Source organism: Candidatus Methylomirabilota bacterium (assembly GCA_035764725.1).
Classification (GTDB): domain Bacteria; phylum Methylomirabilota; class Methylomirabilia; order Rokubacteriales; family CSP1-6; genus DASRWT01.
The window spans coordinates 1-42,306 of record DASTYT010000133.1 but is presented as its reverse complement, the minus strand read 5'-3'; the positions used below and the strand labels follow the sequence as shown (position 1 = coordinate 42,306).

Annotated in this window: 44 protein-coding genes and 4 tRNA genes; 4 read left to right on the top strand and 44 right to left on the bottom strand. The window is 69.9% G+C overall.

The features are described 5' to 3' along the window. From VFX14_22575 to mfd, 28 genes are all read right to left on the bottom strand, one after another. A partial coding sequence (locus VFX14_22575; GenBank protein HEU5192476.1) for a GTP-binding protein occupies positions 1–141 on the bottom strand: 141 nt, incomplete at its 3' end. 52 nt (positions 142–193) lie between these two features. Next, positions 194–269 (bottom strand) — tRNA-Thr (locus VFX14_22570). 38 nt (positions 270–307) lie between these two features. Continuing rightward, positions 308–382: transfer RNA gene (locus tag VFX14_22565), tRNA-Gly, on the bottom strand. A gap of 36 nt (positions 383–418) precedes the next feature. Beyond that, a tRNA-Tyr gene (locus VFX14_22560) sits at positions 419–504 on the bottom strand. A 48-nt stretch (positions 505–552) separates the two neighbouring features. Further along, positions 553–628: transfer RNA gene (locus tag VFX14_22555), tRNA-Thr, on the bottom strand. Between the two features lie 39 nt (positions 629–667). After that, positions 668–1,429 carry a 23S rRNA (guanosine(2251)-2'-O)-methyltransferase RlmB gene (rlmB, locus tag VFX14_22550; GenBank protein HEU5192475.1) on the bottom strand — a complete coding sequence of 254 codons (762 nt, stop codon included), beginning with the start codon at positions 1,427–1,429 and terminating at the stop codon, positions 668–670. Next, the gene (gene cysS, locus VFX14_22545; GenBank protein HEU5192474.1) at positions 1,426–2,856 is read right to left on the bottom strand and encodes a cysteine--tRNA ligase; all 1,431 of its coding nucleotides are present in this window, start codon (positions 2,854–2,856) and stop codon (positions 1,426–1,428) included. The genes rlmB and cysS overlap by 4 nt, the downstream gene beginning before the upstream one ends. 9 nt (positions 2,857–2,865) lie before the next feature. Next, positions 2,866–3,357 carry a 2-C-methyl-D-erythritol 2,4-cyclodiphosphate synthase gene (ispF, locus tag VFX14_22540; protein ID HEU5192473.1) on the bottom strand — a complete coding sequence of 164 codons (492 nt, stop codon included), beginning with the start codon at positions 3,355–3,357 and terminating at the stop codon, positions 2,866–2,868. Then, positions 3,354–4,046 (bottom strand): 2-C-methyl-D-erythritol 4-phosphate cytidylyltransferase, encoded by a 693-nt coding sequence (ispD, locus tag VFX14_22535; GenBank protein ID HEU5192472.1) that lies wholly within the window; start codon positions 4,044–4,046, stop codon positions 3,354–3,356. Before ispD ends, ispF begins: the two co-directional genes overlap by 4 nt. A gap of 40 nt (positions 4,047–4,086) precedes the next feature. Beyond that, on the bottom strand, positions 4,087–5,088 hold the full coding sequence (locus VFX14_22530; protein HEU5192471.1) for a PIN domain-containing protein: 1,002 nt from the start codon (positions 5,086–5,088) through the stop codon (positions 4,087–4,089). Positions 5,089–5,096: 8 nt separating this feature from the next. Further along, positions 5,097–6,461, bottom strand: coding sequence for a DNA repair protein RadA (gene radA / locus VFX14_22525; GenBank protein ID HEU5192470.1), 1,365 nt, complete (start codon positions 6,459–6,461; stop codon positions 5,097–5,099). After that, on the bottom strand, positions 6,461–7,660 hold the full coding sequence (locus VFX14_22520) for an MlaD family protein (protein ID HEU5192469.1): 1,200 nt from the start codon (positions 7,658–7,660) through the stop codon (positions 6,461–6,463). The genes radA and VFX14_22520 overlap by 1 nt, the downstream gene beginning before the upstream one ends. 1 nt (position 7,661) lies before the next feature. Then, positions 7,662–8,426 carry an ATP-binding cassette domain-containing protein gene (locus VFX14_22515; protein ID HEU5192468.1) on the bottom strand — a complete coding sequence of 255 codons (765 nt, stop codon included), beginning with the start codon at positions 8,424–8,426 and terminating at the stop codon, positions 7,662–7,664. A gap of 7 nt (positions 8,427–8,433) precedes the next feature. After that, the gene (locus VFX14_22510; GenBank protein ID HEU5192467.1) at positions 8,434–9,222 is read right to left on the bottom strand and encodes an ABC transporter permease; all 789 of its coding nucleotides are present in this window, start codon (positions 9,220–9,222) and stop codon (positions 8,434–8,436) included. Further along, the gene (locus tag VFX14_22505) at positions 9,219–9,731 is read right to left on the bottom strand and encodes a hypothetical protein (GenBank protein ID HEU5192466.1); all 513 of its coding nucleotides are present in this window, start codon (positions 9,729–9,731) and stop codon (positions 9,219–9,221) included. The genes VFX14_22510 and VFX14_22505 overlap by 4 nt, the downstream gene beginning before the upstream one ends. Continuing rightward, a complete protein-coding gene (gene hisIE, locus VFX14_22500) occupies positions 9,728–10,414 on the bottom strand; it encodes a bifunctional phosphoribosyl-AMP cyclohydrolase/phosphoribosyl-ATP diphosphatase HisIE (GenBank protein HEU5192465.1) in 687 nt (228 codons plus the stop codon). Before hisIE ends, VFX14_22505 begins: the two co-directional genes overlap by 4 nt. Further along, positions 10,411–11,184 carry an imidazole glycerol phosphate synthase subunit HisF gene (hisF, locus tag VFX14_22495; GenBank protein HEU5192464.1) on the bottom strand — a complete coding sequence of 258 codons (774 nt, stop codon included), beginning with the start codon at positions 11,182–11,184 and terminating at the stop codon, positions 10,411–10,413. The genes hisIE and hisF overlap by 4 nt, the downstream gene beginning before the upstream one ends. A gap of 4 nt (positions 11,185–11,188) precedes the next feature. Then, on the bottom strand, positions 11,189–11,911 hold the full coding sequence (gene hisA, locus VFX14_22490; protein HEU5192463.1) for a 1-(5-phosphoribosyl)-5-[(5-phosphoribosylamino)methylideneamino]imidazole-4-carboxamide isomerase: 723 nt from the start codon (positions 11,909–11,911) through the stop codon (positions 11,189–11,191). A 1-nt stretch (position 11,912) separates the two neighbouring features. Then, entirely contained in the window at positions 11,913–12,530 is a 618-nt protein-coding gene (gene hisH, locus VFX14_22485) for an imidazole glycerol phosphate synthase subunit HisH (protein HEU5192462.1), read from the bottom strand. A gap of 9 nt (positions 12,531–12,539) precedes the next feature. Continuing rightward, positions 12,540–13,160, bottom strand: a complete 621-nt coding sequence (gene hisB / locus VFX14_22480) for an imidazoleglycerol-phosphate dehydratase HisB (GenBank protein HEU5192461.1) — start codon at positions 13,158–13,160, stop codon at positions 12,540–12,542. After that, positions 13,157–14,473 (bottom strand): histidinol dehydrogenase, encoded by a 1,317-nt coding sequence (hisD, locus tag VFX14_22475; protein ID HEU5192460.1) that lies wholly within the window; start codon positions 14,471–14,473, stop codon positions 13,157–13,159. Before hisD ends, hisB begins: the two co-directional genes overlap by 4 nt. Further along, a complete protein-coding gene (gene hisG, locus VFX14_22470; protein HEU5192459.1) occupies positions 14,470–15,141 on the bottom strand; it encodes an ATP phosphoribosyltransferase in 672 nt (223 codons plus the stop codon). The genes hisD and hisG overlap by 4 nt, the downstream gene beginning before the upstream one ends. Continuing rightward, positions 15,138–16,043 (bottom strand): peptide chain release factor N(5)-glutamine methyltransferase, encoded by a 906-nt coding sequence (gene prmC / locus VFX14_22465; GenBank protein HEU5192458.1) that lies wholly within the window; start codon positions 16,041–16,043, stop codon positions 15,138–15,140. Before prmC ends, hisG begins: the two co-directional genes overlap by 4 nt. Then, positions 16,040–17,110: a peptide chain release factor 1 gene (gene prfA, locus VFX14_22460; GenBank protein HEU5192457.1), complete on the bottom strand. Its 1,071-nt coding sequence runs from the start codon at positions 17,108–17,110 to the stop codon at positions 16,040–16,042. Before prfA ends, prmC begins: the two co-directional genes overlap by 4 nt. 119 nt (positions 17,111–17,229) lie before the next feature. Continuing rightward, on the bottom strand, positions 17,230–17,445 hold the full coding sequence (gene rpmE / locus VFX14_22455) for a 50S ribosomal protein L31 (GenBank protein ID HEU5192456.1): 216 nt from the start codon (positions 17,443–17,445) through the stop codon (positions 17,230–17,232). Between the two features lie 218 nt (positions 17,446–17,663). Then, entirely contained in the window at positions 17,664–18,917 is a 1,254-nt protein-coding gene (rho, locus tag VFX14_22450; protein HEU5192455.1) for a transcription termination factor Rho, read from the bottom strand. 238 nt (positions 18,918–19,155) lie between these two features. Beyond that, a complete protein-coding gene (locus VFX14_22445; GenBank protein HEU5192454.1) occupies positions 19,156–20,265 on the bottom strand; it encodes a peptidylprolyl isomerase in 1,110 nt (369 codons plus the stop codon). Next, on the bottom strand, positions 20,262–23,528 hold the full coding sequence (mfd, locus tag VFX14_22440) for a transcription-repair coupling factor (GenBank protein HEU5192453.1): 3,267 nt from the start codon (positions 23,526–23,528) through the stop codon (positions 20,262–20,264). Before mfd ends, VFX14_22445 begins: the two co-directional genes overlap by 4 nt. Positions 23,529–23,632: 104 nt before the next feature. On the opposite strand from mfd, the gene VFX14_22435 reads away from it, so the two are divergent. From VFX14_22435 to VFX14_22425, 3 genes are read left to right on the top strand one after another with little or no spacing between them, the layout of a single operon-like run. After that, the gene (locus tag VFX14_22435) at positions 23,633–24,106 is read left to right on the top strand and encodes an OsmC family protein (protein ID HEU5192452.1); all 474 of its coding nucleotides are present in this window, start codon (positions 23,633–23,635) and stop codon (positions 24,104–24,106) included. Further along, positions 24,106–25,116, top strand: a complete 1,011-nt coding sequence (locus tag VFX14_22430) for an ABC transporter substrate-binding protein (GenBank protein HEU5192451.1) — start codon at positions 24,106–24,108, stop codon at positions 25,114–25,116. The genes VFX14_22435 and VFX14_22430 overlap by 1 nt, the downstream gene beginning before the upstream one ends. A gap of 19 nt (positions 25,117–25,135) precedes the next feature. Next, a complete protein-coding gene (locus tag VFX14_22425) occupies positions 25,136–26,161 on the top strand; it encodes an adenylate/guanylate cyclase domain-containing protein (GenBank protein HEU5192450.1) in 1,026 nt (341 codons plus the stop codon). A gap of 4 nt (positions 26,162–26,165) precedes the next feature. Here the strand turns inward: VFX14_22425 and VFX14_22420 are convergent, their stop codons facing one another. After that, positions 26,166–27,371, bottom strand: coding sequence for an MFS transporter (locus VFX14_22420; GenBank protein HEU5192449.1), 1,206 nt, complete (start codon positions 27,369–27,371; stop codon positions 26,166–26,168). A gap of 69 nt (positions 27,372–27,440) precedes the next feature. Between VFX14_22420 and VFX14_22415 the strand changes: the two genes are divergently transcribed. Beyond that, positions 27,441–28,265 (top strand): helix-turn-helix transcriptional regulator, encoded by an 825-nt coding sequence (locus VFX14_22415; protein HEU5192448.1) that lies wholly within the window; start codon positions 27,441–27,443, stop codon positions 28,263–28,265. Positions 28,266–28,343: 78 nt separating this feature from the next. Here VFX14_22415 and VFX14_22410 read toward each other — a convergent pair whose 3' ends face one another. The 15 genes from VFX14_22410 to VFX14_22340 form a co-directional block, all read right to left on the bottom strand. Further along, complete coding sequence (locus tag VFX14_22410; protein HEU5192447.1) at positions 28,344–28,994, bottom strand: redox-sensing transcriptional repressor Rex; 651 nt, start codon at positions 28,992–28,994, stop codon at positions 28,344–28,346. Positions 28,995–29,082: 88 nt separating this feature from the next. After that, the gene (locus VFX14_22405) at positions 29,083–29,406 is read right to left on the bottom strand and encodes an ATP synthase F0 subunit C (protein ID HEU5192446.1); all 324 of its coding nucleotides are present in this window, start codon (positions 29,404–29,406) and stop codon (positions 29,083–29,085) included. 32 nt (positions 29,407–29,438) lie between these two features. Beyond that, a complete protein-coding gene (atpB, locus tag VFX14_22400; GenBank protein HEU5192445.1) occupies positions 29,439–30,221 on the bottom strand; it encodes a F0F1 ATP synthase subunit A in 783 nt (260 codons plus the stop codon). 12 nt (positions 30,222–30,233) lie between these two features. After that, positions 30,234–30,578 (bottom strand): hypothetical protein, encoded by a 345-nt coding sequence (locus tag VFX14_22395; protein ID HEU5192444.1) that lies wholly within the window; start codon positions 30,576–30,578, stop codon positions 30,234–30,236. Between the two features lie 3 nt (positions 30,579–30,581). Continuing rightward, on the bottom strand, positions 30,582–30,797 hold the full coding sequence (locus VFX14_22390) for an AtpZ/AtpI family protein (GenBank protein ID HEU5192443.1): 216 nt from the start codon (positions 30,795–30,797) through the stop codon (positions 30,582–30,584). Between the two features lie 118 nt (positions 30,798–30,915). Beyond that, positions 30,916–32,583 (bottom strand): iron ABC transporter permease, encoded by a 1,668-nt coding sequence (locus tag VFX14_22385; protein ID HEU5192442.1) that lies wholly within the window; start codon positions 32,581–32,583, stop codon positions 30,916–30,918. A 13-nt stretch (positions 32,584–32,596) separates the two neighbouring features. After that, complete coding sequence (locus tag VFX14_22380; protein HEU5192441.1) at positions 32,597–33,637, bottom strand: alpha/beta hydrolase; 1,041 nt, start codon at positions 33,635–33,637, stop codon at positions 32,597–32,599. Continuing rightward, positions 33,634–34,722, bottom strand: a complete 1,089-nt coding sequence (locus VFX14_22375) for an ABC transporter ATP-binding protein (protein HEU5192440.1) — start codon at positions 34,720–34,722, stop codon at positions 33,634–33,636. The genes VFX14_22380 and VFX14_22375 overlap by 4 nt, the downstream gene beginning before the upstream one ends. 1 nt (position 34,723) lies before the next feature. Beyond that, entirely contained in the window at positions 34,724–35,842 is a 1,119-nt protein-coding gene (locus tag VFX14_22370; GenBank protein ID HEU5192439.1) for an extracellular solute-binding protein, read from the bottom strand. 20 nt (positions 35,843–35,862) lie between these two features. Further along, positions 35,863–37,371, bottom strand: coding sequence for a glycerol kinase GlpK (glpK, locus tag VFX14_22365; protein ID HEU5192438.1), 1,509 nt, complete (start codon positions 37,369–37,371; stop codon positions 35,863–35,865). Continuing rightward, positions 37,368–38,204 (bottom strand): glycerophosphodiester phosphodiesterase family protein, encoded by an 837-nt coding sequence (locus VFX14_22360; protein HEU5192437.1) that lies wholly within the window; start codon positions 38,202–38,204, stop codon positions 37,368–37,370. The genes glpK and VFX14_22360 overlap by 4 nt, the downstream gene beginning before the upstream one ends. Next, positions 38,201–39,052: a sn-glycerol-3-phosphate ABC transporter permease UgpE gene (gene ugpE, locus VFX14_22355; GenBank protein ID HEU5192436.1), complete on the bottom strand. Its 852-nt coding sequence runs from the start codon at positions 39,050–39,052 to the stop codon at positions 38,201–38,203. Before ugpE ends, VFX14_22360 begins: the two co-directional genes overlap by 4 nt. Next, positions 39,049–39,933 carry a sn-glycerol-3-phosphate ABC transporter permease UgpA gene (ugpA, locus tag VFX14_22350; protein ID HEU5192435.1) on the bottom strand — a complete coding sequence of 295 codons (885 nt, stop codon included), beginning with the start codon at positions 39,931–39,933 and terminating at the stop codon, positions 39,049–39,051. The genes ugpE and ugpA overlap by 4 nt, the downstream gene beginning before the upstream one ends. Positions 39,934–39,978: 45 nt before the next feature. Continuing rightward, entirely contained in the window at positions 39,979–41,322 is a 1,344-nt protein-coding gene (ugpB, locus tag VFX14_22345) for a sn-glycerol-3-phosphate ABC transporter substrate-binding protein UgpB (GenBank protein HEU5192434.1), read from the bottom strand. 114 nt (positions 41,323–41,436) lie between these two features. Further along, positions 41,437–42,306 (bottom strand): FAD-dependent oxidoreductase (locus VFX14_22340; protein ID HEU5192433.1); only part of this gene is annotated, 870 nt, incomplete at its 5' end.

The window sequence follows — 42,306 nt, the reverse complement described above, 5'->3', positions numbered from 1 at the left end:
GTCCCGCACCGCCACCCCACTGAACTTCGTGTGCAGCACCTTCGTGATCGCCGCCGTCAACGTCGTCTTCCCATGATCAATGTGCCCAATCGTCCCCACGTTCACGTGCGGCTTCGACCGATCAAACTTCGCCTTGGCCATCCGATGATCCTCCTCGGCTACCGACCCGAATTGGCCTGCCGACGCGTATCGATGGAGCCCATGTCCGGGATTGAACCGGAGACCTCGTCCTTACCAAGGACGCGCTCTGCCGACTGAGCTACATGGGCGCTGGTCGCAACCCCCTCGCACTCCCGAGCGGCGAGGCTGGAGCGGGAAACGGGATTCGAACCCGCGACCCCCAGCTTGGAAGGCTGGCGCTCTACCGCTGAGCTATTCCCGCCTGCCGTCTCGGCGCGCCCTGCCGTCGTCTTACAAGTGGTGGGGAGAGGAGGATTTGAACCTCCGAAGGCGTTCGCCAGCAGATTTACAGTCTGCCCCCTTTGGCCACTTGGGTATCTCCCCGCTCGTCGCCCCAGGACTACAACTCCTTGAAGTTGCGGTTGAAAAGGCTGGCGCTGGCGGGAGGATTCGAACCCCCGACCCACTGCTTACAAGGCAGTTGCTCTGCCACCTGAGCTACGCCAGCAGTCGCAAAACTTCACCCTACTTACGCGGTATTGACAAGTCAAGGGGTTTTTGCTCTCACCACCCTCTGACGGACCACCTCGTAGCACAGCGCCGTCGTCGCCGCCGAGACATTGAGCGACCCGATCTTGCCCCGCATCGGGAGTGTGAGCAAGAGGTCGCATGTCCGGGTCACCAGGGGGCGCAGCCCCTCCCCCTCGCCCCCCATGACGAGACACAGGGGCAGGGTGAGATCGACCCTCCAGGGCTCCTGCCCGCCCTTGGCCGTCGCCCCCATGACCCAGATGGACTCTTTCTTCAATGTTTCGAGCACTTGGACCAGATTCGTCTCGCGTGCGACCGGCAGATGCTCTACCGCCCCCATTGCCGTCTTGGCGGCCGCGGGCGTGATCCCCACCGCTTGATGTTTGGGGAGAATGACGCCGTGAGCCCCGGCGGCATCCGCACTCCTTAAGACGGCACCGAGATTCCGGGGGTCCTGGATCCGGTCCAGCGCCAGGAAGAAGGCCGGCTCCCCGCGCTCCGCCGGCACGGCCAGAAGATCCCCCAGGCTCGCGTAGGCGGCCTCGGCCACGCGCGCCACCACGCCCTGGTGATGGGGGCTGCCCGCGATCGCGGTGAGCTGATCGCGGGTGCGGTAGGAGACCTTCACCCCCCGCGCGCGGGCCAGCGTGAGCAGCTCCTGCAGGGCGGGGCCCCGGCCCTCGGAGAGGATCGCAATCTCGTCCACGCTCCGCGACGCCGCGCGGAGCAGCTCGAGCACGGGATTGCGCCCGAAGAGGGGCGCGCCCTCCTCCTTCATCGCCTGAGCCTCCAGGTCGTGCCCTCCCGGCTGTCCTCCAGCACCACGTTCATCGTGTCCAGCTCCGCGCGCAACCGGTCGGCCTCCGCGAAGTCGCGCTTCTTGCGTGCCTCCTCGCGCAGCCACACCAGCGACTCGATGTGGGCCTTGAGCCGGCCGTCCACCGCCGGCGCCGCCTCGACCCGCGCCTCGAGCAGGCCCAGCGAGCGCGCCAGCGTCACGAGCTCGCCGACCCCCATGAGGAACGCGCCCGCCCCCGCCTTGCCCTCGCTCACCTGCGCCCGCGCCCCCTGCAGCGTCCGCGCGAGGTCGAAGAGCACGCCCAGCGCCTGCGGGCTGTTGAAGTCGTCGTCCATGGCGGCCTCGAAGCGCTGGCGCTCCCGCGCCACCTCGTCGAAGAGCCCGTGATCCGGGCCGGGCGGCGGCGTGCCGCGCGCCGCCAGCTTCTCGGCTTCCGTCACGACCGCGCGGAGCCGGCCCAGCGCCTTCGCCGCTTCCTCCACGCGCTCCTCGCCCCACTCGAGCGCGTGCCGGTAATGCGTGCCCAGAAGGTAGAGGCGCAGGGCCTCGGGATCGTGCCGCTTCACCAGCTCGCGAATGGACAGGGTGTTGCCGAGCGACTTGGACATCTTCTCGGCGCCCAGGTTCACGAAGCCGTTGTGGGCCCAGTAGCGGGCGAAGGGCTTGCCGGTCACGCCCTCCGTCTGGGCGATCTCGCACGAGTGATGGGGGAAGATCAGGTCGATCCCCCCGCCGTGAATGTCGATGGTATCGCCGAGATGCTGCATCGCCATCGCCGAGCACTCGATGTGCCAGCCCGGCCGGCCCGGGCCCCAGGGACTCTCCCAGGAGGGCTCGCCCGGCTTCGCCGCCTTCCAGAGCGCGAAGTCGCGCGGATCCCGCTTGCGCTCGTCGACTTCCACCCGCGCGCCCGCGAGGAGCTCGTCCAGGTTCTTCCCGGACAGGCGCCCGTAGTCGGGGAAGCGGCGCACCTCATAGTAGACGTCGCCGTCCACCGGATAGGCGAAGCCCTTGGCGATGAGCCGTTCGATGAGGTCGATCATCTGCGGGATGTGCTCGGTCGCCTTGGGCTCCACGTCGGGAGGAAGCAGGCCCAGCGAGGCCATGTCGGCGCGCTCCGCCTCGATGAACCGCTCGGAGATCTCGCGCGGGGTGACCCCCTCGGCGTGGGCGCGCTTGATGATCTTGTCGTCCACGTCGGTGTAGTTGCGAACGACGCGCGTGCCGTACCCGCGGAAGCGGAGGTAGCGCCGCATCATGTCGAACACGAGCGCGCTCCGGGCATGCCCGATGTGGGAGACGTCGTACACCGTGACTCCGCAGACGTAGATACGGACCTCACTCCGGTCGATGGGAACGAAGTCCTCCTTCCGCCGCGTCAGGGTGTTGTAGATCTTGATGGGCACGCTGGGCTCCTAGCTGAGAGAGTTGACCTCGACGGCGACCACCGCCATGGCCGCGATGCCTTCCTCGCGGCCGAGCAGCCCCAGGTGCTCCGGGCTCTTCGCCTTCACGCTGACACGCCCCGGCGCCACCTGGATGGTCTCGGCGAGACGGCGGGCCATCTCGTCGAGATGGGCGGCCAGGCGCGGGGCCTGGCAGATCACGGTGGCGTCCACGTTCACCGGGGTGCCGCCGTTGGCGGCGACCGTTCGCACCACCGCGCGGAGGAGCTCGAGGCTCGAGATGCCGCGGTAGCGCGGGTCGCTGTCGGGGAACATGCGGCCGAGATCGCCCAGGGCCAGCGCGCCCAGGAACGCTTCGCAGACTGCGTGGGTGAGCACGTCCGCGTCGGAGTGCCCGCCGAGACCGCGCGGGCCCGGCACCGTCACGCCGCCCAGCACGAGCGGCCGCCCCTCCACCAGCGGGTGGAGGTCGAATCCCAGCCCCGAGCGCACGGGGCTCACCGGGCGCGCTGTCCCGTCCAGCGCCGCGCCGTACGCAGATCCTCGGGCGTCGTGATCTTGAGATTCTCGGGAAGGCCGAGCACCATCGCGACCCGCCCGCCCAGCCGCTCGACCAGCACCGCGTCGTCCGTCCCGCCGTAGCCGTCGCGACGCGCCTTATCGTGGGCTTCCCAGAGGAGCTCGCGGCGAAAGGCCTGCGGCGTCTGGACGAGCCAGAGCCCGGCACGGTCGAGCGTGGATTCGACCACGGCCTCCTGCACCCGCTTCACCGTCTCGCGCACGGGAAGGCCGCACGTGGCGGCGCCGGTGCGGGCCGCCCCGGCGAGCACGCGCGCCACCAGCGTCGGCGTGATGAACGGGCGCACCGCGTCGTGCACCAGCACCCATTCCGGGGCGCCCGCCGCCTGCAGGCCGAGCCAGACCGAGTCCTGCCGCTCGGCTCCTCCCGCCACCACCGCCAAGATCTTCGGCACATGGTGAACGCGGAGGAGTCGCCGCGTCGCCTCCTGCCGCTCGGCGGGCACCGCGACGACGATCGCGCTCACGCAGGACGCGTTCCCGAGCGCCTTCACCGTGTGGACGAGCACCGGCGCCCCGCCGAGCCGGAGGTATTGTTTGGGCTGGCGGGCCAGCATCCGCCGCCCGATCCCGCCCGCGGGGACTATGGCGACTGCTTCAACGGATCGCATCCGTCTCCTCTGTTTCGCCGGTCTGCGTGGAGGGACGGCCTCAGCGGACGGGCTCTTCCATGGGGGCCAGCCGCGCGAAGATCATCCGCCCGGCGGTGGTCTGGAGCACGCTCGTCACCGTCACGTCCACCATCTGCCCGATGAGCTTCCGGCCGTGGTCCACCACCACCATGGTCCCGTCGTCGAGATACGCGACGCCCTGGCCGGCCTCCTTGCCCTCCTTCACGACCTGCAGGTGCATGAGCTCGCCGGGCAGCACCACCGGCTTCAGCGAGTTGGCCAGCTCGTTGATGTTCAGCACCGGCACGCCCGAGAGCTCGGCGATCTTGTTCAGGTTGTAGTCGTTGGTCACGACCTTGCCGTTCAGGCTCTTGGCCAGCTCGATCAGCTTGCGATCGACCTCGCGGATGGCCGGGAAGTCCTGGTCCATGATGCGCACGGTGATCTTGGACACCCGCTGCAGGCGCTGCAGCACATCGAACCCCCGCTTGCCGCGGTTCCGCTTCAGCGCGTCCGACGAGTCGGCGATCTGCTGCAGCTCGCGCAGCACGAACTGGGGTACCACGATGGTCCCCTCGAGGAAGCCCGTCTCGCACACATCCGCGACGCGCCCGTCGATGATTACCGAGGTGTCGAGCACCTTGTAGGCCTGCTTGAGGGCGACGGTCTTGGGAAAGAGCTTGGCCGACATGCCCTCCAATTCGTCGTTCTTCGCCAGGGTCACCGCGCAGCCGAGATAGCCGAGCAACAGGCCGAAGAGCCCGCGCCCGAGGGCTCCCGCCTCGGGCACCACCGCGCCGAGCGCGCTGCCCACGCCGAGCCCGAGCGCGACGCCGGCGATGCCGCCGGCCGCGCCCCAGAACAGCCGGTCCACGGGCACGCGGCGGCCCTGCCACTCCAGCACCACCGCCAGCACCCCGCAGAGGAAGCCGGCCAGGCCCAGCCAGTGCGTCGCCCACTTGATACCGAGAGCCGGCGCCAGCGCTACACCGGCGCCGGTGGCCACCGCCAGCACACACAGTCGCGCGATGATGAGACTCATGGCCGTGTCTATCCCCCGAGCAAGGCCTTGACGGCCTCCTCGACCGAACCGACTCCCTGGACCTCCAGCGCGAGTGGCTCCTTCGCCGCAAGATTGTTCTGCGGCACCACCGCCGACGTGAAGCCGAGCGCCGCCGCCTCCTTGAGCCGGGCGGGCAGCCCGCCCACCGCGCGCACCTCGCCGGTGAGGCCGACCTCGCCGATCACCACCACGTCGCCCCGCACCGGCCGGTCGAGATAGCTCGACGCCGCCGCGATCACTACGCCCAGATCCGCCGCGGGCTCGGCGACCTTGCCCCCGCCGGCGACGTTGACGAAGGCGTCCTGGGTCATGAGCGGCAACCCCACGCGCTTCTCCAGCACGGCGAGGAGCAGGCAGACCCGATTGTAATCCGCGCCGATGACGGTGCGACGGGGTGCCCCGAAGTTCGCCGGGGCCACCAGCGCCTGCAGCTCGAGCAGCAGGGGCCGGGTGCCCTCGAGGCTCGACACGATCACGGAGCCCGACGCCCCGCGCGGCCGCTCTGACAAGAAGAAGCCGGAGGGGTTGCGCACCTCCACGAGCCCGCGCTCGGCCATCTCGAACACGCCGATCTCGTTGGTGGAGCCGAAGCGGTTCTTCACCGCGCGCAGCACGCGATAGGCGTGATGCCGCTCGCCTTCGAAGTAGAGCACGGTGTCCACCAGGTGCTCGAGCACGCGCGGGCCGGCCAGCGTCCCCTCCTTGGTGACGTGACCCACCAGGAAGGTCGCCACGCCCCGTGCCTTCGCCTGCACCATCAGCCGCGCGCCGCACTCACGCACCTGACTGACGCTGCCCGGAGCCGACTCCACCTCGGGCAGGAACATGGTCTGGATCGAGTCCACCACGAGGATCCGGGGCGACAGCTGGGCGACGTGCCCCTCGATGGTGGCGAGGTCGGTCTCGGCCAGGAAGTAGAGGCCGTCGGACGCGATCCCCAGACGCTCGGCGCGGAGCTTCACCTGCGCCGCGGACTCCTCGCCGGACACGTAGAGGATCGGTCCCGAGCGCTCCGCCAGGGCCCCGCTGACCTGGATGAGCAGGGTGGATTTGCCGGCCCCCGGCTCGCCGCCCACCAGGACCAGCGAGCCCTTGACCATGCCGCCGCCCAGCACCCGGTCGAGCTCGCCGATGCCCGTCGCCACACGCTCGCCCGACTCGATGCGGATCTCGGCCAGTCGCTGCGGCCGGGCCCCGGGCGCGAGGGCCGGCCGCGCCGACCTCGGCGCCTGCGGCCGCTCCTCCACGAGTGCGACGTAGTCGCTCTGCCGCGCGCAGTCGGGGCAGGTGCCGGGCTTGGACGAAGCGAAGCCGCAGGCCTGGCAGCGGTAGACGACTCGCTCGCGCGCCATCACTTCTTCTCCTTGGCGCCGTCACCGGCTCCGGCGCCCGCGCCGATGGAGCTGCGGATCAGCGACCGCAGCAGGAAGCTCCGCTGGGCGCCTTCCAGGAAAGCGGCCAGATTCTCGTACACGGTCGGATCTTCGAGCAGCGCGCCCACCGTGCCTTCCCCGGCCTTGAGACGGTCGGTGATGACCCGGAGATTGGCCATGGCCACCCGGAAGTCCGAAGCCGCCTCGCCCATCGGCCCGTCCTCCTTCTCGGTCAGGAGCCCCCCGAGGAACCCCTGCCCGGCGACCAGCCGTTCCGAGATCTCGCGCAGGTTCTTGGCGAGGCCCTGGACGTCTTGGGCCACGGGCTTGTACTGGGGGTCGAGGAGCAGGGTCAGCAGCGGGCCGACGTCGTCGCCGGGGCCCTTGGCCTTGTCCACCGCTCTGCCGAAGGTGTCCATGGCATTGAGGAACGAGCGCACGGCTCGCCCGCTCTCGGGCGCGAGGAGGACGGCGATGGCCCCGTCACCCATTTGCGCCTTGGCGAGGGCGGCCTGCGCGTCGGCGAGCAAGGAGTTCAACCGCTTGATCGCCTCGGGCTCCTCGTAGACGAGGACGTGCAGCCATCCCTTGCCCTTCTCGACCTCCTCCACCACCCGGCGCGCGCTCTTCATGGTGGCGCCGAGGTCCTCGATGGCCCCGCTTTGGTCGAGCTTCTGGATCGAGCCCTGGAGCTGGTCGGCGAGGCGACTGATCGTGGTGACCAGGCCCGCACCCGCAGAGAACATGCGCCCCATCTCCACGGGGTCGCGCGTGCGCAGCACGTCGCCTTCCTTGAGGGCGGCAGTGGCGGGCGTGCCCTGGGTGATCTCCACGAGCTTGTCGCCGAGGAGGCCCTGCGTGACGATCTGAGCCTCAGAGTCGCCGCGGATGCGGTCCTTGAACTGTCGGGCCACCGTGACGGTCACGCGCACCTTCCCGCCGACCTCGGGCGAGAGCACGACCCTGGTCACACGGCCGATCTGTACCCCGGCCAAACGCACGGTGGCGCCCTCGATGAGGCCGCCGACCTCCGTGAAGTCGGCGTGGAGCTCGTACTTCCTCTCGAAGTAGCGGGCGCGGGCGCCCAGGAGGTAGATGACGCCGAGGAACACCGCGAGCGCGACCACCACGAAGAGCCCGATGCGCACCTGCAGCCCGAAGGTCCGCCGATCTGGCATCTCAGCGCTCGCGCAGTTCGCCCGCGAGGAAGTCGCGGACGATTCGGTTGCTCGACCGGTGGATCTCGGCCGGCGTGCCCACCTCGGCGAAGCGCCCCTGGTAGAGGATGGCCATCCGGTCGGCCACCGCATCCGCGAACTCGAGATCGTGGGTGACCACGATCGAGGTGTCGCAGACTCCCTTCTTCAGGTCGTTGATCAGCCCCGCCACGAGCTTGGCGTTGGTCGGATCGAGGCCCGCGGTGGGCTCGTCGAAGAACACGACCTCGGGCTCCACCACCAGCGTGCGCGCGACCCCCACGCGCTTGCGCATGCCGCCCGACAGGGCGCCGGGAAGCACGTCGTCGATGTCGGCGCTCAGCCCGACGAGGGAGAGGAAGCGGTGCACGCGTTCGGTGATCTCGCCCTCGCTGAGCCGCGCGTGCTCGCGCAGGGGGAAGGCTACGTTCTCGAACACCGAGACCGAGTCGAACAGCGCGGCGCTTTGGAACACGTAGCCGGCCCGCCGCCGGAGCGGCAGGAGCTGCTCCTCGCGCAGACCGTCGATGCGCGTCCCGAGCAGCCACACCTCCCCAGCGTCAGGCGCGAGCAGCCCGTCGATCGTGCGCAGCAGCACGGTCTTGCCGGAGCCGCTCCCGCCCATCACCGCGAGGGTGGTGCCTTTCTCGAGAGTGAGGCTGATGCCGCGGAGCACGGGGTGGTCGTCGAACGCCTTCCAGACCTCCCGCACATCCACCACGGCCTGCCCTGCGCTCGCCGTCGCCATCAGCGCGTCACCAGAACAGAATGATGAGGAGCTTGGTGAGGAAGAAATCGGAGATGATCACCGCCATCGCCACCTCGACCACGGTGTCGGTGGTGGCGCGCCCGAGCCCTTCCGTCCCGCCCTCGGTAGCGAGCCCGTTGTAGCAGCCGATCAGTGTGACGAGGAAGCCGAACACGATGCTCTTGAGGAGGCCGGTGAGGAAGTCGCGGATCACCACCCAGTAGGCGATGGTGTTCCAGTAGAGGTAAGGATCCACGTCCCGGTCGAACACCGAGACGATCATGCCGCCGACCAGTCCCACGAAATCGGCGAGGACGGTGACGAGAGGGAACACCACGAGGGCGGCGAGGAGGCGCGGCACCACTAGCCGCTTCACGTAGTTGACGCCCAGCGCGCGGAGGGCATCAATCTGCTCGGTCACCTTCATCGAGCCGAGCTCCGCGGTGATGCCGGAGGCCACCTTGCCCCCCACGAGGATCGCGGTGAGCACCGGTCCCAGCTCGCGCAGGATGGACAGGGCCACCACCGGTCCCACGTAGCCCTCCGCGCCGAAGCGCGCCATGTTCACCGCCGTCTGCAGCGCGAGCACCATGCCGGTGAAGAGCGCGGCGGTGAGCGCCACCGCCGTCGAGCGCACCCCGATGGTGTCGATCTCGCGCGCCACCAGCGCGAGATAGTGCGGCGGGAGCGCGAGGTTGCGCGCCGCCTGGATGGTGAGCAGGCCGAGGCCCCCGTACCAGGCGATGGACTCGCGGATGTAGCGTCCGACCGCGTCGACGGCGCTGGCGCTCGTCATCGCACTGTGCCCGCCGGCAGGGCCAGGCTGTCCACGAAGGCCTGGAAGTCCCCGCGACCCGCCTCGAAGGCATCCACGGGCGCGACGTAGAGGAAATCGTAGACGCAGCCCTCGGCCTTGACGGAGACCGCGTCCACCGCCACCTCCGCGCCGTCGAGCGTGCCCCGCAGCACGGAGCGCGCGCCCGCGCGGCCGCCCACCGTCACCGGCTCCGTGCGCACCTCTTCACGGTGCTTGAGGCCGAACGTGAGATAGCGCACCAGGTGCTCGGGCGGGCGCTCGCTCACGCGCGCGCCGCAGGTCGCGTCGGCAAGCATGCCGCCGGGCGGCTTCTCGCGCCGGAGCTCGAGGTCCGCCTGGGAGTCACGCGCCACCCGCCAGCCCCCGCCGGGCAGGCTCACCTGATAGCCCTTCCTTGAGTGAAAGACGCCGCCCTCGATGCCGCTCGACGCGCAGCCGGCGGTCAGCAATGCGAGCAGCGACACGCCCGCGCGGGCGGCCGGGCTCACGCGGCGCCGCCCTTCGCCGTGTCTTGGGTAGGCTTCGCGGTCGGCGCCGCGTGCCGCTCGGCCAGCTCCGCGAGGAGGCGGCGGAGCGGAATGCCGCGACTCGAGAGGAGTACGAGCGAGTGGAACCAAAGGTCGGCGACCTCCGCGACCACCCGGTCGTTGCCCTCGCCGCCCAGCGCGGCGGTCACGACCTCCGTGGCCTCCTCGCCGATCTTGCGGCAGATGAACGCATCCCCCTTCTCGAACAGCCGAGCCACATAGGAGCCCGCCGGGCGATCGACCTTGCGCGACTCGATGGTGCGCTCGAGCACCTCGAGGAATTCGGGGCCGGCCGCGCCGGCGCCCGGCCGTTCGGCGCCCGCGTCGCTGATCCGCGTGTAGAAGCAGGTGCGCGCGCCGGTGTGGCAGGCCACGCCCTCCTGATGCACCTGGAGCAAGAGCGTGTCCCGGTCGCAATCGGCGTAGAGCCCGTCCACGTGCTGCACGTGCCCGGAGGTCTCGCCCTTGCGCCAGAGCGCCCGGCGCGCGCGCGACCAGTAGTGACCGGCGCCAGTGCGAAGCGTGGCCTCGAGCGCGGCGCGGTCCATCCAGGCGACCATCAGCACTTCGCCCGTCGCCGTCTCCTGCACCACGGTGGGGATGAGCCCGGCCGCGTCCCACTTGAGCTCGTCGCGAACGCTCATGCTTCCACCCGTACGGGCACGCCCCGGTCACGGAGAAACGCCTTGGCCTCGCCCACGCTGTGCTGGCCGAAGTGGAACACGGTCGCGACGAGGGCCGCGTCCGCCTTGCCTTCGGTGAGCGCCGCGTGCAGGTGCTCGAGCGCGCCCGCCCCGCCCGACGCGATCACGGGGAGCGACACCGCCTCCGACACCGCGCGCGTCAGCTCGAGGTCGTAGCCGTCGCCGGTCCCGTCTCGATCCATGCTGGTCAGGAGGATCTCACCCGCGCCCCGCCGCTCGACTTCCCGCGCCCACTCGATCGCGTCGCGGCCGGCGGGGCGGCGGCCCCCGTGGGTGTACACGCCCCACCGTGTGGGACCCGGTCCCAGCTCGCGCTTGGCGTCGATCGCCACCACGATGCACTGGCTGCCGAAGGCGCGCGCCGCCTCCGTCACCAGCTCGGGACGCGCGAGGGCCGCGGTGTTCAGCGAGACCTTCTCCGCGCCGGCTCGTAGCAGGGTCCGGATGTCGTCGAGCGACCGGACGCCGCCGCCCACGGTGAGGGGCATGTAGATGCCCTCGGCGGTGCGGCGCACGACCTCGAGCATCGTCGCCCGCCCCTCGTGACTGGCCGAGATGTCGAGGAACACCAGCTCGTCGGCGCCCTGCGCGTCGTAGGCCTGCGCGGCCTCGACGGGATCGCCGGCATCGCGGAGGTTCACGAAGCGCACGCCCTTGACCACGCGCCCGTCGTGCACGTCGAGGCAGGGGATCACGCGCTTCTTCAGCATGGCCTCAGCCCACCTCGGCGAGGGCCCGCCGCAGGTCCACCGCTCCCGTGTAGAGCGCGCGGCCCACGATGGCGCCCTCGACGCCGGGAATGCCCGCGAGCTGGCGGAGATCGTCCATCGAGCCCACCCCGCCCGAGGCGAGCACGGGAATGCCGGCCGCCCGCGCGACCGCCTCCGTGCTCCACACGTTGGGGCCGCCCTGGGTGCCGTCGCGGGCGATGTCGGTGTAGAGCACGGCGGCCGCGCCGGCGGCCGCGGCGTCGCGGGCGAGCGCAGTGGCGTCCAGGTCTAGCACCCGCGTCCAGCCGTCCACCGCGACCTTGCCGTCGGAGGCGTCCACCGACACGATGATCTGGCCCTCGAAGGCCCCGCACACCTGGCCGAGGAAGGCGGGATCCAGCGCCGCGCGTGTGCCCACCACCGCCCACTGTGCGCCGGCCTCGAGCACGCGCTCCACTGCGGCCAGGTCACGCAGGCCGCCGCCCACCTGCACCGGGATGGTGAGCGCCGCGATGACGGCGCGGATCAGCTGGGTCTGCGCCGGCCGTCCCGCGAAGGCGCCGTCGAGATCCACCACATGCAGCCGCGGGGCGCCCTGGGCCTGCCAGCCGCGTGCGGTTGCGACGGGGTCGTCGGAGAACACGGTCTCGTCCTCGGCCCGGCCTTGCCGGAGCCGCACGCAGCGTCCGGCCTTGAGATCGATGGCGGGGATCAGGGTGAAGGCCATGTCAGCGCCGCCGGCTCCGCACGAACGCGGCGAAGTTCTCGAGCAGCCGCAGCCCCCACCTCTGGCTCTTCTCCGGATGGAACTGGGTCGCGAACAGCGTGTCACGCTCGACCGCGGCGGGGAAGCGCACGCCGTAGTCGCAGACGGCCCGCCGGAGGGACGCGTCGTCCGAGTCCGGATAGTAGGAGTGCACGAAGTAGAAGTGGGCGCCGCTAGGGATCCCGTCGAAAAGCGCCAGGTCGCCGCCGTGCTCGACCTCGTTCCAGCCCATGTGCGGCACCTTCTGGCCCGCGGGGAAGCGCCGCACGATACCGGAGATCACGTCGAGCCCCTTCACCTGATCGAATTCCTCGCTCTCGGTGAAGAGGAGCTGATAGCCGATGCAGATGCCGAGGAACGGCCGCCCCTCGTCGAGCACGGCGCGCAGCGGATCCACGAGCCCCCGTCGCGCGAGGCTCCGCATGACGTCGTCGAACGCGCCGTCGCCGGGCAGCACCACCGCCTCCGCGTCGGCGACGACGCGAGGATCGTCGGCGATGCGCGCGGGCATCCCGAGGCGCGCGAAGGCCTTCTCCACGCTCCCGAGATTGCTCCGCCCGTAGTCGACCACCGCGATCATGGACGCCGCCTAGAGGCTGCCCTTCGTGGAGAGCACGTCGCTGATGCGAGGGTTGAGGCGGGTGGCCTCGGCGAGCGCGCGCCCCACCGCCTTGAACGTGGCCTCCGCGATGTGGTGGAGGTTCTCTCCGTAGTGCATGGTGACGTGCAGGGTGATCTCGGCATTGAAGGCGACGGCGCGGAAGAAGTCCTTCAGGAGGTCGAGGTCGAAGTTCGAGATCCGCGTGCGCTGTAGTGGCACGTTGAACACCAGATAGGGCCGTCCCGAGATGTCCACGGAGGCGTGGAGCAGCGCCTCGTCCATCGGGAGATACGAGGCGCCGTAGCGCACGATTCCCCGCTTCTCGCCGAGCGCCTCCTTGAGCGCCTTGCCGAGGCAGATCCCCACGTCCTCGACGGTGTGGTGCAGATCCACGTCGGTATCGCCGCGGGCGTCCACCGCGAGGTCCATCAGCCCGTGCTTGGACCAGGCCTCCAGCATGTGGTTGAAGAACGGAATGGTCGTCTCGACCTTGGCGGCGCCCGTCCCGTCCAGATTGAGCTGGAGGACGATCTGCGTCTCCTTGGTCTTGCGCTCGACGCGGGCCTGCCGCGGGAGCGCGGGCTCGGTGCCGCGGGCCTTGTCGGTCATGCCGCTCCTCCTCCATTCGACGCGATACGCACGCGCGCGGCCTCGCTGTGGGCCTGCAGCCCCTCGACGCGGGCCAGCTCCGCGAGATGGGGCCACGCCTCGGCGAGGCCCCGGGGGGAGTACTGGATCACGCTGAGCCGCCTCACGAAGTCCTCGGTGGACAAGGCGGAGGCGAAGCGCGCGGTGCCGCCCGTCGGCAGCACGTGATTCGGGCCCGCGACGTAGTCGCCCACCACCTCTGGCGTGTGCCGGCCCAGGAACACCGCGCCCGCGCAACGCACCCGCGCGAGCAGGGCGTCGGGCTCGGCGACGGAGAGCTCCAGGTGCTCGGGCGCGAGCCGATTCGCCACGTCCACCGCCTCGGCGAGGCTGCTGGTGAGGACGAGGGCCCCGTTGTCGCGGAGGGCGCTCGCGGCAATCTCCCGCCGCGGCAGCGCCGCGAGCTGGCGCGCCGTCTCCTGCTCCACCGCGTCGAGCAGCGTCGAAGAGGGCGAGAGCAGCACCGAGCGCGCCATGGGGTCGTGCTCGGCCTGGGCGAGCAGGTCGGCGGCGACGTAGGCGGCGTCGGCCTCGCCGTCGGCGATCACCACCACCTCGCTGGGCCCGGCGAGCATGTCGATGCCGACATCGCCGAAGACGCGGCTCTTCGCCAGGGCCACGTAGATGTTCCCCGGTCCCACGATCTTGTCCACGCGCCGGATCGACTCGGTGCCATAGGCGAGCGCGGCCACCGCCTGGGCGCCGCCCACGCGATAAGCCTCGGTCACGCCGGCGATGCGGGCGGCGGCGAGCACGGCGGGGTTGAGTGTCCCGTCCGCCGCGGGAGGTGAGACCAGCACGATCTCGCGCACGCCCGCCACGCGTGCCGGCACCGCGGTCATGAGCACGGTGGAGGGATACGCCGCGCGTCCGCCCGGCACGTAGATGCCCACGCGCTCGAGCGGGCGCACCTCCTGTCCGAGGCGCGACCCGCAGGCGTCGGTCATGCTCCAGGCCTTCGGCATCGCCGCGCGATGGAAGGCCTCGATGCGCGCCGCCGCGTAGCGAAGCGCGGCGAGGGTCGGCTCGCCCACCCGGCTCTCCGCCTCGTCGTACTCCGCGGAAGCGACCGCGAGCCGGGCCGGCGTGAGAGCCACCCGGTCGAAGCGCGTGGTCAGCTCGATCAGGGCGGCGTCCCCGCGCTCCCGCACCGCCGCGAGGATCTCGCCCACCGCCTGGTGGATCTCGGACGCCACGCGCTCGGGCGCGCGATCGAGCGCGCGCGCCACGCCCTCGGCGCCGAGGGCGCGCGCGTCGAGGCGGCGGAGCGTCACGCCCGGCGCTCCGGGGCCGCGCCCGGGCGCGCCGGCGCCACCACCGCGCGCATCGCGTCGATGAGGGCATTGACCCGCGCGTGCGCGGTCTTGAGCGACGCGCGGTTCACGATGAGCCGCGCGGTGGACGTCATGATCTGGGCGACCTCCACGAGGCCGTTGGCGCGGAGGGTCTCGCCCGACTGCACGAGGTCCACGATGCGGTCCGCGAGCCCCACCAGCGGCGCGAGCTCGATGGAGCCGTCGAGCCGGATCATCTCCACCTGGATCCCGCGCTCGGAGAAGTAGCGCTCGGTCAGCGACGGGTACTTGGTGGCCACGCGCACCCACGACCACTTCGCGGGATCGTCGCGCTCCCACAGCGCGCGCGGCTCCGCCACCACGAGGCGGCAACCGCCGAAGCCGAGGTCCACCGGCTCGTACACGTCCGGCTCCTGCTCGGCGAGGATGTCCTTGCCCACGATGCCGAGGTCGGCGGCGCCGTACTCCACGTAGGTGGGGATGTCGGCGGGCTTGAGGAAGAGGAAGCGCAGCCCCCGGTCCTCGTCGGCGATGAGGAGGCGCCGCGATTCCTCGTCGAGTCCGCGGATGCCGAGGCCGGCGAGCAGCGCCTGCGCGGGCTCCAGGAGACGTCCCTTGGGCAGCGCGAACGTGAGGGGATGCGTCATGGGCGCACCCCCGCGATGTAGCGCTCGATCCCACGTAGATCAACGCGCGAGGCGATCCCGGTGAAGCCCTCGGCGGCCATCAGGGAGGCAAGCGCCCCCGCCTGCTCCTCGCCGATCTCCAGCACGAGCCGGCCACCGGGCCGCAGCACAGCCGGCGCCGCCGTCACGAGCCGCCGCAGGAGCCCGAGGCCGTCGGGACCGCCGTCCAGCGCGGCGCGCGGCTCGAAGTCGCGCACCTCGCGCGGCAGCGTGGGAATCACTGCGCTCGCCAGATAGGGAAGGTTCGCGACGATCATGGCCAGCCGCCCGGCCTGCGCGGTCAGCGGGGTCACGAGGTCGCCCCTCATGAGCCGCACGCGACCCGCGAGCCCGAGCGCGTACACATTCTTCGCGGCGACCAGGAGGGCGGCGGGCGAGGCCTCCACCGCGAATACCTGCACCGCGGGCCGAGCTGCGGCGAGGGCGCACGCAATGGCTCCGGAACCGGCGCCGATGTCGGCCGTCAGCGGGGGCCCAGAAATGGCCTCCGCTCTCCCCCAGTCCGCGGACATCGCGTCCAAAAGCTCCAGCGCCCATTCGACGAGGCCTTCAGTCTCCGGGCGCGGGATCAGCACGTCGGGCGTCACGCGGAGGCGCAGCCCGTGGAAGTCCTCGAAGCCCAGCAGGTGCTGCAGGGGCTCGTGGCCGGCTCGGCGCTCGACGAGGGCGTGGAGGCGCTCCACTGCGTCCGGGGCCAACGTCCGCTCGGGCTCGAGATAAAGCGCGAAGCGCTCCACCCCCAGCTGCATGGCGAGCAGCCACTCCGCGTCCTGGCGCGCGGTGGGAAGTCCGGCGCGGCCGAGGCGCGCGACGGCGTCGCCGAGGAGGGCGCGGACGGTGGGGGCGGCCGCGGTGGGGCTCACGCCGTCGACTCCGCGAGCTTCTGCCCTTGATCCCACGCGGTCAGCGCGTCGATCAGCTCGTCGATATCGCCCTCGATCATGGCGGGCAGCTTGTGCAGGGTGAGGCCGATGCGGTGATCGGACACGCGCGTCTGGGGGAAGTTGTACGTCCGGATGCGCTCGCTTCGCTCGCCCGTGCCCACCTGGCTCCGCCGGTCAGCGGCGATGGCGGCGGCCTGCTCGTCCTGGGCGCGCTCGAGCAGACGCGCCTTGAGCACGCGCATGGCCTTCGCGCGGTTCTTGATCTGCGAGCGCTCGTCCTGACACGTCACGACCAGCCCGGTGGGGATGTGGGTGATGCGCACCGCGGAGTCGGTGGTGTTGACGCCCTGGCCGCCGGGCCCAGAGGAGCGGTAGACGTCCACGCGGATGTCCCTCTCATCCACCTTCACGTCCACGTCCTCCGCCTCCGGGAGCACCGCCACCGTCACGGTGGAGGTGTGGATGCGCCCGCTCGACTCGGTGGCGGGCACGCGCTGGACCCGGTGCACGCCGCGCTCGAACTTGAGGCGGCTCCACGCGCCCTTGCCCTGGATGAAGAAGATGATCTCCTTGTAGCCGCCCACGCCGGTGACGTGGCTGTCCATCACCTCGACCTTCCACTTCTGGCGCTCCGCGTACTTCGTGTACATGCGCGCGAGATCCGCGGCAAACAGCGCGGCTTCCTCGCCGCCCGCGCCGGCGCGGATCTCCACGAAGACGTTGCGGTCGTCGTTGGGATCGCGCGGGAGCAGCAGGGTTCGCAGCTCGTCCTCGAGACTGGCCTGGCGGGCGGTCAGGGCGTCCACCTCGGCCTGGGCCATCTCGCGCATCTCGCGGTCGTCGTCCTCGGCGAGGATGTGCTTGGCCTCGGAGATCCGCTGGAGCACGTCCTTGTAAGCGCCGAACTTCTGCACGACTTCGGACAGCTCCGCCGCGGCCTTGGCGGTGCGGGCATACTCCGCCGTCTGCGCGATCACCTGGGGATCGGACAGCCGCCGCGACAGGTCGGCGTACCGCTCCTCCAGCTGGCGAAGCTTGTCAAACATGGGCGCCCCTCAGAGACGGCCGGACAGGCTGCGCCCCTGCCGCGTGTGGGGACAGGAAGGACGACGGAGTGCTGCGGGCGAGTGACCCTGGTCGCGGCTCGAGGCGCCGGCCGGCCGCGCTACGCCTCCCCGATCGGCTTTCTGTTGTACTTCCGCTGGAAGCGCTCGACGCGACCCGCCGTATCCACGAACTTCTGCTTTCCCGTGTAGAACGGGTGGCACTTGGAGCACACCTCCACGCGGATCCCGGGGACGGTGGAGCGGGTGTGGATGACCTCCCCGCAGTTGCAGGTGATGGTGGTGTCGATGTACTCGGGATGAATGCCAGCCTTCACGGCGCACCTCCTAAATGAAGTACAAAGGATACCAGCCACGTCAAGAAAAGGCAACAAATCGCGCACTTCCAGCAGTTGATTGGCGAGCCGCAGCCGAAGGCGAGGCGAGCGGATACGAAAGTGGTTCCGAGCGGAGCGAGGGGCGAGCCGCAGCCAAGGCGAGCGGAGAGGGAAGGGGGGCGCCGAGCGGAGCGAGGCCCGCTGGTCCGGCCTGGGGCCTAGGCCAGCTGGTTCATCTGGGAGAGGAAGTCCTTGTTCGTCTTGGTCATTTTGAGCTTGTCCAGCAAGAGCTCCATGGCCTCGACGGGGTTGAGCTGGCTCAGCGCCTTCCGCAGCAGCCACACCTTCTGAAGCTCGTCCTTCTCCAGGAGGAGCTCCTCCTTCCGGGTGCCGCTCTGCTCGATGTTGATGGTGGGGAAAATCCGCTTGTCCATGAGGCGCCGGTCCAGGTGCACCTCCATGTTCCCGGTGCCCTTGAACTCCTCGAAGATCACGTCGTCCATCCGGGAGCCCGTGTCCACCAGGGCGGTCGCCATGATGGTGAGCGACCCCCCCTCCTCCACGTTGCGGGCCGCCGCGAAGAAGCGCCGGGGGCGCTGAAGGGCGTTGGCGTCCAGACCACCGGACAGCACCTTCCCGGAGGAAGGGATCACGGCGTTGTGGGCGCGGGCGAACCGGGTGATCGAGTCGAGCAGGATCACCACGTCGCGCTTGTGCTCGACCAGGCGCTTGGCCTTCTCCAGGACCATGTCCGCCACCTGCACGTGCCGCTGGGGCGGCTCGTCGAAGGTGGACGAGATGACCTCGCCCTTCACCGAGCGCTGCATGTCGGTGACTTCCTCCGGCCGCTCGTCGATGAGCAGGACGATCAGGTACACCTCGGGATGGTTCTTGGCAATCGCGTTGGCCACGTTCTGCAGCATCATCGTCTTACCGGTCCGGGGCGCGGCGACGATGAGGCCGCGCTGCCCCTTGCCGATCGGACACAGGAGATCCATGGCCCGCGTGGTCAGGTTCTCGCTGTCGTGCTCGAGCCGGATCCGCTCCATCGGATAGAGCGGCGTGAGATTGTCGAAGAGCGTCTTGTCCTTCGACTGCTCGGGGCTCTCGAAGTTGATCGCCTCGACCTTGAGGAGGGCGAAGTAGCGCTCGCTGTCCTTGGGCGGCCGAACCTGGCCGGAGATGGTATCGCCGGTGCGGAGGTCGAAGCGGCGGATCTGCGACGGCGAGACGTAGATGTCATCCGGCCCGGGCAGATAGTTGTAGTCGGGGGCGCGGAGGAAGCCGAAGCCGTCCGGAAGCACCTCGAGGACGCCTTCCGCGAAGATCAGCCCGTCCTTCTCGGCCTGGCCCTGCAGGATCTTGAAGATCAGCTCCTGCTTGCGCAGCCCGCTGAACCCCTGGACGCCGAGATCCTTGGCGACCTGGTTCAGCTCGGTGATGGTCTTGTCCTTGAGCTCGGACAGGTTCATCTTCGTGCCTCCAGCGCCGCCGGCGGCCGGAGCTACTGAGGCCGCCTCGGGCGAGGATTCCGGTGCGTCGTCCGGGGGCGTGTTGCGCTTAGGGTTCCGCTGCGAAATGGCGATTCTCTCCGGGGGGTGTCACTGGGTACCGGGGGCCAACGGCTCGACATCGCCACTGTCCCACACGGGTCAGAAAACTGTCAACCGGATTTTTTCCCGGCGCGGCGTCGGGAGCCTCGGAATCCGATCAGAGCCTCATGTCGATGATGGCGCGCTGCCGGATCTCGCTGAGCCACTCCTTGAGACGCACCTGGAGCTTCTCGCGGAGCAGGATGTCGCGGATCTGGTTGCGCGCCTGGGTGAGCCCTTCGCCGCTCAGCGCTTCCTTCGAGTCGAGCTTGAAGAGGTGGTATCCCACCTGCGAGCGGAACGGGGCCGACGTCTCGCCCGGCGATAGGGCGAGGATGGCGTTCTCGATGTCGGCGGCCAGCTCGCCGCGCTTGAGGGCGCCGAGCGAGCCCCCGTCCTTGCCGGAGCCGTCCTGCGAGAACTCCTTGGCCAGCTCGGCGAAGTCGCCGCCCGCGAGGATGCGCCCGTACACGTCCTCGGCACGCCGCTTGGCCTCCTCCCAACCGTCTTCGCCCCGATTGGGATCGGGCAGGAAGAGGATGTGGCGTGCCTCGAAGTGCAGGCCGGTCTCCAGCTTCTCGCGGTTCTGGTCGAGGTAGCGGTCGATCTCCTGCTCCGTCACGGTGACCCGGAGGTTCACCCGTCGCCGGCGCACCCGCTCCACCATCAGCTGGTCGCGGATCCGCTTCTTGATCCCCTCCATGGTGACGCCCTGCCGCTTGAACTGCTGCTCGAGCTCGACCTCGTTCTTCACGTTCATCTTCTTCATGAGCTCGGCCATCTGCTCGTTCATCTCGACGTCGTCGACGGTGATCTTCTCGCGCTCCGCCTGCTGGAGCTGGAGCCGGTTTTCGATGATGCGCTGGAGGAGGCCGTCGCGGAGGGTGGTGCGCGCGTCACCCGACGGCGGCGGCTGCTTGCTCTCGTAGAGATAGTAGGCCTCGGCCTCGTCCAGCTCGAAGAGGGTGATGGCGTCATTGTTCACGACGCAGATCACCCGGTCGACCACGGTGTCGGGATCCACCGGTGCCGCCTGCCCCACCGAGATGAGGGGCGCCGTCGGCTGCTTGGCCGCCGGCACCGGTGGGGCGTCCGGGGCCTTGCCCTGCTCGGGCCGGCCGAGGAGCGGTACCCACTCGGGGGCGGGCGGAAGGGCAAAGACGGAGCAGCCTTCGAGGAGCGTGAGGACGATGAGGAGGGGCGCGGCGAGGCGCCCGCGTCCCCTCACCTGCCGAGCTCCTGCAGGAGTGAGGCGAGGGCGGCCTTCACCTCCGGCCAGCCCCCGCGCGAGATCTGCGCTTCCATCGTGAACTCCTTCAGCATCTTCATGCGTCCCCGGCTCCGTCCGATGATGGCGAGCAGCCGCTCCGGCGTCACCGTGGTCGACGGCGCGAACGTCACGAGCGCCCGCCCGTTCTGGACCTCGACGCGCTCGACCCCGATGGCCCGCGCGGCGAGCCGCAGCCCCACCACGTCGAGCAGGGCCTCCACCGGCGGCGGCGGCGGCCCGAACCGGTCGGCCAGCTCCGCCCGCATCTCCGCGACCTCGTCCACCGAGCCGATCTCGGCCAGCCGCTTGTACAGCGCGAGGCGCTGCCCCTCCTCGGACACGTAGCCCTCGGGGAGGAGGGCCTCGACCTCGACGGTGATGGTCGGATCCACCTCGGCGGCGGGCGCCTCGCCGCGCAATTCTCTCACAGCTTCGTCAAGAAGCTTCGTATAGAGATCGAACCCCACGGCGGCAATGTGGCCATGCTGTTGGGCCCCCAATAGGTTGCCGGCCCCGCGGATTTCCAGGTCCCGGAGCGCCAGCTTGAACCCCACCCCCAGCTCGGTCAGCTCCTCGATGACCTGGAGCCGGCGCTGCGCCGTCTCGTCGAGCCTTCCGTCAGCCGGGACGAGGAGATAGGCATAGGCCTGTAGACGCTCCCGGCCCACCCGCCCTCGGAGCTGATAGAGCTGGGCCAGGCCGAAGCGGTCCGCCCGGTTGATGATGATCGTGTTGGAGGCGGGGATGTCGAGCCCGGACTCCACGATGGCGGTCGAGACCAGGACGTCGGCCTGCCCGTCCACGAACTTCACCATCACGGACTCGAGCTCACGCTCGGCCATCTGCCCGTGGGCCATGAGCACCCGGGCCTCGGGCACCAGGCCCTTGATGAAGGTGGTCATGGACAGCAGGGACTGCACGCGGTTGTGCACGAAGAAGACCTGGCCGCCGCGCTGGAGCTCGCGCTCGATGGCTTCCTTGATGACGCCCCGGCTGAAGCGGGTGACCACGGTCTCCACCGGCAGGCGGTTCAGCGGCGGCGTCTCGATCACCGAGAGGTCGCGGACGCCCGACATCGCCATGTAGAGCGTGCGCGGAATCGGCGTGGCGGTGAGGGTCAGAACGTCCACCGCGTTGCGCATCTGCTTGATGCGCTCCTTGTGGGTGACGCCGAAGCGGTGCTCCTCGTCCACCACGAGCAGGCCGAGGCGCTTGAACTCGACGTCCTTGGACAGCAGGCGATGCGTGCCGATGACCACGTCGACCGCGCCCGACTTGAGACCCGCCACCACCGCCTTCTGCTCCTTGGGGCTGCGGAAGCGTGAGAGCAGCTCCACCTTGGCGGGGAACGGCGCGAAGCGGTCGCTGAAGGTGTTCCAGTGCTGCTGCGCGAGCACGGTGGTGGGCACGAGCACCGCGACCTGCCGGCCCTCCGACACCGCCTTGAAGGCGGCGCGCAGCGCCACCTCGGTCTTGCCGTAGCCCACGTCGCCCGCGACCAGGCGATCCATGGGCCGCTCGCGCTCCATGTCGGTCTTCGCGTCGTCGATGGCCTTCTGCTGATCCGCCGTCTCCTCGAAGCGGAAGGCCGCCTCGAACTCACGCTGCCACGGGGTGTCCGTCCCGAAGGCGGAACGGTGGGCAAGGGACCGGGCGGCGTAGAGCTTCAACAGCTCCTCCGCCATCTCGCGCAGGGCGGCGCGCACCGACTCCTTGACCCGGCCCCAAGCCGCGCCGCCGAGGCGATCGAGCTTGGCCGCGCCTTCGGGCGCGCCCAGATACTTCGAGATGAGATCCAGGCGCTCCACCGGGAGAAACAAGCGGCCGCCCTCGCCGTACCCGAGCAGCAGGAAGTCGCCGTCGCGGCCGTCCGTCTTCAGCGTGCGGATGCCGTGATAGCGGCCGACGCCGTGGTGCTCGTGCACCACGAGGTCGTTGGGGGCGAGGTCGGAGTACGAGGCGATGGCGGCACCGCGCTGGAAGCGCGGCCGCTGGAGCCGCCGCCGCCGCGCCCCGAAGATCTCCTCCTCGGTGAGGACGACCAGCCCCAGGGGGGGAAGCTGGAAGCCCGCGGCCGCGTCGCCCACCAGCACACCCAGCGGGTCGCTGCTCCAGAGCGTCGCCTCCGGCCACGCCTCGTGGCCGTGCTCGGAGAGGATCTTCCGGAGCCGCGAGGCCTGGCTCTCGTCGTTGACGACGAGCCGCACCGCGAAGCCCTCCGCGCGCCACTTCTCGATCTCGCCGGCCAGGAGCTTGAACTGACCGCGATACGCGCCGACCGAACGCGTCCCCAGGGCGAAGGTGCCGCGCTCCTGCCCCGAGGGGGCGAGGAGCGCCAGATCGAGGCGCTGGAAGTCCGCGAGGAGGTCGGCGAGCGGCATCGCGGACGGGGCGTCGTCGGGCGGCGCGTCAAGCACCGCGGGATCGAGCAGGACGGCGAGCGAGTCGCCGGGCATGTAGGCGGCGATCGTGCGGCGATCTTCGGGCGCCTCGGGCTCGCCGCCGCTCGAGGCGGGCGAGACGAGCGGCAGCACGTCGAGATCGATCAGATCCTCCACGGAACGCTGCGAGGTGGGATCGAAGAGTCGCAGCGACTCGATCTCGTCGCCGAAGAGCTCGACGCGCACCGGCCGCTCCCGCGAGGGCGAGAAGATGTCGATGATCCCGCCGCGGAGACTCCACTGGCCGACGTCCACGACCGCCTCCACGCGCTCGTAGCCCGCGGCCTCGAGCCCGCCGACCAGCGCCTCGCGGTCGACCGTTCCGCCGAGCTCGAGACGCACGAGGCGCGTCCGGTAGTCCCCCGGCTTGAGCAAGGGCGCGGTCAGCGCGGCGGGCGTGGCCACGACGACCACGGGCTCCTCCTTGAGGAGGCGATGCCCCACCAGCGCCCGCATCGCATCCTGCTCGCCGTGGCGGTTGCCGCGCCAGCCCGCGCCCTGCGGCGGCGGGAACTCCAGCACGCGCTGCGCGCCGTCGCCGGGGGCCCCGAGCGCGTCGAGGAAGAAGGCGATGTCCTGGGCAGTCTGATGCACCTCGGCATGGCCCGGGGCGACGACGAGGATGGGCCGCTCGCCGGCGCGCGCGAGGCCGGCGAGGACGAGCGCGCGCGCCGAGCCCCACAGACCGCGGGCCTGTAGACGCAGCTCTCCCTGGGCGAGGGCGTCGGCGAGGTCCTTGAACGCCCCCCAGCGACTGAGCACGGAGGGTGGAGCGGCCATGTGCTGCGTGCGACCTCGGAGAGGATACATCAAAGGCACGCGGCGCGCGAATCGGAGGGCATGCTACAGTTCGGCGAGGCCCATTCGCTGAAGGAGCCGGATTCATGGCCGAGCACCACGCCACGATCAGCTGGACACGCACGGGATCGCCCGACGACTTCACGAAGGGAAAGTACTCCCGCGAGCACACCTGGACCTTCGATGGCGGCCTCACCGTGCCGGGCTCGTCCTCGCCCTCGGTGGTGCCGGCGCCTTGGTCGAACCCCTCCGCGGTGGATCCCGAGGAAGCGCTCGTGGCCGCGATCTCGAGCTGCCACATGCTCACCTTCGTGTATCTGGCCCAGAAGGCGGGCTTCGTGGTGGATGCCTACGAGGACGCCGCGGTGGGCAAGATGACGAAGACCGAGCGGGGCGGGACGCCCTGGGTGAGCCACGTCACGCTGACCCCGCGCATCAGCTGGGGCGGGACGAAGCGGCCCTCCGAGGCCGAGGAGGAGCATCTCCATCACGAGGCGCACGAGCAGTGCTTCATCGCGCAGTCGGTGAAGACGGAGATCACGGTCGCGCGTCCCGCCTGATGGTCATTCGCCACTCGCCCGCGCGACTCGCCGGCGTCGCCCTCCTGGTCCTCGTCGCGATGCTCCTGGTGACGCCCCACGCGGAGGCCCAGGCGTCCTTCGGCTCCCGGCCGGTACGCATCGGCCGCCTCTCGCCGCTGTCCGCCGAGGCGGACCGGATCAACATGACCGCCTTTCGCAAGGGCATGAGCGAGCTCGGCTGGATCGAGGGCAGGACCTACTCGATCGAGTCGCGCTTCGCCGACGGCCAGCTCGACCGGCTGCCCGCGCTCGCCGCGCAGCTCGTCGAGCAGCGCCCGGACCTGATCCTCACCGGCTCCAATCCCGGCGCGATGGCGGCCAAGAAGGCCACGAGCTCCATCCCGATCGTGATGGTCACCACCGGGGATCCCGTCGCCTACGGGCTCGTCGCGAGCCTACCCCGTCCCGGCGGTAACCTCACCGGCGTCACCGCGCTCGGCCAGGCGCTGAGCGCCAAGCGGCTGGAGCTCCTCAAGGAAGCAGTCCCGGGGATCACCCGGGTGGCTGTGCTGTCGAAGACCGGAACGCCCTACGCAGCCGACTTCCAGCGGGACCGGGCGGCCATCAGCCGCGGGCTGGGACTCGAGCTTCCCTTCTTCGAAGCGGCGAGCGTGGACGCGCTCGACAAGGCCTTCGCCGCGATCGCCGCGGAGCGGGCGACCGCGCTCATGGTGGTCGTCGACCCCTACTTCCTCACTCATCGCCGGAAGATCATCGCCCTCGCCGCCAAGGGCCGCCTGCCCGCCGTCTACGGAGAGAAGGAGTTCGTCGAGGACGGTGGGCTCATGTTCTACGGGGCGAGCCTCGTGGACATGTACCGCGAGGCCGCCGGCTACGCCGACAAGATCCTCAAGGGGGCCAAGCCGGCCGAGATCCCCGTCGAGCAGCCGACCAAGCTCGATCTGATCGTCAACCTCAAGACCGCGAAGGCGCTCGGCATCACGATCCCCCGCTCGGTACGCTTGCGGGCCGATCGCGTGATGGAGTGAGCCGCCGGCCGAGCACGGCATGACGTCGGCCACTCGGCGCCGGCTCAAGCAGCTGTTCGGCATCATGGCGGTGGTCTGCGCCATCACCCCCGTCTTCAACGTCCTCACCGACGAGGTGTCGCTGCGCTCGGCGTTGCAGGGCGTGGTGGACGGGATCATCGTCACCGCCCTCGTCGGCGGATTCCTCCTGTTCGTCCGGGGCGGACGCCTCCGCGGATGGTTCCGGCGCCTGGGATTCATGACGGATCTCTTCCTCAGCAGCGCCATCGTGCTCGGCCTCTTCCTGGTGGGCCGCGCCACCGGCCTCATGGTGACGAGCCTGAGCGTCCGACGCTTCATGACGAGCTTCGGCGACGCCCATCTCGTCTACGCGCTCCCCTACTTCGCGATCGTCGCCGTCGTCGTCCAGTTCCTCCAGCAGATGAACCGCATCGTCGGCATCAACGTGCTCCGCTACTTCGTCACCGGCGTCTATCACCGGCCGCACGCCGAGGAGCGCATCTTCCTGTTCCTCGACCTCGAAGGCTCCACCCAGCTCGCGGAGCGCCTGGGCAGCGCCCGCTACTTCGAGCTGCTGCGCCAGTTCGTGGACGACCTCACCGAGCCGGTGCTCGAGTCCCGCGGGGCGATCTACCAGTACGCGGGCGACGAGGTCGTGATCACGTGGCCGCGCGAGGCGGGCGCCCGGGAAGCGGCCTGCGTGCGCTGCTTCTTCGGGATCCGCGCCGTCGTCGCCGAGCGCGCCACCGCCTACGAGCGCCAGTTCGGCGTCGTGCCGCGCTTTCGCGGCGGACTGCACGGGGGTACGGTGACGGCGGGCGAGCTGGGCGACCTCCGGCAGGAGATCGTGTTCGTGGGGGACATTCTCAACACTGCGGCACGCCTCGAGGAGTACGCCAAGCGCGCCGGGCTCGAGCTGATCGCCTCGGGAGCGTTGCTGGAGGGCCTCACGCTTCCGCCGGGCGTCGTCGCCTCACGGTGCGGCGAGCTCGAGCTGCGCGGGAAGGACGCGCGGGTCACCGCGTACAGCCTGAGCGACGGCTGAGAGGCTAGCGCGCAGCGGGCGCGGGCGCCGGCGCCGCGGCGTTGGGCGCCCGGCTGCCGAACGCCCCCGGAAGCATCGCCACGAACAGCGTGGTCAAGGCGGAGAGGCACGCCATGACCAGCAGCAGCGTGGTGAAGCCCGCGCTCTTGACCACGGGCCCGAGCACCCACACCGCGAGCGAGCTCACCCCGAAGGACACCGTCAGTCGCATCCCCGACACGCGCGAGCGCATCCGGTCGTCGACGTACTGGACGATCATCGCGTCGATGAACGGAATGGCGCCGAAGACGAAGGTCATGAAGGCCAGGGCCAGCGCGTAGAGCGCCCAGCCCTGCGCGTGGGCGGCGAGCACGAACAGCGGCACCTGCGCGGCCACGATGGGGAGATACACGCGCTTGAGCGGGTAGCGATCGATGAGCTTGCCGACCACGAGCTGCGCGAACGACGCCACCGTGTAGACCGCGGCGAGGAGCACGCCCAGCGTGGCGGGATCGTCCACGATGCCCCCGAAGCGCTCGGCGAGGAGGCGGCCGTTGCCGTTGGTGGTGAAGTTGAAGATGAGGCTTCCCGAGATGGCGGCCAGCGTCATCACGAAGAACACGCGGACCATGACGTCGCGGGGCAGGTCGACGGACTTCTTCGGCCGCTTGGCGGGCGCGATCTCCTCGCGCGGCACCAGGGCAGCGAACAGCAGCCCGCACGTGATCGCGACGAGGCCGGGCACCAGGAAGGCCGCGCGCCAGCCGAAGAGCTTCACGAGGAACCCGGTGAGAACAGCCGCGCCCGCAATGCCGAGATTGCCGGCGAGCCCGTTGACCCCGATGGTGAAGCCCGGGTTCCTGGCCCCCTGCACGATCATGGGAATGCCTACCGGGTGATAGATCGACGCGAAGGCGCCCATCAACACGAGCGAGGCGGCGAGCGCCCAGGGCCCGCGGGCGAGGGCGACCAGGCAGGCCGCGGCGCCGAGCCCGATGAAGAAGATCACCATCATCACGCGCCGACCCCAGAGATCGCCGAGCCGGCCCGACGGCAGGGAGCCGAGCCCGAAGAGGACGAAGGCGCCCGCGGTGTACGGCATGAGATCCTGCCAGGCCATGCCCCATTCCGCCGCGATGGTCCCGACGGCGGTGGCGAAGATCAAGAGGAAGAGATGATCGAGCGCGTGGCCGATGTTCAGCAGCAGGCTGGTCGGGCTCAGTCTGGACATGGCCCTACTCTAGCCTTGTCTGGCCTGCCTGACTTGCTATAGTCTGCCAACCATCGTCGAGAACCGGACATGATGGCCCTCCCGACCCCCCGCGCCCGCTCCACCGACCCCAGGGACTATCAGCGCGTCCCCCGGCCGGTGGCCGCCATGGCCAAGGACTTCCCCGACGGCTTCCACATCGCGCCGCACTCTCACGAGCGCGCTCAGCTCATCTTCGCCGCCCAGGGGGCCATGCTCGTGAGCACGCGGGAGGGCACCTGGGCGGTGCCTCCGCAGCGCGCGGTGTGGATGCCGGGCGGGATCACGCACGAGATCCGCATGGCGGGCGCGGTGGCCATGCGCACGCTCTACATCCGCGGGGACGCCTCCCCGCGCCTGCCCTCGCGCGTGCGCGTGCTCGCGGTCTCCGCGCTCCTGCGCGAGCTGATCCTCCGTGCGTGCGACCTGCCCGTGCGTTATGACGAGGCGGGGCCGGCGGGCCGGCTCATGAGCCTGATCCTGGACGAGATCGCGGCGCTACCCGCCATCGCCCTCGATCTGCCGCTCCCGCGCGACGAGCGGCTCGCCCGCATCTGCCGCGCCCTCCGCGCGAACCCGGGCGACGCGCGCACCCTCGACGACTGGGCGCGCGAGGCGGGGGCCTCCGCGCGCACCATCGCCCGTCTCTTCGTCAAGGAAACGGGGCTGCCCTTCGCGGGCTGGCGGCAGCAGGCGCGACTCCTCGCCGCGATGGCCCTCCTCGCCGCCGGCCAGCCCATCACGCGCATCGCGGGTGACCTCGGATACGACTCCCCCTCGGCGTTCACGGCCATGTTCAAGCGCGCGCTGGGCGCGCCGCCCAGCGCCTACTTCACCGCGCCGGCGGACGGGACCGCCGCGGGACGGCCCGCCTGAGCCGAGCGCAGGGGGGTCGGCGGGGCCCTGCGGTAGAGGCTGGGAGGTGACGAGCCGCCGAGTCGCGCGGGCGCGCGATCAGCGGTTGCCCTGGGCGAGGTAGAACGACAGAGACTCGAGCTCGATCGCCAGATCGACGTTCTTCAGGCGCACGTCCTTCGCGCCCTTGATGCGGCCGGGGGCGAAGTTGAGGATGGCTTTGATGCCCGCGGCGACCAGCTTCTCCGTCACCGACTGCGCCGACTCGGCCGGCACCGCCACGATGGCGATCTGGAGATTCCGCGCCTTCACCTCGCGCGGCAGATCACGCATCGGCATGATGGGGATGCCGCCTTCGGCATGCCCCCACTTGGCGGGGTCGTCATCGAACACGGCGGCGATGCGGAAGCCCTGCTTGGCGAATCCCTTGTAGTGGTAGAGGGCCGCGCCCAGGTTGCCGAGCCCGACCAGCGCCACCGGCCACTCGCGATCCAGCCCCAGGATCTTCTGCAGCTCCGCCTTGAGCCCGGCCACGTAGTAGCCGATTCCTCGCACACCGAACTCGCCGAAGTAGGCGAGGTCCTTGCGCACCTGGGCGGAGTTGAAGTTGAAGCGCTCGGCGAGCTCCTGCGAGGACACCGTCTTGACGCCGTCCTCCTCCAGCTGCTGGAGGCACCGCGTGTACACGGACAGCCGTCGCACGGTCATCTCGGGGATCTTTGGAATCTTGAAATGCGAGCGCGGCGTCATGCGTCCACCCCCCTCTCCCCTCCTTCGCCCCCTGCCTTCTCCCCTGTGGGAGAGGGAGGGCGAAGGGAGTGGAAAGGGAATCCCTGCGTTATGACTTCACGAAGAGCAGGATGACGGCGATGACGAACACGAACAGCGTCAGCGACTCGATGAACGCGAGACCCAGGATCATCGCGGTCTGAATGCGGTTCGTGTTGCCGGGCTGGCGCGCCATCGCGTCTACCGCCGAGCCCGCCGCGCGCCCCTGACCCAGACCGCAGAGACCGGCGGCCAGCCCGAACCCGAGGCCCGCGGCCAGCGCCGCGAACGGCTTGACCCACTCACCTGGGCCGCCCGCCGCGGCATCCGCCGCCAGCGCGATCCCTGGAACCGCGAACACCGCCATGAGGGCGAACATCAGTGTACGTCGCACGGACTTCCTCCTTGGTATGTGGGTCATGACTGCTAGTGATGGCCCGCGGGGGCGTGGTGCGCCTCGTGCTCGGCTTCCTCGAGGGCGCCCGTGATGTAGATCATGGTGAGCATGACGAAGATGAACGCCTGGAGGAACGCGACCAGCAGCTTCAGCGGGAGCAGGAATCCGATCACGAACGCGGCGGCGACGATGGTGCCCGGCGCGCCGATCACCAGGCCCCCGAACGAGCCGGTGAGCGCCCAGCCCAGCAGGCCGTCGAAGCCCATCATGAAGAAGAAGATGGCGATGAGGATGTGGCCGCCGGCCATGTTGCCGAAGAGCCGCAGCGAGAGCGAGAGCGGGCGCGCGAGGTGGCTGATCACCTCGATGACGAACATGAGCGGCTTGAGCGGGCCCGGCACCGGCCCCGCGAAGTGCTTGAGATAGGGAATGAGTCCTTGCTTGCGCACGCCGATCACGTGGTACGTGAAGAACACGATGAGCGCGCACGCCGCGGTGGTGTTCAAGTTCGCGGTGGGCGACGCCATCCCGGGCACCAGACCCATCAGGTTGGACGTGAGGATGAAGAGGCCGAGGGTCCCGACCAGGGGCAGGTAGCGCCGCCCGCCGGCTCCGATCACCTCGTCGAGGATCTGGTGGAACTGCTCGAGCACCATCTCCATGAGGTTTTGCGCGCCCGTCGGCACCAGGGCGAGGCGCCGCGTGGCGAAGAGGGAGACCACGATGAGGAAGAGCATCGCGATCCACGTATAGGTGACGTGATCCGGGATGCCGGGCAGTCGGAAGATCGGCGGGTGCTCGATGATGTCCATGCGGTTCGGTCCTCAGTCTCGCGCGGCGAGAAGACCCTGGGCCACCAACGCCGGCGGCAGCACGAACAGGCCGGCGGCCACCGCCACCGGGTGCGTCACCCCGCTGGCGACGAGGCCACCGAGGGCGAGCAGCGCGGCGATCTTGCGGAAGCCGAGGGCGGAGAGACGGCCTTCGCCCGAGGTGGCCCGTATGGCGTCGCGAGCCAGCCAGCGGAAGTTCAGGAGCGTGATGACGGCGCCGCCGGCCACGCCGACAGCCGCGCTGGGGCCGCCGACGAAGGCGGCGGCGACGGAGAGGAGGGCGGCTCCGCCCAGGCCCGTCAGCGTCACGCGGTTCACCAGTTCAGCGGCCATCATCACTCACTCGTCCATGCGGTTCAGCGCCTGCAGGGCGCGGTAAAGGTTCCACGCGGCGGCCGCGATCCCGAAGCCCAGGCCCACCAGCAGGAGCCACGGCTGCGTGCCCAGGAGCCGATCGGCGAAGTACCCGCCGACCAGCCCGACGATGACGCATGCGAATAGCGTCGTCCCCAGCTGGGCATAGCTCGCGATGCCACGCCATGACGACCGGTCCATCCCGGGAGCCATGTGAACCGAAACACTAGCACACGCCCTCGGGCCTGACAAGGCCTCGCAACATGCTGATTACGTGTTCGTTTTCATAGGTCCTGCGCTGGCGGGTCAGTACAAAGGCTCACCCGAAGACGCCTCCCATCCGGGTGCCGGCTACGCGATTGATCACGAAGGTGGCGAGGGCGGCCACGACGATCAGGATCACGCCCAGCGCCGCCGCCTCGTTGGCGCTTCCCGCGATATAGAAGGCGAAGATGCCGTTGGTGATCGACTCCCAGCCTCCGAGCGCCAGGAAGAGGACGGCGGACGCCTCCTGGAGCGAGGTCATGAACGAGAAGAGGCTGCCGACGAGGACGCCCTTCCAGATCAAGGGCAGCGTGATGTCCCGGAAGGTGCGCGCGCCGGTCGCCCCCACGCTGGCCGCCGCCTCCTCCATGGACCGATGCACGAGCAGGAGCGAGGCGTAGGCGCCGCGCACGGTGTACGGCAGCCGCCGCACCGCCAGCACCAGCGGCATCACGATCCAGAAGGACGTGAGCGGTCGGTCGAAGCCGGGCAGATCCCAGTGGAAGGCGCGGATGTAGGCGATGCCGATGGCGGTGCCGGGGATGGCGAGGATCAGGGTGTTGAGCGCGTCGAGCGCATCGCGCCCCGGCACCTGCGAGCGCCCGAGTAGCCACGCGATGGGGACCCCGACCGCCACACAGATGGCCACGGCGATCCCCGAGTAGAGGAAGCTGTTCAGGATGTACTTCGGCGTCTCCACGATCACCCGCTCGTAGTACTGCAGCGTGTACGCGGTGGGCAGCGGGGTGAGCGACCACCCCTTCCCCACGGAGGCGAGGGCGACCCCGAAGTACGGGATGAATGCCAGGAGGAGGAGCGCGCCGAGGAACGCGAGGGCGAGCGCCTGGTGGACCCCGCGCAGGCGACGGCGCGCGACCCGCGAGTAGGCCAGCGAGGAGTAGTCCTTGAGGCCCACGTAGTGCCGCGCGGCGAGGAGGAAGAGTACCGCCAGCAGCACCATGAGGGCCGAGATGACGATGCCCATCCGGAAGATGCGCTTGTCCACGAACTGGACGATGTTGAGGTAGGCCTGGGCGGCGAGGAGGTCCTGGACGCCCAGGATCAGCGGCGTGGCGAAGTCGGAGAAGGTCCAGATGAACACGAGGAGCGCGCCCGCCACGTAGCCGGGAGTGGTGAGGGGCAGCGTCACCGTCCAGAATTTCCTCCAGCCCCGCGCTCCCACGCTCTCCGCCGCCTCCTCCAGCGCGGGGTCGATCTTGCCGAGGGCATCGACCACATTGAGCGTGATCATCGGGAAGAGGTGGAGCGTCTCCACCAGCACCACCCCGTGGATCCCGTAGAGGAAGTTCACCGGGCGGAGGAGGTCGAGCCAGTCCATGAGGAGCACGTTTACCGTCCCCGCCCGTCCCAGGATGAAGGTGAAGCCGAGCACGCCGACCAGCGGCGGCGAGATGATGGGAATGATGGTGAGGAAGCTGAAGAGGTCGCGCCCCCGGAAGTCGTAGCGCACCAGGAGGAACGCCACCGCGATCCCGAGCACGCTGCTCGTCAGCACCGTGAGCACGCCCAGCAGGAGCGAGTTCCACAGCGACCGGAGATAGAAGCGGTCGGTGAAGAAATCGTGGAAGTGCGCCAGGGTGAGCTGGCCCCCCTCGGTGGTGACCGCGTCGTAGAAGATGCGGACGAGCGGGTAGACGAGGAACAGCCCCAGGAAGAGCCAGATCAGCGTGACCCCGGCGGCGAGCGGGAGGCGCCGGCCCACGGGGCGGGGCCCGCTAGGCCCGACCGAGGCGCTGCCGCAAGTAGTCGCCGATCTCGTGGGTGCAGGCCGTGCCCTGGGGAATGGCCTTGGTCAGTGAGACGAAGGCGTGGATCTGGCCTGGATACTCGTGATACTGCACGTCCGCGCCCGCCTTCTCGAGCGCCGTCGCGTACGCATGCCCCTCGTCGCGCAGGGGATCGAAGCCCGCGGTGATGATGAGCGCCGGCGGCTGCCCGCGCAGGTCGCCGAGGATCGGCGAGACGCGCGGATCCTTCTTGTCGGCCTCGCCGCGGAGGTACTGCTGCGCGTACCACACGATGCGCTCGCGCGGTATGATGTGACCGTTCTCCAGCTCGTGGTGGGATGGCGTGCTCATGGAGAAGTCGGTGGCGGGGTAGATCAGCACCTGGCACGTGGGCAGGGGCAGGCCGCCCGCCTTCGCGAGCTGGCACACCACCGCCGAGAGATTCCCGCCTGCCGAGTCGCCACCGATCGCCACGCGCGCCTGATCCACGCCGAGGGCGCGCCCGTGCTCGCGGATCCACCGATAGGCGGCCAGGCAATCCTCCACCGCGGCGGGGAACTTCGCCTCCGGCGCCAGGCGGTAATCGATGGCCACGACCACGATCCCCGCGCGCTGCGCGAGGCGCGCACAGAGGCCGTGATGGGTCTCGAGATCGCCCTGCACCCAGCCCCCGCCGTGGAGATACACGAGGCCGGGCCGCGGCCCGCCCCCGCTCGCGGCATCGTAGACCCGCGCCGGGATGGCGCCGGCGGGGCCGGGGACCGTCACGTCCTCGATGCGGGCGAGCGCGGGGGCCGGCTCGTCCATGAGGGTGACCATGGTGCGCAGCTGCTGCCGGAGCTCGGGCAGCGGCGGGTAGACCCCGGGCACGCGAATCGACTTCGCGAACTCGCCGACCAGCTGGGCCTTCGGATCCATGGTGCGGCTGCCCATCGTGATGCGATGGCCGGCGAGGAAGCGGAGGGCGTCGTTCTCGGGCATGAGGGTGTGCGAGAGCTCGAGCTTGGGCAGCGCCTGCTTGTCCGTCATGGCTCCTCCGGCAAGGCCAGGGTCACGGAGGCCGGGAAGGACACCGTCACCGCCCGGCCCACGGGCATGGGATTGTGATGCCACGGGTCGCGGATGTCGGCCTTGAGGACCAGGCCGGCCCCCGTCTCCACGTCGTAGCGCAGCGTGCTTCCGAGATACGAGGTGAACGCGACCCGGCCGCTGACCGCGTTGCCCCCGTTGGCGCCGGCGCTCCCCGCCCCCGCGGCCGCGATGACCACGTTCTCCGGCCGGATGGCGAGGACGCAGCGGTCGGTGACCCCCGCGGCCGCGTTGGGAATGGCCTCGAGCCGCCCGACCCCGGTCTCCACGACGACCCGCTCGCCGCGCCGCTCGCGCACCTGGCCGGGGAGGAGATTGTTGGTCCCCACGAAGTCGGCCACGAAGCGGGTGCGGGGCCGCTCGTAGATCTCCTTGGGCGCGCCCACCTGGAGCACGCGGCCGTCCTTCATCACCGCCACCCGGTCCGAGAGCGAGAGCGCCTCCTCCTGATCGTGGGTCACGTAGATGGTGGTGATACCGAGCTCCTGCTGGAGCTTGCGGATCTCGGCGCGCACCTGCACGCGGATCTTGGCATCGAGGTTCGAGAGCGGCTCGTCCAGCAGCAGGATGTCGGGGTTCAGCACGAGCGCGCGGGCCAGGGCCACCCGCTGCTGCTGGCCGCCGGAGAGCTGGCCGGGATAGCGCGACTCGAGGCCGCCGAGATTCACCTTGGCGAGCCCCTCGCGCACGCGCCGCTCGACCTCGGCGGCGGCGAGCTTGCGGAGGCGGAGGCCGTACGACACGTTGCCCGCCACCGTCATGTGTGGCCAGAGCGCGTAGTTCTGGAACACCATGCCGATGTTGCGCTCGTAGGGCGCGAGCCCGCTGACCACCCGCTCTCCGAAGGCGATCTCGCCCGCATCGGGCTGATAGAAGCCGGCGAGCAGACGCAGGAGCGTGGTCTTCCCGCAGCCCGACGGGCCCAGCAACGTGAACAGCTCGCCGTCGGCGACGTCCAGCTCGGCGCGGTCCACCGCGGTGACCGTGCCGAACCGCTTGACGACGCCGCGGATGGCGATCTTCACGCTACTTCTTCAGCTCGTCCCACTTGGCTTCGATGTCGCTCCGGAAGCGCGTCTTGAGCGCCTCCGACCGCTTGGCCGCGACGCTCTCGTCGTAGACGTTGGTCACGTCGCCGTCGAAGTACGAGCGCACGCCGCCGGTGAACTGCACGGCCATCTCCGCGGTCGAGCCCGGCGGGCCCTGCACCTTGTACCTGGGGGTGATCGGGAAGAGGCCGCGCTCCATGAACACGCGCTGCCCGCGCTCGGTGAGGAGGAACTCCACGAAGGCGCGTGCCGCCTTGGGATTACGCGCCCCGGCGAGGATGGCCATGGGCTCCGGCGTCACGAAGGCGTTCTTGGGGGCGACGAACTTGAGATCGAAGCCCGCGAGCTTCTCCTCGAACGCCATGTAGGACGGCACCGCGAAGCCCGCCGCGAATTCGCCCTTCGCCACCACGGTGGGCACGTCGCGGCTGCGCGCGGTGAAGTGGCCGGTGTTGGCGGCGAGCTTCCGCAGCCACTCCCAGCCCTTGTCCTCGCCCAGCATCGAGAGCATCACCTCGTAGGTCGCGTTCGACGAGGACGAGCGGGTGGGCGCGCACTGGGCCACCTCGCCCTTCAGCTTGGGATTGAGAAGATCCTCCCATTCCTTCGGCTCGGGCACCCCGAGGCGCTGGAGCCGCCGCGGGTGATAGACGAGGCCGTAGGGCTCCAGCGCGGTGCCGACCCAGTAGCCGTCCTTGTCCTTCAACGGAATGGGCTTGGGCTTGCCGATGGAGGCGGGGATGGACTCCCACGCGTCCTTGGAGATCTCGACCTTCTGGAGCAGCTTCTGCTCGGCGAGCTTCTCGAAGAGCGCCGATTCCCCGCCCCAGAAGATGTCCACCTCGGGCTTGCCCTTCCACTCGGTGATGCGGCCGTAGGCCACCGGCGTGCCCGCGGGGATCGCGCTCACCTTGACGGTGACGTTCCACTTCTCCTTGGCATAGTCGGCGAAGGCCTTGAGCGCGGCGTCGTGGATGAACTTCGACACCGGCGTGATGAGGTTCAGCTCGCTCTCGACGGGCGCCTGCGCGACGGCGGGGCCGGCGGGAGCGACGAGGACCAGCAGGGTGAGGGCGACCAGGGCGAAGCGGATCATCCAGTGCCTCCTTTGTGAGGTCATGCCTCGGGCTCGACCCAGGCGCGGGCGCGCTCGACAGCGCGGCGCCATCCACGATGGGCGGCTTCACGCGCCGGCGCGGCCAGGCGGGGCGTGAAGCGGCGGCCCAGGCGCCAGCGCGAGCCCAGCTCGCCCGGCTGCCAGAGTCCCGCGCCCACGCCGGCCAGATACGCGGCGCCGAGCCCGGTCGTCTCGGTGACTGCGGGCCGGAGCACCTCGACGCCGAGCATGTCGGCCTGGAACTGGCAGAGGAAGTCGTTGGCGGAGGCCCCGCCGTCCACCCGGAGGCTCGTGATCGGGGCGCCCGCGTCCGCGGCCATCGCGTCCAGCACGTCGCGGCTCTGATACGCGATGGCTTCCAGCGCGGCGCGCGCGAGATGGCCGCGGCCGGTGCCGCGCGTGAGGCCGACCAGCGTGCCCCGCGCGTAGGGATCCCAGTAGGGCGCGCCCAGCCCCACGAAGGCGGGCACGAGGTACACGCCCCCGGTGTCCGGCACCGACTCCGCGAGGGCCTGGGTCTCGGCGGCCTCCGCGATGATGCCGAGCCCGTCGCGCAGCCACTGCACCGCCGCGCCGGCGATGAACACACTGCCCTCGAGCGCATAGGCCACGCGGCCGCCCAGGGACCACGCCACGGTGGTGAGCAGGCCGTGGCTGGACGTGACCGGCCGCGCGCCGGTATTGACGAGCAGGAAGCAGCCGGTGCCGTAGGTGTTCTTGGCCGCGCCCGGCTCGAGGCAGTTCTGGCCGAAGAGCGCGGCTTGCTGATCGCCGGCGATGCCCGTGATGGGAATGCCGGCGGGAAGCAGGGCGCCGCGCACCGTCTCGCCGAACACGCCGGCGGTCGGGCGCACCTCGGGCAGGAGCGCCATGGGAACGCCCAGCGCCGCGGTCAGCTCCGCGTCCCACGCGAGCTTCTCGATGTCGAAGCAGAGGGTGCGCGAGGCGTTGGTGGGCTCGGTGGCGTGCACGCGCCCGCCGGTGAGGCGCCAGAGGAGCCAGGTATCCACGGTGCCGAAGGCCAGCTCGCCGCGCTCCGCCTTCTCCCGCGCCCCCGCCACGTGATCGAGGAGCCACCGGATCTTGGTGCCGGAGAAGTACGCGTCGAGCACGAGACCCGTCTTCCGCCGGAACAGCGACTCGAAGCCGTCCGCCTTCAAGCGATCGCACATCGGGGCGGTGCGGCGGCACTGCCAGACGATGGCGTGGTGCACGGGCCGGCCGCCGGCGCGCTCCCACAGCACGGCGGTCTCCCGTTGATTGGTGATGCCGATGGCGGCCACCTCAGCCCCCGTGATCCCGGCGGCGCGCAGCGCCTGCCCCGCCGCGGTCTCCATCGATGTCCAGATGTCCTCGGGGTCGTGCTCCACCCAGCCCGGGCGCGGGTAGTGCTGGGGCAGCTCGGCGTAGCCACGGGCGCGCACCGCGGCGTCCCCGTCCACCACGAGCGCGGTCGAGCCGGTGGTGCCCTGATCCAGCGCGAGGACGAAGCGGCGAGCCGCGCTCACCGCCCGAGGGCCGTCTTGGCCAGATCCGGCCGGTCGGTGATGACGAGATCCACGCCGAGGCCGATGAAGCGCCGGATCCCGCCCGCGTCGTTCACCGTCCACACCCCGAGGATCATCCCCGCCTGGTGCGCGAGCTCCACGGCGTCGGCGTCCACCAGGTTCTGGTGCAGCCCCAGCATGGTCACTCCGGCGCGCTGCGCCCGCTCCATCTCCGCCCGCAGGGTCGAGCCGAGGTCGCCGAGGGTGCGGCGCGAGTAGAGCGCGCACGCCCGCGCCTCCGGCCGGAGCGCCCGCACGCGCTTCCAGGTGTCACGCTCGAACGACATCACGACGGTGGCGCCGACGGCCCCGTGGCGGTCCAAGACCTCGAACACCCGCTCCTCGATGTCCGGGTAGCGCTGCTCGCGGTCGTCCACCTTGATCTCCAGCAGCATCTGGCGGTGCGTGCGCATGGCGAGCGCCACCACGTCGTCGAGCGAGGGCACGGGCTCGTCGGTGAGCGCGCCGGTGCGGTCGCGCAGCCTGAGCGCGTGTAGCTCGGCGAGGGTGTGGGCGCGCACCAGGCCCCGGCCGTTGGTGGTGCGCTCGAGGGTGGGATCGTGGATGACGACGACCTGGCCGTCCTTGGACAGGTGCACGTCGAACTCGAGGAAATCGGCGCCGAGGGTCTCGGCGGCGTTGCGGAAGGCGAGCAGGCTGTTCTCGGGCCAGAGCAGCGCGCCGCCGCGGTGGGCGGCGAACTTGGTCACGCGCGCCGCCGGCTGGGCCAGCGCGGGGCCGGCCAGGGTGGCGAGCACCCCGAGGGCGAGACTGGCGAGCATGACGAGCCTCACTTCTCGGTCTCCACCAGCCCTTTCACGAACCAGCGCTGCATGAGGACCACCACCGCCACCGGCGGGAGCATCGCGAGCACCGCGGTGGCCATGATGAGGTTCCAGTCGGTCTGGGCGTCCCCCGTGCCGATCATCTTGGTGATGCCGATCACGATGGTGTCCATGCTGCGGCTGGTCGTGATGAGGAGCGGCCACAGGTACTGGTTCCAGCCGAAGATGAACAGGATCACGAAGAGGGCGGCGATGTTGGTGCGCGAGAGCGGGATCAGGATGTCCTTGAAGAAGCGCAGCGGGCCCGCGCCGTCGATCTTCGCCGCCTCCACCAGATTGTCGGGGATCGTCATGAAGAATTGCCGGAAGAGCAGCGTCGCGGTGGCCGACGCGATCAAGGGCACGGTGAGGCCGGGAAAGGTGTTGATCAGCCCCAGATCGGACACCACCTTGAACGTCGGGATGATCCGGACCTCGACGGGCAGCATCAAGGTGACGAAGATCATCCAGAAGAAGAACATGCGGCCGGGGAACTGGAAGAAGACGACCGCATAGGCGGAGATCACCGAGACCGCGATCTTCCCCAGGGCGATCACGAGGGCCATGACCAGGCTGTTGAGGAGCATCCGCGACACCGGGGGGGCCTTTACCCGCATCCCGCTGCCGTGGGACCACGCTTGCGCGTAGTTCTCCGCGGCGAGGCCGCCGGGCAACAGGGGCAGACTCCCCCGCCCGATGGTGCCGGCGTCGTGGGTCGACCCGACCAGGGCCATGTAGATGGGAAAGGCGAACACGATCACCCCGAGGACGAGCACGAGGTGGGGCAGCCATGCCGTGCGCGAGCCGGCCTCGATCATCCGTAGTGGACCCGGCTCTCGATGTAGCGGAATTGGACGGCGGTGAGCCCCATCACGACGATGAGGAGGATGACCGACTGCGCCGACGACCCGCCGAGGTCGAGGTTGACCACGCCGTCGACGTACACCTTGTAGATGAGGGTCTCGGTGGCCTTGCCGGGGCCGCCGGCGGTGAGCGCGTGGATGGTGCCGAAGGTGTCGAAGAAGGCGTAGACGAGATTGACGACCAACAGGAAGAACGTCGTGGGCGACAACAGCGGGAAGATGATGCTCCAGAAGCGCCGCGACGGGCCTGCGCCGTCGATGGCCGCCGCCTCGATCACCGGCTTCTGGATGGCCTGGAGCCCGGCGAGGAAGAAGAGGAAGTTGTAGCTGACCTGCTTCCAGGCCGCCGCCACGATGACCAGGAGCATCGCCTGGGGCCCGTTGATCTTGTAGTCCCACGGGATCCCGAAGTCGCGAAGGGCGCGCCCGAGGATGCCAATGGTCGGATGCAGGACGAAGAGCCAGAGCACCGCGGCGACCGCGGGGGCCACCGCGTAGGGCCACATCAGTAGCGTCTTGTACACGGCGGCGCCGCGGATCCGGCGGTCCGCCATGACCGCAAGGGCGAGCGCGCTCGCCATGGACAGAAACGTGACAGAGGCGCTGAAGATCACCGTCCGCCCCGCGGAGGCGAGGTACAGCGGATCGGTGAGCACGACCTTGTAGTTCTCGAACCACACGAAGGTCTGGCGCAGCCCGAACGCATCCTGCAGGAAGAACGAGTAGTAGACGGCCTGGGCGGCGGGCCAGAAGAAGAAGACGAGGGTGATCGCGAGCTGCGGCGCGAGGAGGAGATACGGCAGCATCTTGCTGTCGAAGATCACGCGCCGCTGCACACGATCCTCATGCGCGCGGTGCGTGACCCCCAGGCCCTCACGCGCTTACGATCGATTCGCCCGCTCGAAGTTCCGCAGCACAACGTTCCCGCGCTGCACGGCGTTGTCGAGCGCCTGCTGGGCGGTCTGCTGGCCCTGGAAGGCCTTCTCCAGCTCTTCCTGGATGATGTTGCGGATCTCCGGCATGTTGCCCAGGCGGAGCCCGCGGGAGTTCTCGGTGGGCTGCGTCCGCGTGAGCTGGAGATAGGGCACGTCGGTGCCGGGGTTCTGCTGGTAGTACCCCGACGCCTTCGTCTTCTCGTACCCCGCGATGGTGACAGGGAGGAAGCCGGTGTCGGTGTGCCACTTGGCGACCACGTCGGGCTGGCTGATGTAGCGGAAGAACTCCGCCACCGCCTTGTATTCCTCGGGCTTGCGGGTGGGCGAGGTCATCACCCAGAAGCTCGCGCCGCCGATGATGGAGTTGAGCGGCGCGTGCGGCGTGCCCGGCCAGTACGGCAGCATGGCCGCGCCCCATTCGAACTTCGCCTCCCGCATGATGCGCGCGCGGAGCCCGGAGGAGGCGTGGATGATCGCGCACTCGCCGGAGGGGAACAGCGCGTCACCGGCGGCGTCGCGGCCGCCGTATTTGAACGTGCCCTCCTTCTGCATGTCCATGAGGGCCTGCACGTGCTTGACATGGATCGGGCTGTTGATCTTCAGCTCGGCGTCGAGCCCCGCCATCCCGTTGGCCTTGGTGGCGAGCGGCACGTCATGGATGGCGCTGAACTGCTCGAACTGCGCCCACGTGGGCCACGCGGTGGTGAACGCGCAGGGGGCCGCGTTGGCCGCCTTGATCTTGCGGGCGGCGGCGATGAGGTCTGGCCAGGTCTGCGGCGGCTTGGCGGGATCGAGGCCGGCCTTCTTGAAGGCGTCCTTGTTGTAGAACATGATCGTGGTCGAGCTGTTGAACGGCATGGACACCATGCGGCCGTCGGGGAGACTGTAGTAACCCTTCACCGCTGGCACGTAGGCGTTGGGATCGAAGGGCACGCCGGCCTCTTTCATCAGCTCATAGACCGGCTTCACCGCCCCGCGCGCCGACATCATCGTCGCCGTCCCCACGTCGAACATCTGCACGATGTGCGGCGCGTTGCCAGCGCGGAACGCCGCGATCGCGCCCACCATGGTCTCAGGATACGAGCCCTTGAAGCTCGGATTCACCTGGTACTGGGCCTGCGAGGCGTTGAAGTCGGCCACGATCTTCTCGAGGATGCCGCCGAGCGGCTGCGGGAGACCGTGCCAGAACTCCACCTGCACCTTCTGCTGCGCGCGTGACGGCGCGACGGCGACGACCATCGTCACCGCGAGAAGAAGGCCCATGAGGAGCGTGAACGATCGACGAGTCATGCCGGTTCCCCCTTGCTGCGAGGTTAGTGTGAGTACCGGTGGTCGCACGTACGAGCGGCTCCGGCGCGTATTCTAATTCAGGCGCGGCGATGATGCCACGCCCCTATTGCAGGGCTATGACGCGGCCTGGCGGAAGCGGTGAGAGCGGTCGACGTACTTCTGGTAAGCCTCGAGCTCGGCGCTCAGCCGGCGCGAGGACCAGCCGGCGACGTCGGCCATGCGCCGGCCGATGGACTCCGCGCAGTCGAGGCCCTGGCAGAGGCTCTGGCCGATGGCGGTGCGGCGGATGAGGAAGTCCTGGAGCGACACCGCCATCTCCTCCCGCACCGCCTGGTGGAGCTGGGCGACGATCTCGGGATTGGACGGGCACAGCCGCTCGGCGCCGTCGGGGAACTTCTTGGCGAGCTCGAGCACCCGCGTGTAGCCCCGGCCGTAGGTGTCCACGAGGATCTGCAAAGTGTCGCGGGGCAGGCCGGTGGCCGCCATCTCCGCGGAGACGTCGAGCCAGGCGCGGGCCTCGAGCTTCGCCACATCCTCGTCGAGCCCGTCGAGGCTCAGCCGGGCGGAGACCGAGGGCTGGCGCCGCTGCAACCGCGCCGCCACGAGGTCGCCCACCTCCTCGGCGAGGCTGCGGAAGCAGGTGAGCTTGGTGCCGGTCACCGACATGAGCCGTCCCTCGTTGCCCTCCAGCACCACGCGGTGATCGCGCGAGACCCTGGACGCGGCGGCGCCTTCTTCGAAAGCGAGCGGGCGCACCCCCGCGTAGGTGTAGGCCACGTGCTCGAGCGAGACGCGCGGGTCGGGCAGGACGCGGCGCACCGCTGCGAGCAGGTACTCCACCTCGCCGCGGGTGGCCCACAGGCGGTCGGGATCGCCGTCGAAGTCCGTGTCGGTGGTGCCGACCAGCGAGAAGTCGCGCCATGGAATCACGAAGATCATCCGCTCGTCGGAGTCCGACGAGAGATACACCGCCCGCTCGGTCAG

Excerpts from the sequence above, each read along its gene's own strand:
- VFX14_22520 (HEU5192469.1), bottom strand. The coding sequence starts at position 7,660 with ATGCCAGATCGGCGGACCTTCGGGCTGCAGGTGCGCATCGGGCTCTTC.
- mfd (HEU5192453.1), bottom strand. The coding sequence starts at position 23,528 with ATGGCCGCTCCACCCTCCGTGCTCAGTCGCTGGGGGGCGTTCAAGGAC.
- VFX14_22390 (HEU5192443.1), bottom strand. The coding sequence starts at position 30,797 with ATGGACCGGTCGTCATGGCGTGGCATCGCGAGCTATGCCCAGCTGGGG.
- hisF (HEU5192464.1), bottom strand. The coding sequence starts at position 11,184 with ATGCTGAAGAAGCGCGTGATCCCCTGCCTCGACGTGCACGACGGGCGC.
- VFX14_22410 (HEU5192447.1), bottom strand. The coding sequence starts at position 28,994 with ATGACGCCGCGCTCGCATTTCAAGATTCCAAAGATCCCCGAGATGACC.
- hisB (HEU5192461.1), bottom strand. The coding sequence starts at position 13,160 with ATGACCGACAAGGCCCGCGGCACCGAGCCCGCGCTCCCGCGGCAGGCC.
- hisG (HEU5192459.1), bottom strand. The coding sequence starts at position 15,141 with ATGACGCATCCCCTCACGTTCGCGCTGCCCAAGGGACGTCTCCTGGAG.
- ugpE (HEU5192436.1), bottom strand. The coding sequence starts at position 39,052 with ATGATCGAGGCCGGCTCGCGCACGGCATGGCTGCCCCACCTCGTGCTC.
- VFX14_22510 (HEU5192467.1), bottom strand. The coding sequence starts at position 9,222 with ATGACGAGCGCCAGCGCCGTCGACGCGGTCGGACGCTACATCCGCGAG.
- VFX14_22395 (HEU5192444.1), bottom strand. The coding sequence starts at position 30,578 with ATGATGGCCGCTGAACTGGTGAACCGCGTGACGCTGACGGGCCTGGGC.
- rlmB (HEU5192475.1), bottom strand. The coding sequence starts at position 1,429 with ATGAAGGAGGAGGGCGCGCCCCTCTTCGGGCGCAATCCCGTGCTCGAG.
- VFX14_22420 (HEU5192449.1), bottom strand. The coding sequence starts at position 27,371 with ATGTCCAGACTGAGCCCGACCAGCCTGCTGCTGAACATCGGCCACGCG.
- atpB (HEU5192445.1), bottom strand. The coding sequence starts at position 30,221 with ATGGACATCATCGAGCACCCGCCGATCTTCCGACTGCCCGGCATCCCG.
- VFX14_22415 (HEU5192448.1), top strand. The coding sequence starts at position 27,441 with ATGATGGCCCTCCCGACCCCCCGCGCCCGCTCCACCGACCCCAGGGAC.
- radA (HEU5192470.1), bottom strand. The coding sequence starts at position 6,461 with ATGGCGCGCGAGCGAGTCGTCTACCGCTGCCAGGCCTGCGGCTTCGCT.
- rho (HEU5192455.1), bottom strand. The coding sequence starts at position 18,917 with ATGAACCTGTCCGAGCTCAAGGACAAGACCATCACCGAGCTGAACCAG.
- hisA (HEU5192463.1), bottom strand. The coding sequence starts at position 11,911 with ATGGCCTTCACCCTGATCCCCGCCATCGATCTCAAGGCCGGACGCTGC.
- VFX14_22515 (HEU5192468.1), bottom strand. The coding sequence starts at position 8,426 with ATGGCGACGGCGAGCGCAGGGCAGGCCGTGGTGGATGTGCGGGAGGTC.
- hisIE (HEU5192465.1), bottom strand. The coding sequence starts at position 10,414 with ATGAGCGTTCGCGACGAGCTCAAGTGGGACGCGGCCGGGCTCATCCCC.
- hisH (HEU5192462.1), bottom strand. The coding sequence starts at position 12,530 with ATGATCGCGGTGGTCGACTACGGGCGGAGCAATCTCGGGAGCGTGGAG.
- VFX14_22530 (HEU5192471.1), bottom strand. The coding sequence starts at position 5,088 with ATGAGTCTCATCATCGCGCGACTGTGTGTGCTGGCGGTGGCCACCGGC.
- VFX14_22435 (HEU5192452.1), top strand. The coding sequence starts at position 23,633 with ATGGCCGAGCACCACGCCACGATCAGCTGGACACGCACGGGATCGCCC.
- ispD (HEU5192472.1), bottom strand. The coding sequence starts at position 4,046 with ATGCGATCCGTTGAAGCAGTCGCCATAGTCCCCGCGGGCGGGATCGGG.
- VFX14_22380 (HEU5192441.1), bottom strand. The coding sequence starts at position 33,637 with ATGACGGACAAGCAGGCGCTGCCCAAGCTCGAGCTCTCGCACACCCTC.
- prfA (HEU5192457.1), bottom strand. The coding sequence starts at position 17,110 with ATGTTTGACAAGCTTCGCCAGCTGGAGGAGCGGTACGCCGACCTGTCG.
- VFX14_22430 (HEU5192451.1), top strand. The coding sequence starts at position 24,106 with ATGGTCATTCGCCACTCGCCCGCGCGACTCGCCGGCGTCGCCCTCCTG.
- VFX14_22425 (HEU5192450.1), top strand. The coding sequence starts at position 25,136 with ATGACGTCGGCCACTCGGCGCCGGCTCAAGCAGCTGTTCGGCATCATG.
- VFX14_22370 (HEU5192439.1), bottom strand. The coding sequence starts at position 35,842 with ATGATCCGCTTCGCCCTGGTCGCCCTCACCCTGCTGGTCCTCGTCGCT.
- ugpB (HEU5192434.1), bottom strand. The coding sequence starts at position 41,322 with ATGACTCGTCGATCGTTCACGCTCCTCATGGGCCTTCTTCTCGCGGTG.